Below are 57,043 nucleotides of genomic sequence, written 5' to 3' on the forward strand. Positions count from 1 at the left end.
GATTTTTCTATCGTTTGAGTGTTTTTTATTCTAAACGATGAGTTTTTGCTACTCTTCTCACCCGATATCACCATTCATCAGGCTTTATTAGGAGGAAAAATGAGTTCGATTAGAAGTTATAAAGGCATTCATCCCCAAATAGGCGAACGCGTCTATATCGATTCAACCTCAGTCATTGTCGGTGATATTCGAATAGGTGATGATTCGAGTATTTGGCCATTGGTTGCGGCACGTGGCGATGTTAACCATATCCACATTGGCGCTCGCACTAACATTCAAGATGGCAGCGTGCTGCACGTAACCCATAAAAACGCAGAAAATCCTCATGGCTACCCTTTGCTGATTGGTAATGACGTGACCATTGGCCACAAAGTGATGCTGCACGGCTGCGATATTCACGATCGTGTGTTGGTTGGTATGGGGGCGATTGTTTTAGATGCTGTCGTGGTTGAATCGGACGTGATGATTGGTGCGGGCAGTCTAGTACCGCCAGGGAAAAGATTAGAAAGCGGCTATCTTTATGTTGGTAGCCCAGTAAAACAAGCTCGCCCTCTATCAGAGAAAGAACGAGCTTTTTTACTAAAGTCAGCGGACAACTATGTCCAAAACAAGAATGACTATTTAACTGAAGTAAAAGACCTTCATGAAAGATAAACTAATCGATAATGATATGGCCTTCTTCGTTGAAGGCTTCATCTTCTATTAACTCTTCTGCTATTTCTTCCAGATCAAATCGGTAATCAATAAAAGCAGCGATCACCGCTTGCTCAGTATCGAGCTCTAAGCCCGATAATTTTTCTAGCTTATGTTTCGCCACAAAACACTCTATTAGTGCACCCGATTGTTGCGCGGCGAAGTTCACTGATTGTGACGCTTCATCCCAAGATTGCATGTCTGGAAATAAGATGGCTTGATTCATCGCTTATAGCCCTTCAAGATTTTTTCTTAACTCGCGCAAGATTTGTTTAGACCCGGGACGCAACCCTCTCCATAGCATGAAACTTTCGGCAGCTTGCCCAACCAACATACCCAACCCGTCATAGGCATGAGCAGCGCCGTGTTGCTTAGCCCATTGATTGAAGGTGGTATCGCCCTTGCCATACATCATGTCATAGCTAGTACTGTTGGCGGCAAATATAGATGAAGAGAGGGCAGGTAACTCACCACTCAATGAGGCAGACGTAGAGTTGATAATAACATCGTACTCTTCCGTCACTGTATTCATCTCTTTTGCGATAACAGATCCATAGGCAGCAAACAACACAGCCAGTTCTTCAGCTTTAGAGAAAGTACGATTCGTAATGGTGAGAGAGGTTGGTTTCTGGTCGAGTAGTGGTTTAAGCACGCCACGAGCGGCACCACCAGCGCCTATCACTAGAATACGTGCACCTGCTAACACAACTTGGTGCTGCAACAAGTCTTGCACAAGGCCAGCGCCATCAGTGTTGTCACCAATGATATCGCCATCATCCAGTTTTTTTAGTGTATTCACTGCGCCAGCCAATTGGGCTCGCTCTGTTAAACGACTCGCAAACTGATACGCCTCTTCCTTAAAAGGTAAAGTCACATTGCACCCTTTTCCCCCTTCAGCAAAAAACGCTTTCACTGCCTCAACAAACCCCTCTTTTGGCGCGGTTTCTGCGGTGTAGATTAAAGGCTGGTTGGTTTGGCGAGCAAACAAGGTGTGAATAAATGGCGATTTACTGTGTTCGATAGGGTTACCAAACACGGCATAACGATCGATTTGTTGAGTCATTTCCTTACCTTTGTTGTTCTTACCGAGCTATTTCGCTCTTGTTTAGCTATAGCGAAAACAGGGCCATCTGATTAACGATGACCCTATCACTATCTATCTATATAGAAAAGAGCAATAGAAGAGGAGATTCCTTTCTTACCATTCTTTCGGTTTTAAGTAATGCTGGTAAAGGCTTGCTTCTGGCGAATCAGCCTGCGGTTCATAGCTGTATTCCCAGCGAGCCAGTGGTGGCATCGACATCAAAATCGACTCCGTACGCCCCCCACTTTGTAAGCCAAACAAAGTCCCGCGATCATACACTAGGTTAAACTCAACATAGCGGCCACGGCGATACAACTGGAATTCGCGTTCACGCTCGCCATATTCTGTCACTTTACGACGCTCAACAATGGGTAAGTAAGCATCGCAATACCCTTCACCAACGGCTTTGATGTAGTCAAAGCACTTATCAAACTCCCACTGATTGAGGTCATCAAAAAACAGGCCGCCGATGCCTCGAGTTTCACCGCGGTGAGGCAAATAAAAATAGTCATCACACCAAGCTTTATGCTGCGCATACACATCAGCACCAAAAGGCGCGCACACTTCCTTGGCGGTGTTGTGCCAAAATTGGCAATCCTCTTCAAACGGATAGAAGGGAGTTAAGTCAAACCCACCACCAAACCACCAGATCGGTGCTTCCCCCTCTTTTTCAGCAATGAAGAAACGCACGTTTGCATGCGATGTCGGAACGTAAGGATTGTGAGGATGCATGACGAGCGAAACGCCCATGGCTTCGAATCGGCGCCCAGCCAATTCTGGACGATGCGCCGTTGCAGAAGCTGGCATTGCATTACCCTGCACATGGGAGAAGTTAACCCCCCCTTGCTCAAACACGTTGCCATCACGCATAACGCGCGTCCGGCCACCGCCACCCAATCGATCTCCTGGCTCTCGATGCCAAGCGTCTTCTATAAATGTTGCTTTGCCATCTTCTTGTTCAAGTCGTTGACAAATTTGATCTTGTAACTGCATCAAGTAAAGCTTGACGGCTTCTTTATCTATTGTGGACATCTAAACTACCTTTTGAAGCTGAGCAGGGTTATCCCTGTCTTAATAATTGTTCTGTACGAGCATCGCGGATTTCACTAGGTCGATGGCGCTCACCAATCTCACCAAACAAAATGACAGAGATCTGGCTGCCCAATTGGTCTTGAACCTGCTCAACGGTTTTACACTCCGTTTGGCCCGACAAATTCGCACTGGTAGAGGTTAGCGGCTTTCCATACTCACTGCACAACTTTTGCACCAAAGGATGATCACTCACACGAACCGCAACGGTCTGACGATAGCCCGTGACGAGCGCCGATGCCCGAGCACTTGCAGGCATGACCCATGTATAAGGACCGGGCCAAGTGGCAAAAACTCGCTGAAGTTGCTCCGCTGACAAGCTTGTTAAATCGAGATACGGTTGGAGCTGTTGAAAATCAGCAGCGATCAAAATCAAGCCTTTGTCACTGGGTCGCTGTTTAATCGTCAAAAGACGCTCAATGGCCACCTCATTATCAGGATCGCAACCTAAGCCAAACACTCCCTCTGTCGGGTAAGCCACCACTTGACCTTGCTTTAACGCCTTCACGACTTGTTGTAAATTACTCACCACTTCTTCTCTCTAGACACTCAACCTATTACAAATAAGCCAATAACCAGCCGAATGCCAGCGAAAAACGCGCATGGTGGTTTTCACTCAAACGCAAACGTTTGCTTGAGGTAAAAAACCTCGTATAATGCGCACAAAATTGATCAGCTCACCCAATTATGCAGCTTGAAGGAGTTTGAGATGAAAGTCGGTATCATCATGGGTTCTAAATCAGATTGGCCAACCATGAAACTGGCAGCAGAAATGCTGGACAGATTTGGCGTGGAATACGAAACCAAAGTGGTTTCAGCACATCGAACTCCTCATCTCCTTGCTGAATATGCCTCAACCGCCAAAGAACGTGGGTTGAAAGTGATTATTGCCGGTGCAGGTGGCGCGGCGCATTTGCCGGGCATGGCAGCGGCATTTACCTGCTTGCCCGTTTTGGGCGTACCCGTGCAATCACGTGCTTTATCAGGGCTCGACTCCCTCTACTCTATTGTGCAAATGCCAAAAGGCATCGCAGTAGGTACATTGGCCATTGGTGAAGCCGGTGCCGCAAACGCGGGTCTTCTCGCTGCGCAAATCCTTGGAACTCACGACGAAAATATCATGGCTAAAGTTGAAGCCTTCCGCAGTGAGCAAACTGAAAGCGTCCTCGCTAACCCAAATCCTGCAGAGGACTAAATCATGCACGTATTGGTTCTAGGCGCAGGGCAATTGGCACGCATGATGTCGTTAGCCGGTGCGCCTTTGAATATTCAGATTTCTGCCTACGATGTGACAACGGGTGATGTCGTTCACCCTTTGACATTGCATCTCCTTGGTCACGGCTTGGAGCAAGCGATTGAACACGTTGATGTGATCACAGCAGAGTTTGAACACATTCCTCATGACGTATTGGCGATCTGCCAAGCGAGTGGCAAGTTTCTTCCAAGCAGTGAGGCGATTAAGGCTGGTGGTGATCGTCGTTTGGAAAAAGCCTTGCTTGACCATGCGGGCGTACGCAATGCCAATTACTACGTCATTGAAACGCGTGAAGACTTCAATAAAGCGATTGAACACGTTGGGATACCTATGGTGTTGAAAAGCGCATTAGGTGGCTATGATGGTAAAGGGCAATGGCGCTTAAAAGATGCCGCACAAATTGAAACCCTTTGGCAAGAAATGGCAGCTTGTATCGCTGCTACGCCAACTCAAGCGATTGTCGCTGAAGAATTTGTTCCATTTCAACGTGAAGTTTCATTGATTGGCGCTCGTGGTAAAGAAGGGCAAATCGAAGTCTACCCACTGGCAGAAAACATTCACGTTAATGGCGTGTTAAGCCTTTCAACGGCAATCGACTCACCGGACCTACAAGAGCAAGCCAAACACATGTTTACTGCTGTTGCTGAAACATTGAACTACGTTGGTGTGTTGGCGCTTGAATTTTTCGATGTCGACGGACAATTGCTGGTCAATGAAATTGCACCTCGAGTTCATAACTCCGGCCATTGGACCCAGCAAGGAGCAGAAACTTGCCAGTTTGAAAATCACTTGCGTGCCGTTTGTGGCTTACCACTTGGGAGCACTAAGCTGGTTCGTGAAACCTCAATGATCAACATCCTTGGTGAAGATACTCTGCCCGCTAGCGTGATGGCAATGGATGGTTGCCATATTCATTGGTATGGAAAAGAGAAACGCGCAGGTCGAAAAATGGGCCATATCAACGTGTGTGGTGATTACAGCGGAGAGCTACAGCGCCGCCTTTGTGCTCTCGCCAATGTATTGGATGAGAAAGCCTTTCCAGCGGTACATGAGTTTGCCAAAAAGTGGCAAGCGTAGTCGCCCTTTCGGCTTTTAAACAGATAGCAAAAGGGTCGTCATGTGCGACCCTTTTCAATGTGAGCTCAACGCGATTGAGTATGCTGGCATTTGCGGCTTGCGCATTGTAGCTTCACACCACTGGCGAGTTTCTTCTCGACCAACAAGGGAAAACCGCATGTTTCACAATGCCCTTTGACTGGCGGTAAGTTCACCGCAAACTTACACTTCGGATAGTTATCACAGGCATAGAAGGTTTTACCAAAGCGGGTTTTACGCTCAACTAAGTGTCCTTTGCCACACTCAGGGCAAGCAAACAACGCTTTGGAATTCTGCTCAGGTTCAGGCTGATTGATTGGTTCAATGTGATGACAATGTGGGTAATGACTGCAACCGACAAACATGCCGTAACGTCCCTGACGAAGCACCAACTCGTTCCCGCACTCAGGGCAAGCAACCCCCAATTCTTTGACGATATGGCCATCATTTTGATGAAGGGGCTTGACGTAATCGCACTGTGGGTACTGATTACACCCCAAAAACGCCCCATGCTTACCGTGTTTTAACACCAACTCTCCAGCACATTGCGGACAAGGCGTATGCTCAAGCGCATGCTCGTGAGCGGAAAACAAAGTGCGATCAATTTTACTACTCATAGCTACCGTATTCGCGGAACAGTTTAATGAAGAATGCCTTGCTCTTTGGTGTATAACAGCTCTTCCATTAGCGTGTAGGCGTTCTCGTTGCCGGGAACATTGAATAGCACCATCAAAATAATCCACTTGAGATCTTCAAGTTCAAACTCGTTGGTTTCCAATCCCATCACTCGATCGATAACCATTTCACGAGTCTCAGTGGTTAACACATTGATCTGTTCTAGAAACAACAAAAAGCCGCGACATTCTAGATCCAATCGTTGGATCTCTTTAGGTGTGTACACTCGTGTTGAAGAGATTGCACTGCAACGCGAAATCGCAGAATGATCATCACTTTTTTGTAATGCTGCCAGCTCTTCTAACCAAAGAAGGGCTTTGTAGATATCTTGCTGGTGAAATCCTGCTCGAAGCAATTCGTCTTCAAGCTCATCTTGATCCACTTGTAAATCTGCATCGCTATGGATGTAGGTTTCAAATAGATACATCAGTATATCCATCATCATAGCTAGCCCCTCCCCCTTCGAATATAGCCACCGTTAACTGCAACAACATGCCCTGAAAGCTCAAGCTCCAAGAGCTGCATCATGACTTCTTGCACAGGTATATTGGTCCTGTTTGCTAGAATATCAACTGGTGTAGCCTCATTACCTACGTTAGCTAACAGCTGAGGAAATGGCAATTGTTCTTCCGTATTAGAGGAAGAAAATAAATCCGCTTGTTGGTTTGTCGACCAGTCGAGCAAAGTTTGCACTTCACTCAGCACATCTTCTACCCCAGTGACTAAACACGCTCCGCTTTTTATCAGCAAGTTTCCGCCGCGTGCATTGGTAATATGGAGAGAGTTAGGCAAAGCAAAGACTTCTCGACCTTGCTCAGCGGCATAACGGGCGGTAATCAAAGAACCGCTTTTCTCTGCCGCTTCGACCACCAAAACCCCCAGAGACAAGCCACTAATGATTCGATTTCGACGAGGAAAATGTTCGGCTTTGGCTTTAGTATTGGGACGAAACTCCGAAACCAGCGCACCTTGCTGACCAATTCTCTCGGCAAGGCCTTTGTGGCGAGCGGGATAAATATGTTGAAAGCCCGAACCAAGAACGGCAACGGTTTCGCCTCCCGCCGTCAGCGCACCATCATGGGCATGGCCATCAATCCCAAGCGCTAAACCACTGGTCACCACCAACCCATGCTGTACCAGTTGAGCCGCAAAGTCGCGAGCATGTTGCAACCCTTGCATGGTCGCATGACGACTCCCCACCAGCGCAATTTGTGGCTTAGTTAAACAATGAGGATCACCCTGTACAAACAGTTGGCAGGGTGGTGAAGCCGTTTCCTTAAGCAGCGGCGGATATAGGCCATCATGAAGGGTAAGAATATGATGCTGGGAGGAAAGCTGCTGCCATTGAAGGGCGGCTTCAGCGTCTTGCTGAGCACTACTTCGCAAGGTGATGATTTGCTGGGACGACAGCCCCAGCGACAGTAGCTGCTCTTGGGAATAACGCAGAATATTGATCGGGGAATCAATACTGAGTAACTTGGTTAGCTTCTTAACCCCAATATTGGGCGTAAAACTGAGTGCTAACCAAGCATGCAGTTCATCTTGACTCATCAAGGCGTTTGCGCCGTGACTGATTCGTCAACTTGCACTGGCGCCACGACCAAAATGTCACGGCTGATCGGTTGAGTACTGCGGGTGATCAACGCCAAGCTGAAGTATTCGTAAGGACGAATGATCATCAACTCACCAATGCGACTTTTCGGCAAGGATATCTCATCGGAAGAACCACTTTTCTCGTAGCTGAATTGGCTGTCACTGCTACGATAAACGTTGTTTGAGGCTTTATAGAGTTCGAAAATATGCCCTTGGCGTAAATTGTCCACTTTCCCTTTGTCCAAAATTACCACTTGGCTTGGTGCACTGTAATCGATGCCATCAATACTGCCCAATATCTTGGCATCAACATCTTGAGGGGCAGGCGCCGGATAAAAGGTCGTAGACAGTTCTTCGACGAGGTTTTCAGATTGAGGCAATGCAATGTCGTTGATCAATACTTCTTGTCGCTGACTGGTCACTTCAATACCGGAATAGTCTTGTGCCGATTCTTTAAGCTCACCTTGTGCAACCACACGTAGCGCGATCATGTTGGCATCGGGATCTGCTCGTTCAAACTCTTGCACTTGACGATAAATCGCCCAATGGGTTTCCGTTTGTTGGCCGCTGATGAAAATACGCTCGTCTTTGGCAAGGTATTTTCGTCCATCGCTGGTTCCCATCACGCGCGCGACACTGCTGAGCTTCTCTTTACTCAGCAGTCGGTCAGATTGCAAATAAGGCAGAACCAACCCTTCATCCACTGTTGGTACCGCTTTTTTCTCCGTGATTCGAGCTTTCGGGCTCAATGTCACCACCGGTTTTAAACTCAACATCGGCTGACCGTTTTTCCAAACTAACGACAGCTTATCGCCAGGGTAGATTAAATGAGGGTTATCAATATCAGGGTTGATCTGCCACAAACGCGGCCACAACCAAGGGCTATCCAAATAGAGCGCTGAAATATCCCAAAGGGTATCTCCTTTTACGACGACATAAGTTTGAGGTGCGTCTGGCTTGATGTTTAACGGAGCTGGCGACTCCTGGGCAGCCACACTCACACTAAACAACAAGGGTAACAATGCGCGTGAAGCGGCTTGCAGCACTGAGTTCATGCCTTAACTCCTAGATGGATTAGCGAAGCGACAAATGGGAAATTGCTGCTAGGATGCTGTCATTTAGGCTATAAAATGTCTAGAATTGAGCCAACAAGGTTTGTGCTGTTTCGGCACAGTTCAACATTTCGAGTGCATATGTCTGTATTACAAGTATTAACATTCCCGGATGATCGTCTTCGTACAGTAGCCAAACCGGTTGAAAAGGTGACACCAGAGATCCAAAAAATCGTCGATGACATGATAGAAACCATGTACGACGAAGAAGGCATTGGTCTGGCGGCAACGCAAGTCGACATCCATCAACGTATTGTGGTGATTGATATTTCTGAGAGCCGTAACGAGCCGATGGTGTTAATCAATCCCGAAATTTTAGAAAAGCGTGGCGAAGATGGCATTGAAGAGGGCTGTCTATCGGTCCCAGGTGCCCGCGCACTCGTGCCACGCGCCGCTGAAGTCACGGTTAAAGCGTTAGATCGTGATGGTCATGAATTTACCCTCGAAGCCGATGATTTGCTGGCTATCTGTATTCAACACGAATTGGATCACCTGCAAGGTAAGCTGTTTGTCGACTACCTATCACCGCTAAAGCGCAAGCGTATCCAAGACAAGCTAGCCAAAATCAAACGCTTTAACGAGAAACAGCGCTAAATTGCGCTGATACCATAAGAAGGAAGGTACCTTGAGCAAGCCTTTACGTATTGTATTTGCAGGTACTCCGGACTTCGCCGCCCAACATTTGGCGGCGTTGTTGTCTTCGGAGCATGAAGTCATTGCAGTTTACACCCAACCTGATCGCCCAGCCGGTCGCGGGAAAAAACTCACGGCAAGCCCTGTCAAAACCATTGCTTTGGAACACAACATTCCGGTTTACCAACCAGAAAACTTTAAGTCTGACGAAGCCAAGCAAGCCCTCGCGGATCTCAATGCTGACATCATGGTCGTGGTCGCTTATGGCTTGTTATTACCACAAGCGGTGTTAGATACACCAAAATTGGGTTGTATCAATGTCCACGGCTCGATTCTGCCTCGCTGGCGTGGCGCAGCACCGATTCAGCGCTCTATTTGGGCGGGTGATGCTGAAACGGGCGTGACCATCATGCAAATGGACATCGGCTTAGATACCGGCGACATGCTGAAAATTGCCACGCTGCCGATCGACGCAAGCGATACCAGCGCCACCATGTACGATAAATTGGCCAAACTTGGCCCTGTGGCACTGGTTGAGTGTTTAGCCGATATCGCCTCTGGCACAGCCATCGCAATTAAGCAAAATGACGAGCGAGCAAACTACGCCAAGAAACTCAGCAAGGAAGAAGCACGCATCAATTGGCAAGACGATGCAGAGCACATCGAACGTTGTGTTCGTGCTTTCAATCCATGGCCAATGAGCCATTTCGAAGTAGCAGAAAACAGTATTAAAGTGTGGCAAAGCCGCGTCGAAGCCAGCAGTCATGACGCACCCGCGGGGACCATCCTCAAAGCGGATAAAAGCGGCATTTATGTCGCCACTGGCCATGGCTGCCTAGTATTGGAGCAGATCCAAATTCCAGGCAAAAAAGCGATGCCAGTACAAGATGTTCTCAACGCTCGCGCCGCTTGGTTTGAAGTTGGCAGTGTACTGAGTTAACCTGCCAAGCAATCGGGCATTTTTGCCCAGTTTAAGAACTTTACGAGGGCAGAGACGCCCTCTTTAACTTTAAGGTACTCATCATGAATGTTCGCGCTGCGGCTGCCAACGTCTTGTATCAAGTTGTCGACCGAGGCAACTCTCTATCGACCGCCCTTCCTGAAGCTCAACAATCCATTCGCCCTCGCGACCACGCCTTACTGCAAGAGATCTGCTACGGCGCGTTACGCTACCTGCCTCGTTTAGAGAGCATTGCCGGTAAGTTGATGGATAAACCTCTCAAAGGTAAACAACGTGTTTTTCATCACCTCATTTTGGTTGGCTTATACCAGTTAGGTCACATGCGTATTCCGGCACACGCGGCGGTTGGTGAAACGGTGGAAGGCGCACAAGCGCTGAAAGGTCCTCGCTTACGCGGCTTGATCAATGCGGTTTTGCGCAACTATCAGCGTGAACAACAAGCATTGGATGAGTTTTCTGTCAGCCACAATGCCGGCAAATACGCTCACCCAAGTTGGCTACTGAAAATCCTGCAAGATGCTTACCCTGAGCAATGGCAGACGATTGTTGAAGCCAACAATAACAAAGCGCCGATGTGGCTACGCGTGAATCACGCTCATCATGATCGCGACGAATATCTGCAACTGCTCAAAAATGCAAACATTGATAGCACTCTGCACAGTGAAGCGATGGACGCCATAAAATTGGCCGCCCCTTGTGATGTACACAGCTTGCCAGGGTTTGAGCAAGGTTGGGTTTCTGTGCAAGATGCCGCCGCACAGCTGTCGTTTAACTATCTACAACCTAAAGATGGCGAACTGATCCTCGATTGCTGCGCGGCACCTGGTGGTAAAACCGCGCACATTTTAGAACGAGTCTCTGCTCGTGAAGTCGTGGCACTGGACTGCGATGAACAACGCTTGAAAAGAGTGACGGAAAACCTGAAACGCCTCAATCTTCAAGCAAAAGTGATTTGCGGTGATGCACGCAATCCTGAACAATGGTGGCAAGGCGAGCAATTTGACCGTATTTTGCTCGATGCACCTTGCTCTGCAACCGGGGTGATTCGTCGTCACCCTGACATCAAATGGCTGCGCAGAGCAGAAGACATCACTGCGTTAGCACAGTTACAAAGCGAAATTTTTGATGCCATGTGGGCACAACTCAAGCCAGGTGGCACCTTGGTTTACGCCACTTGCTCAATCACCCCAATGGAAAATGTGGAGCAAGTGAAGGCGTTTCTCGCCAGAACCCCAGCAGCACAACTGGTTGGCTCTGAGCGCGAAAATCCTGGTCGCCAAATTCTTCCCGGAGAGGAAGATATGGATGGCTTCTACTATGCCGTGCTGGTTAAGCAAGCATAAGTAAATGGGCGATTGAAGCCTCTTCAGTCGCCTTTTTCGAATCACGAGAACAGAGTATGAAAATCATTATTCTTGGTGCAGGTCAGGTGGGTGGCACACTGGCAGAAAACCTGGTTGGCGAAAACAACGACATCACCATCGTCGATAAGGATGGCGATCGCCTCAGAGAGCTGCAGGATAAATATGACTTGCGAGTGGTGAATGGCCATGCCAGTCACCCAGACGTATTGCATGAAGCAGGCGCACAAGATGCCGATATGCTGGTGGCCGTGACCAATACCGATGAAACCAACATGGCAGCCTGTCAGGTCGCCTTTACTCTGTTTAACACCCCAAACCGCATTGCTCGCATCCGTTCGCCACAATATTTGGCGCAAAAAGAAGCACTGTTTAAATCCGGCGCGATTCCTGTCGATCATTTAATTGCTCCCGAGGAGCTGGTGACCAGCTACATTGAACGTTTGATTCAATACCCAGGTGCGTTGCAAGTGGTGAGCTTTGCGGAAGAAAAAGTCAGCCTCGTTGCCGTAAAAGCCTATTATGGTGGCCCACTGGTGGGTAACGCGCTTTCTGCCTTGCGTGAACACATGCCTCACATTGATACCCGCGTTGCCGCGATTTTCCGCCAAGGTCGTCCGATTCGTCCTCAAGGCACCACCATCATTGAAGCCGATGATGAAGTCTTTTTCGTTGCCGCCAGTAACCACATTCGCTCTGTGATGAGCGAGTTACAGCGACTGGAAAAACCTTATCGCCGCATCATGATCGTCGGTGGTGGTAACATCGGCGCCAGCTTAGCCAAGCGTTTAGAACAAACCTATAGCGTAAAGCTGATTGAGCGCAACCTACAGCGAGCAGAAAAGCTGTCAGAAGAGTTGGAAAACACCATCGTGTTTTGTGGTGATGCCGCCGATCAAGAGCTACTGACGGAAGAAAACATCGACCAAGTCGACGTCTTTATCGCCCTGACCAACGAGGACGAAACCAACATCATGTCGGCGATGTTGGCCAAACGCATGGGTGCCAAAAAAGTGATGGTGCTGATCCAGCGTGGTGCTTACGTCGACCTAGTGCAAGGCGGCGTGATTGATGTGGCCATTTCACCTCAACAAGCGACCATTTCAGCGCTCTTGACCCACGTTCGTCGTGCCGACATCGTTAACGTCTCCTCTCTACGCCGCGGCGCTGCTGAAGCAATTGAAGCGGTTGCACACGGTGATGAAAGCAACTCGAAAGTGGTGGGCCGTGCCGTTGGCGACATCAAACTGCCACCGGGCACCACCATTGGCGCGATTGTGCGTGGTGAAGAGGTGCTCATTGCCCATGACCGCACCGTGATTGAACAAGATGATCACGTAGTGATGTTCTTGGTCGATAAGAAATACGTACCAGACGTCGAAGCCTTGTTCCAGCCGAGCCCATTCTTCCTCTAGGATTTTCCTATGGTGAACTTTCGTCCCGTACTGTTTGTGATTGGGCTAGTGCTTTCTAAGCTCGCCCTTTTCATGTACGTCCCTACCCTTGTGGCCTTTTTTACCGGTACAGGTGGCTTTCTTGATTTCGGCCAAGCGGTGTTGATCACCCATTTTGCCGCGTTTGTCTGCCTGAGCATCGGCCGCACCGCACACTTTAAACTCAGTGTGCGCGATATGTTCCTCATCACCAGTTTGGTATGGACCATTGCCAGCGCGTTTGCCGCGCTACCGTTTATGTTCATCAACCACATCAGCTTTACTGACGCCTACTTCGAAACCATGTCTGGCATCACCACCACCGGTTCCACCGTGCTGAGCGGTTTGGATAACATGGCTCCGAGTATTTTGCTGTGGCGTTCGATCTTACAATGGCTCGGAGGGATTGGCTTTATTGTGATGGCCGTTGCGGTGTTGCCGATGCTAAACGTCGGTGGGATGAAGCTGTTCCAAACGGAATCTTCTGATTGGTCAGACAAAAGCAGCCCAAGAGCCAAAACCGTGGCGAAAAACATTGTGGTGGTGTACTTGGTACTCACCGGGCTCTGTTTGATTGGTTACCTGCTGACCGGTATGAACTTGTTTGATGCCATCAACCATTCCTTCACCACGCTTTCAACGGGTGGCTACTCCACCTCTGACGGTTCCATGAACCATTTTTCTAACGGCGCACACTGGGTCGCCACCTTATTTATGTTCTTGGGTGGTTTGCCATTTTTGTTGTTTGTTTCTGCGATGCGCAAACGCCGCGTAGATGCTTTGATCAAAGACGCTCAAGTACGCGGTTTTACCTACCTGTTTTTAGGCACCAGCTTGGTCATTTCGGCTTGGTTGGTGATTCGTGACGGTTATACCATTGCCGATGCACTGCGCGTGGCGATGTTTAACATTGTTTCTGTGGTGACGACGACGGGTTTTGGTTTAGAGGATTTCACCGCCTGGGGCGCACTCCCTACGACCTTATTTGCGTTTTTGATGATGGCTGGCGCGTGTTCAGGCTCCACTTCTGGCGGTATTAAGATCTTCCGCTTCCAGATCGCCATGACACTGCTGAATAAACAGATCATGAAACTGATTCACCCATCAGGCATTTTTGTCCAACGCTACAATCAACGACCAGTGAATGATGACATTGTGCGCTCTGTGGTGGCGTTTGGTTTAATGTTCTTCATTACCATCATCGCCATTGCGGGCGGCTTAAGCGCGATGGGGCTTGATCCCGTCACCAGTATTTCTGGCTCAATTACCGCAGTGGCCAACGTCGGCCCAGGCATGGGCAGCATCATTGGGCCAACGGGTAACTTTGCCCCGCTGCCTGATGCCGCTAAGTGGCTACTCAGTTTCGGCATGTTGATGGGACGTTTAGAAATTCTCACCTTATTGGTGCTGTTCTTTCCTGCTTTCTGGCGCCGTTAGGTGTTGTCGAAGCTGCGCTCTCTACAGCCCCAAAACAAAGAACCCGGTTTAAACCGGGTTCACATAAAGATAAATCGCTAGGAAGTGACACACACAACCAGCCAATACAAAACAGTGCCAAATGGCATGATTGTAGGGGATCTTCTTGGCTACATAGAAAATAACCCCAAGCGAATAAATCAATCCACCCGCGGCGAGCAGCGTCAAGCCTCCAATGTCTAATGAGATCGCCAGTTGGTAGATCACAATCAGTGACAACCAACCCATCAACAGATAACTCACCAAAGAGAAGCGCTTAAAGCGATAGACAAACGCCACTTTCATAATGATGCCCAACAAGGCTATCGACCAAATCACAATCATTAAGCCGATCGCCAAAGGCGTGCGCAAACTCACCAACAGGAACGGGGTATAACTTCCCGCAATGAGCAGATAAATCGCACTGTGGTCAAAGGTTTTGAGCCAACGTTTCGCCTTAGGATGAGGAATGGCATGGTAAAGCGTCGAGGCCAAAAACAGCACAATGATGCTCGACCCGTAAATCGCCATGCTAGCAATGGTCAGCCCGTCGGCATGGTGCTCCGTGGCTTTCTCCAACAGCATCACCAAACCAACAATACCAAAAATCATGCCTAACCCGTGTGTGACCGCATTCGCCACTTCTTCACGCACACTATATTGACTGACTGACATAGCAAATACACTGAAACCTCTAATGGAATAGTTGATCTAGTATGTCACACTTAGCTTACACGTGTAAGCTAAAAAGGTTAAATTTTGGTTATTTGATGTCAGCTTAAAATGAGGGCGTATTTTTCGCTTTACCATCATCATGTTAGTGAATGGTAGGTCGTTTCTTCTAAATAACCCAGTACTATCTCTCCCGCCTGTTTTGCCGATAAGTTCAGTGGTAACACCAACTCACGCTGTAGTTTTCCTAACCCTAACAAGCTGGCCAACATGCCTCTTCCCCCTTCACGATGGCGATCAATTTCAAACCACAATTTCAGCTCACTCGGAGAACGATACGCCACCACTTCCAGCTCACGCCAACGACCATGAAATGGCCCTGTGGTTGGGACAAACTCGAACTCTTGCACAAAGGGCAGTTCAAAGCCTTTCACTTCTTCACACTCCACTTGGCGAATACGCAGCCCTTGCTCTTCCAAAGCGGTAAAAATGCCGTCCATCATAGGATCAGGCCTTACGGTGAGAATGTCTTTGTCTGTTGGGTCAATCGCCAAAGCGATATCCAAACCAGTTTCCAACCACACTTTGGCATCACCAATGGTAATCGGGGTGTTGAACGGAATGTCTAACGCGACATCAAACACCCGCTCTTCACTCGGTTTGATGACAAATGCGTATGGCAGACTCCAGCTGGCCAGCACATGACTTTGTGGTACACGACGAGTTTGCTGCCCTTGAGAGCTGCTGCCGCGATCTTCTTTCACTTCCGCAATGTAACGACAACACAGCTTCAAATGAATATTGTCGATCTCTTGCTCGCTCGAACCGCCATAAACATGCACCTTAATATTGGCCGCTTGACCAGGGTAAAGCACTTCTTGCTGTAAGATGGAATCGACTTTCGCGCTTCCAATACCAAAACTGGCGAGGGTTTTCTTCAAAAATGACATACGCACCTCCTGCTGCTGTTCTGATAGTACTGATAATTTCTGATTGGGTACTACTATCTAGCTCACATCTCATCGGATATTTATCAATACTGTAACGTTTTGCAGACATTTTTTTATCGCAGCAACTGCTCAACTATCGATCGATCAGCATAACGGTGCTACTCTATGTTCGATATGCATGCATATCATTATTCCTGCACTTTTATTTGGATTGGCGAAAGCCAGAAAGAGCCAACCTTCACTCAACTGAAGCTCAACTCATAAAAATGTAGGCCATTACATTGGCAATGGATATGCCTGACAGTTAGGTAACTTAATGCGCCCAACAACAGTCAGGTTCTCGCACACCAATCGCAGTGCGATGCGTCGTCGTAGCGGCTTTGCAGCAGCTCCGACAAGCAAAAAAACGGCTTCAGGTATGACCTTGGTCGAGAAAAATGCACTTATGCCGCAGACTCCGGCTAAAGTCGTTCAAGCCGCTTAATTAAAAAGCGCAGCCATCGCTGCGCTTTTTTCTTTCTCTCCACTCGGTTTGTTATTTTGCTTCGCCAAGCAATTTGATACCTTTACACCAAAGACCTATAAAATTTGTGGAGAAAGAAATGAAGTGTCACCGTATTGAAGAGCTGCTCGAGCTGCTTGAGCCTGAATGGCAAAAAGACCAACAGATGAACTTACTGCAGTTTATCGTCAAGCTAGCGGGCGAAGCGGGTTATCACGGCAAGCTAGAAGAGCTGACTGACGATGTGCTGATCTACCACCTAAAAATGCGTAACAGTGCGAAAGATGAAATGATTCCAGGCCTGAAAAAAGACCAAGAAGATGATTTCAAAACAGCGATTCTACGCGCACGCGGTATCATTAAATAAGTTAACAACTCATTCACTAAGCGACCTTCTGGTCGCTTTTTTATTTTCTGCCACTGTTCAGCGAAAAATTGCGTTAATTGTCCTGCTTTTTGTTGTTAAAGGTTGATAGCCTTAAAGAAATACAAATGTTATTGATTGTATAATCGTCGTCCATCAGTTTTTACTAAAATATTAGCAAAGCCTGATTGTGTATAAACACATCGGCATTTGTGAGCAAAGTCAGTGAGCGCAAACCAAGAGAAATTGCGCCATTAAAGCCTAAGAAGGATCAATCCATGAGTCAGGATAAAATCGATATCAAAGATGTGACTCCGAAAACCTTTAACCCCAAGACCCACAAAGGTAAGGGGGATCGGTTTAACCCAAACAACCGCATTTACGTACGTGAGAGTAAAGGCACATTCCAAAAACTACGCCGATATGGTGGCTGGTTTTTGCTGCTGCTATTTACTTTAACTCCGTGGATTTCCTACGGCGATCGCCAAGCGATTCTGTTGGATATCGGTAGCCAACAATTTAACTTTTTCGGCACTACCCTCTACCCACAAGACCTGACCTTGCTGGCCTTGCTGTTTATGATTGCCGCCTTTGGTCTGTTTTTCATCACCACCTTTTTGGGCCGAGTGTGGTGTGGCTACTTATGCCCACAAACCGTTTGGACCTTTATGTACATCTGGTTTGAAGAGAAGCTCGAGGGCAGCGCCAACAAGCGCCGCAAGCAAGATTCCGGCAAACTGACGCCCAATCTCGCCATGCGAAAAAGCGCCAAGCATATCGCGTGGTTTGCCATCGCGCTCGCGACAGGCTTTACCTTCGTGGGTTATTTTGTCCCGGTGCGTGAACTGGTGGTGGATTTCTTTACCTTTAACGCCAGCTTCTGGCCTGTTTTCTGGGTGATGTTCTTTGCCATCTGTACCTACGCCAACGCAGGTTGGATGCGCTCTATCGTTTGTTTGCACATGTGCCCTTACGCGCGCTTCCAATCAGCGATGTTTGATAAAGACACCTTTATCGTCGGCTATGACAGTCAACGCGGCGAACAGCGTGGCCCGCGTTCACGCAAAGCCGATCCGAAGCAGCTCGGGTTAGGTGACTGTATTGACTGCGATCTGTGTGTGCAAGTGTGCCCAACGGGGATTGATATTCGTGATGGCCTGCAATACGAGTGTATTAACTGTGGCGCCTGTATCGATGCCTGTAATACCACCATGGATAAAATGGGCTATGAAAAAGGGCTGATCAACTACACCACCGAGCATCGTCTATCTGGGAAACACACCAAAGTCATGCGACCCAAGTTGATCGGTTATGGCTTGGTATTGCTGGTGATGTTGGGTTTGTTCTTCGCACAAATTGCTGCCGTTGACCCTGCGGGCCTCAGCGTGATTCGCGATCGCAACCAGCTGTTCCGCGTCAACAGTGCCGGTGAAGTGGAAAACACCTACACCCTCAAAATCATCAACAAAACTCAACAAGTGCAAGAATATCACTTGGATGTGAAGGGGCTCAGTGAGGTAACTTGGTATGGTAAGCAAACCATTCAGGTCAACCCAGGCGAAGTTCTCAACTTACCACTCAGTCTTGGCGTGGATCCCGAGAAGCTCTCCTCTCCAATTAGCACGATTCAGTTTATACTGGACGACAAGAGCAACGACTTCACCATTGAAGTAGAAAGCCGTTTCATCAAGAAACTGTAACTTCAACCCAATTCATGGACAAAGGCTCAGCAATGAGCCTTTTTATTTACTATGTCGCTAGGCGCATTCAATTTTGACGCATTAACGCCCGATTTTATGTGGTATGCCCTTGAGAGCATCGGCATTCGCGCTGAATCAGGTTTATTGCCTCTCAACAGCTACGAAAACCGCGTATACCAGTTCACCGATGAAGAGCGTCGCCGTTTTGTGGTGAAGTTTTATCGCCCAGAGCGTTGGACGCCGGCACAAATTATTGAAGAACATCAGTTCACTCAAGAGCTGGTGGAAAATGACATTCCTGTCGCCGCTCCGGTCAACATCAACGGTACCACCCTACATCATTATCAAGACTACCAATTTGCCTTGTTCAACAGCGTCGGTGGCCGTCAATTTGAAGTGGATAATCTCGATCAACTCGAGTGGGTTGGCCGCTTCCTCGGTCGAATTCACCAAGTGGGTGCAAAACAGAGATTCCAGCACCGACCTAGCATAGGGCTAGATGAGTACCTCTATCAGCCACGTGCACTCCTGCAACAATGCAACATGATCCCGATGCATTTAGAGAACAGCTTCTTTCAGGATCTCGACCGACTCATCGCCGCCATCGAAGCGCAGTGGCCAAAAAACACTCAAGCTATCCGCTTGCACGGTGATTGTCATCCCGGCAATATTTTATGGCGTGATGGACCGATGTTTGTTGATTTAGATGACGCACGCAATGGGCCAGCGGTTCAAGATCTCTGGATGTTGCTCAATGGTGATCGCCAAGAAAAGCTCATGCAACTCGACATTTTACTGGAGTCATATGGCGAATTTAGTGATTTTTCGCACCAAGAGTTGAAACTGATCGAGCCTTTGCGTGGTCTACGAATGGTGCATTATATGGCATGGTTAGCAAAACGATGGCAAGACCCTGCGTTCCCACTCGCTTTTCCTTGGTTTAATGAGCCAAAATACTGGGAAGGTCAGGTATTGGCGTTTAAAGAACAAATCGCCGCATTGGAAGAACCCCCTCTTTCATTGATGCCACAATGGTAACTGCCTCAATAACATAACGGAGAAATAAATAGATGAAGAAACTGTTCGCGTTTTTTTCGATGCTGTTACTCAGCCTGACAGCCAACGCAGCAACCCAATTTAAAGAAGGTGAACACTACAAGATGCTGGATACGCAAGTTTCTAAAAAGCCCATGGTAAGTGAGTTTTTCTCTTTCTACTGCCCGCACTGTAATACGTTCGAACCTATCATCCAGCAACTCAAAGCACAGTTGCCGGAAGGGGTAAAACTGCAAAAAAACCACGTTTCCTTTATGGGTGGTGCGATGGGGCCGTCAATGAGCAAAGCGTACGCCACCATGATCGCACTTAAAGTCGAAGACAAAATGGTGCCAGTGATGTTCAACCGCATCCACAACATGCGTAAAGCGCCAAAAGATGACGCGGAACTGCGCCAGATCTTCCTTGATGAAGGCATTGATGCGAATAAATTCGATGCAGCCTTTAACGGTTTCGCGGTGGATTCGATGGTGCGCCGTTTTGACAAGCAGTTTAAAGACAGTGGCCTTTCTGGTGTACCTGCGGTGATTGTAAACAACAAATACCTAGTGCAGGCTCAAGGCATCAAAACCATGGATGAGTATTTCGAACTGGTGAACTTCCTGCTGAAAAAACAGTAAACACCCAACAAAAACTCACCAACAAAACAGGGAGCCGTTGTGCTCCCTGATGTTTATCCTTTGTGGATCTCTTTCAACAACTGATCTTTTTCTTGCCAAACATCTCCTAACCAGAGCTGAAATTGGCGTTTATACGGCTTATCGTTGAAGTAATCCCCTTTCACCTGCTCATCCACCGGCAACAAACGAATCTTTACAACCACTTTGCGCATCCGACCCATTAACATATCTTGGAAAGGTTTATCGGTATTTTGCGGGTAGGCTAACGTCACATCGATAATATGATCAAACTGCTCACCCATCGCCGCGAGTGTATAAGCAATACCACCGGATTTCGGCTGCAGCAAATAATCATACCCCGCATTACTTTTTTTACGCTTTTCAGTCGTAAAGCGAGTGCCTTCCACATAGTTGACTACGGTGGTGGGCGTATGGCGAAACTTCTCACAAGAACGACGTGTCGTTGCCAAATCCTGTCCGCGCTTTTCTGGGTGACGGATCAAGTATTCCCGGGAGTAACGGCGCATAAACGGCATGTCCAATGCCCAACAGGCCATACCAATAAAGGGCACGTACAGCAGTTGTTGCTTGAGAAAGAACTTGGGCATGGGAATGCGATCCTTAAACACGCAACACAACACCACAATATCAGTCCAGCTAAGATGATTACTGATCATCAGATACCATCCCTCTTTTTTCAGCCCTTCGCCGCCTTCGATATCCCATTCTATGCGGTTAAACAGAGCGAGAATCACCGCGTTTATCGTCGCCCACAACCACATCATTTTGTTGGCCGCATCGGTTGCTTTCGCTTTCAGCCCTTGAGTCGGCAAGACCAGTTTGACGATCGCAATCAAGCAGATCGTCATCGAGCACATTGCAGAATTAAGAATGACCAAAAAAACGTTAATAAAAAGTAACAGATATGCCAACATAGTGATGTTCGAAAACTCTTATATTCGATGAAGAAAAAAACAGCGTGTAATTATACTGCTCCCGGCCCAGTTTGGAATCTTTGTCAAAATGGTCAGATTAGTTTGTGACCGAAACTGTGGCAAACCACCCTCGTCAGGATGAATGGCTCAAGGATCTGCAATGAAAAACCGAATCTTAATCACCACCGCACTGATATTCAGTCATATGGCGCAAGCAGGACTGAGTGACACCGCAGGGTTTAGTGGGGAAATCTCACTACTGACTGGCTATGGCGCCTCTCAGTCACACTTTAATACGGAAACGGATGCAACCATCAGCAACTACTCAAGCAGCGCCAGCCACGAAGGTGCCGCTCTGTTTGCACCATTGGGGAACATCGCTTACACCTTTGGTCAACAGCTCGAACAGCAGTTTTACCTCGGTACCGCAAGAGAGGACATCGCTGTTGGTACCCTGGCTTTTGAGTTAGGTTATCAATACCAATTGAGCTCTGGCGTGGTGATTGATTTTTCATTGTTGCCAACCGTGATGTCAGGAGAAACTTGGCAAGATCCTTATCTGCTCAACCAAAAACGCACGGTCACCGATGAAAGTGGTATTGCGTACCGACTGCAGTTTCACAACCTCTGGGGTGGCAATGTTAACCTCGACACCGCATATGGCACCAAAGAACTGGATAAAGACACCATCACCGATCCAAGCCTCAAACGTGATGGAGAGAGTTATTACGCCAAACTGGATTACCGCTACCGACTCAAACCCACCAGCTTTGTTCAGCCAGCTGTGGTTTACTTAAAGCATCAAGCAGATGGCAAAGCGGCCTCTTATGATTCACTCGGGGCTGAAGTGAGTTGGTTTAATCTGTTTGCTAAACACCTCTTAGTGCTGACCGCGGGTTATAAAGTGCAAGATTATCAAGCCGCCAGTCAACTGTTTAGCAAAACGCGTGAAGACCAGCAGCTCAGCCTATTTCTTGCTTATGAGTATGCCCAACTTTTCTCTTCCCCCGATTGGTCTTTCGTTGCTCTGGCTGGGTACAACCAAACCGACTCCAATATCGAGTTTTACGAGCAGAGTGATTACTTACTTTCGGTCGGCGTAAACTACAAGTTTTAACTCATCACCAAGGCGGTTTAATCTAGGGTTTACCACGATTAAACCGCTTGCAGAGTGAGCTGTTTGAGCAAGCGATCCATCGCCCGATAACCGAGTGCTTCGGCTAAATGCGCACGCGTGATCTGAGGTACGCCTTCTAAATCGGTAATGGTTCGCGCCACTTTGATGATGCGGTGATACGCACGAATCGATAACCCCAAACGATGCAACGCTGTTTCAAGAAACTCGGCATCCTGCTTACTTAGTGGACAAAACGCTTCGATTTCTCGGCTGCCTAATAGGGCATTCACCTTACCATTGCGATGCTGCATTCGCTCTCTCGCCTGCGCCACTCGCGCCTTCACCACCACCGTTGGTTCACCTCGGTCCCCCCCTTCCGCCAATGTGCCTTTGGGTAATGCGGGGATCTCGAGTGACATATCAAAACGATCCAAAAGTGGACCCGATAAACGGCCTAAATAACGCAAAATCGCCTGAGGATTGGCGCGAGCTTGGTTCCCTTCGTAATAGCCCGTGGGGCTCGGATTCAGCGCTCCGACCAACTGAAAGCGAGCAGGAAAACGGGTTTTACCCTGCGCTCGTGAAATGATGATTTCCCCTGACTCTAGCGGTTCACGCATTGAGTCGAGCACTTTGCGCTCAAATTCCGGCATCTCGTCCAAAAACAGTAAGCCGTTGTGTGCGAGTGAGATTTCTCCGGGACGCGGAATGGTTCCACCGCCCACCAGCGCCGCCATAGAACTCGAGTGATGCGGCGCGCGAAATGGCCGCTGCTTCCAATTGTGCTCGTTGATATCGCTTTGTGTTAAAGAAGCCACCGCTGCCGTTTCCATCGCCTCTTCCTCACTCATTTCAGGCAACAGATCTCGCAAACGTGACGCCAGCATGGTTTTACCCGTCCCTGGAGGCCCCAAAAACAATAAATTGTGATTGCCCGCAGCGGCAATCTCCAACGCGCGCTTTCCTTGTTGCTGACCAATGATGTCTTGTAAATCTCGACTGTGTGATGAGGGCTGCAATGCTTGCTTGGTTTGATGTAATGACAGGGCTTGCTGGCCACATAAATGGGCACAAACTTCAATCAGCGAGCACGCCGACTTATGCATGTTCTTACCCACCAAGGCGGCTTGATCCCCATTCGCATGAGGTACCACCAAACTGCGGGAGACCCCTTTGGCGGCAAGAGCGGCTGGCAAAACCCCTTTCACTGCTCGTAGCTCACCACTTAAGGCCAACTCACCGACAAATTCATGTTGTTGGAGAAACTGAACGGAGATCTGCTCAGAAGCGGCCAAAATGCCAAGTGCGATCGGCAAGTCAAAACGTCCCCCTTCTTTGGGCAGATCGGCAGGTGCCAAGTTGACGGTGATCCGCTTGGCAGGAAATTGGAAGTTACTGTTGACGATCGCACTGCGTACGCGATCTTTTGACTCCTTCACTGTGGTTTCCGGCAACCCCACTAAGGTAAATCCCGGTAAACCGTTACTGATGTGCACTTCCACGCTCACTGAAGGCGCTTCTACGCCCACACTGGCGCGGCTATGAATAATCGCCAACCCCATCACTGCCTCTTCAATTTTAGTTGTTCTATAAATACAAGTTTTTTTATACAGAACTGTTATATAGCGTGAAGCGATGAGGCTTAAATGTGAAAAAAGAATGACTTTTTGCTTGTCACGAAACAGTTTTGTGTGTTACCACTAGTGACGCAAACAATTTCGTAGAACATTACACAACATTTTAACGACAGACAGATGAACTTTGCCGCTCAAATTAACTCTCTGATTAACCTGATTATCGTGGTCCTCATTAGCACCGCGCGGGGGAGAGTGGGCGCAAAATAACCACTAGATTTACAAACCCCCGCACTGAAAAGTTCGGGGGTTTTTTTTCAGCCATGGGTTGGCGAAGTTCTAAACTGATTGAATCACTTTTAGACAGTTCAGAAATGACGGGAAGTATGGGAGCGCACGCTATGTGCAAGATGTATGGAAACGGCTACAACCAAAAAAGTAGCCAAGGAGGCCAACGATGACAGGAGCAGAGTTAGTCGTTGCCGCATTAAAACAGCAAGGCATCAAAACCGTATTTGGTTACCCTGGTGGTGCCATCATGCCAATCTACGATGCCTTGTATGACGGTGGTGTTGAACACATTTTGTGTCGTCATGAACAAGGGGCTGCGATGGCAGCGATTGGGATGGCGCGAGCCACGCAGGATGTTGCGGTGTGTATGGCCACATCAGGTCCCGGAGCCACCAACCTTGTCACCGGTTTAGCCGATGCCTTTCTTGATTCAGTGCCGTTAGTTGCCATCACCGGTCAGGTTGCCAGTTCTCATATCGGCACCGATGCATTCCAAGAAATGGATGTGATTGGTATGTCGCTATCGTGTACTAAACACAGTTACTTAGTGACCGACATCAACGAGCTGGCCCCAACCTTGGCAGAAGCCTTTGAAGTAGCCAAAACCGGACGACCGGGCCCAGTGATTGTCGATATCGCCAAAGACGTCCAGCTTGCAAAAGCGCCTGTTGAATTGCTTCCTCCTTTTACGCCTCCAGCATTACCTCAAGTCAGTCAAGTTGATGTGGCTCGAGCCCAAGCGCTTCTCGATCAATCCACCCGCCCGGTGTTATACGTCGGTGGTGGTGTGCAACTGGCTAAAGCGACCCACACGGTACGCGAATTTTTACGCCTCAACCCAATGCCAGCCGTCAGCACCTTAAAAGGGTTAGGCACCATCGAACGTCACGACCCTCACTATTTGGGTATGCTCGGCATGCATGGCACCAAAGCGGCCAACCTCGTGGTGCAAGAAGCGGATCTTTTGCTGGTGGTGGGTGCACGTTTTGATGACCGTGTGACGGGCAAATTAGAAACCTTCGCCCCTCACGCCAAAGTGATCCACATTGATATCGACGCGGCAGAAATCAATAAACTGCGTCATGCCAACGCTCCGTTACGCGGCGATATCAATGTCATCCTGCCTCAGTTAGAACTGACTCGTGATATTTCTCCTTGGGTTCATCACTGTGAAAGCTTACGCAGCGGCTTTAAGTGGCGTTACGACCACCCAGGAGAGCTCATCTATGCGCCGGGGCTGCTCAAGCAACTTTCCGATCTGATGCCAGACAACACCATCGTCTCCACCGACGTAGGCCAACACCAGATGTGGGCAGCGCAGCACATTCAGCCACGCGAGCCACAAAATTTCATTACCTCAGCGGGCCTTGGCACCATGGGTTTTGGCTTGCCAGCGGCGATGGGCGCAGCGGTAGCAAGGCCGGACGCACAATCGGTGCTGATCTCTGGTGATGGCTCAATCATGATGAACATCCAAGAATTAGGCACGCTGAAGCGCCGCCAAATCCCAGTCAAAATCGTGTTGTTGAACAACCAACGTCTTGGCATGGTGCGTCAGTGGCAATCACTGTTCTTCGATGGTCGTCACAGTGAAACCATCCTTGATGACAACCCTGATTTCGTCATGCTGGCGAAAGCCTTCGATATTCCGGGCAAAACCATTACCAAGAAAGAAGAAGTGGAACCGGCACTCAAAGAGATGCTCGCAAGCAAAACGTCTTACTTGCTACATGTGTTGATTGATGAAGAAGAAAATGTGTGGCCACTGGTACCGCCAGGTGCGTCAAACAGTGATATGTTGGAAAACACCTAGGAGAGCCACTGATGGAACGTTATTTATTAGACATCAAAGCCGATGACAAACCCGTGCTGTTAGAGCGTGTTCTCCGTGTGATTCGCCACCGCGGCTTTGTCATCAAACAAGTTGCTGCGACGCAAAACCATGAGAGCAAGGTCGCCAGTGTCGAAATCATCGTAGACAGCGATCGCCCTATCTCATTTCTCACCAATCAAATTGAAAAATTATGGGATATTCGTAGTGTTGAGGTGATGAAGATTCGTAACGACGAACTCCCCAACAACAATCTACAACAACACGTAAGTGCATAAGGAAGGCAATAATGGCAACGAAAACAGCAGATTATATCTGGTTTAATGGCAAAATGGTTCCCTGGGCAGAAGCGAATGTACACGTTCTGACTCACGCCATGCACTACGGCACCTCGGTATTTGAAGGGGTTCGCTGTTACAACACGCCAAAAGGGCCGATTGTCTTCCGTCACCAAGAACATGCGCAGCGTCTGAAAGATTCTGCCAAAATTTACCGCTTCCCAATCCCCTATTCAGTGGAAGAGATCATGGAAGCGACTCGCGAAACTCTGCGTCAAAACAAGCTGGATAACGCCTACATTCGCCCACTGGCGTTTGTTGGCAACGTAGGCTTGGGCGTTTGTCCTCCCACAGATACCGAAATGGATCTGATCATTGCCGCCTTCCCTTGGGGCTCTTACTTAGGGGAAGAGGCGTTGGAAAATGGCGTTGATGCCATGGTATCCAGCTGGAACCGCGCTGCGCCAAACACGATTCCAACCGCAGCGAAAGCAGGCGGTAACTACCTCTCTTCTCTACTGGTTGGTGGTGAAGCGCGTCGACATGGCTATGCCGAAGGGATTGCATTAAGTGTTGATGGTTACCTTTCAGAAGGTGCCGGTGAAAACATTTTCGTGATCAAAAATGGCGTCATCACAACCCCACCAGCGACAGCTGCAATTCTCCCTGGCATCACTCGTGACTCAATCATGACGCTGGCGCGAGAGATGGGTTATGAAGTCCGTGAAGCCAACATCGCACGTGAAGCCCTCTACTTGGCAGACGAAGTGTTTATGACGGGTACTGCCGCAGAAGTGGTTCCGGTACGTAGTGTCGATCAAATTCAAGTGGGCGCAGGCAAACGCGGCCCAATCACCAAAGCCGTGCAAGAAGCGTACTTTGGTTTATTCAATGGCACCACCGAAGATAAGTGGGGCTGGTTAGATTACGTGTACCCAGAGAAGAAGTAGGGAGACAACAGAATGCCTAAATACAGATCAGCCACCACCACTCATGGTCGCAATATGGCCGGTGCGCGCGCACTATGGCGTGCTACGGGCGTAAAAGATGAAGACTTCGGCAAACCGATTATTGCCGTGGTCAACTCCTTTACCCAGTTCGTACCGGGCCACGTGCACCTGAAAGACCTTGGTCAATTGGTGGCGAGAGAAATTGAAGCAGCAGGCGGTATTGCCAAAGAATTCAACACCATCGCGGTGGATGATGGTATCGCCATGGGCCACGGAGGCATGCTTTATTCACTGCCTTCTCGTGAATTGATTGCCGACTCGGTGGAGTACATGGTCAACGCGCACTGTGCCGATGCCATGGTGTGTATCTCCAACTGTGACAAAATCACCCCGGGAATGCTGATGGCGTCAATGCGCCTTAATATCCCGGTGATCTTTGTCTCGGGTGGACCAATGGAAGCGGGCAAAACCAAGCTTTCGGATCAGATCATCAAGCTGGATCTGGTCGATGCCATGATCCAAGGTGCGGATCCTAAAGTCTCGGATGAGCAGAGCGAACAGATCGAGCGCAGTGCTTGCCCTACCTGTGGATCCTGCTCAGGCATGTTCACCGCCAACTCGATGAACTGCCTCACCGAAGCGCTTGGCCTTTCTCAGCCAGGTAACGGCTCTCTGCTCGCAACGCATGCCGATCGTAAACAACTGTTTATCAGTGCAGGCCAACGTATCGTCGAACTGACCAAGCGTTACTACGAACAAGATGATGAAAGCGCACTGCCACGCAACATTGCGACCAAAGCCGCGTTTGAAAACGCCATGGCGCTAGACATCGCCATGGGCGGTTCAACCAACACCGTTTTACACCTCTTAGCTGCAGCGCAAGAAGGTGAGGTGGATTTTGACATGACAGACATCGATCGCATGTCACGCATGGTGCCTCACCTATGTAAAGTGGCGCCATCAACCCAGAAATACCACATGGAAGATGTGCACCGCGCGGGTGGTGTAGTCGGTATTTTGGGCGAACTTAACCGAGCTGGCCTACTGCACAATCAATCGAAAACGGTGCTTGGCCTCACTTGGGAAGAACAGCTTGCCCAATACGACATCATGCTGACCGATTCGGAAGAAGTGAAACGCTTCTACCGCGCAGGCCCTGCGGGTATTCGAACCACTCAAGCATTCTCGCAAGATTGCCGCTGGGACACCTTAGACGACGATCGTGCCCAAGGCTGTATTCGCACCAAAGAAAACGCCTTTAGCCAAGATGGTGGCCTCGCTGTCCTCAAAGGCAATATTGCGCTGGATGGCTGTATCGTTAAGACGGCGGGTGTGGATGAAAGCATTCTAAAATTCACGGGCCCTGCAGTGGTTTTTGAAAGCCAAGAAGACGCGGTGGAAGGTATCTTGGGGGGCAAAGTCAAAGCGGGAGATGTGGTGGTAATTCGCTACGAAGGTCCGAAAGGCGGCCCAGGCATGCAAGAGATGCTCTACCCTACCACGTATTTGAAATCGATGGGTCTAGGCAAAGCGTGTGCGCTACTGACTGACGGACGTTTCTCTGGCGGCACGTCTGGCCTTTCTATCGGCCACGCCTCACCAGAAGCGGCAAACGGTGGCGCGATCGGTTTGGTCAAACAGGGCGACTTAATTGCCATCGACATTCCAAACCGCACGATTTCTCTGCAAGTTTCCGAGCAAGAAATGGCAGAGCGCCGAGCAGAACAAGACGCACTTGGCTGGAAACCCGTCTCTCGCCAACGCGAAGTGTCGTTCGCGCTGAAAGCCTACGCCAGCATGGCAACCAGTGCCGACAAAGGCGCGGTACGAGACAAGTCAAAGCTTGAGGGCTAAGCAATGTCATTAACCCAACAAACTGGCGCAGACTATCTGCGCCAGATATTGCGCGCTCCTGTGTATGAAGTGGCGACCGTCACCCCCTTGCAAGAGATGCCGCGTTTATCGGCACGTATTGGCAACAATGTGCAGATCAAACGTGAAGACCGCCAGCCAGTGCATTCGTTTAAATTGCGTGGTGCTTACAATATGGTGGCCAATCTGTCTCAAGCGCAGAAGGACGCGGGGGTGATTGCCGCTTCTGCGGGCAACCATGCGCAAGGTATGGCTCTGTCAGGCACACGCCTTGGCATTGAAACCACCATCGTGATGCCTCGCACGACGCCAGATATCAAAGTCGACGCAGTGCGCGGCTTTGGTGGCAAAGTCGTCTTGCACGGCAGCAACTTCGATGAAGCCAAAGCAGAGGCCGAACGCCTTTCTCAAGAGAAAGGCTACACCTTTGTTCCTCCTTTCGATCATCCTTTAGTGATTGCAGGGCAAGGCACCATCGGCATGGAAATGCTGCAGCAAAACGGCCATCTCGACCACATTTTCGTCCCTGTTGGGGGCGGTGGCTTAGCCGCTGGTGTGGCGGTGTTGGTGAAACAGCTGATGCCAGAGATCAAAGTCATTGCGGTGGAACCTGAAGATTCTGCCTGCCTTAAGGCGGCATTGGATGCTGGTGAGCCTGTGGTGCTGGATCAAGTCAGTATGTTTGCTGATGGTGTGGCGGTAAAACGCATTGGCGATGAAACTTTCCGTCTATGCCAGCACTACATTGACGATCACGTCACCGTCTCCAGTGATGAAATCTGCGCGGCGGTCAAAGATATTTTCGAAGACACCCGTGCGATTGCTGAGCCTTCCGGAGCACTGGCGCTGGCGGGGCTGAAAAAGTATGCCGAGAAACACAAACTCAAAGGACACAACTTGGGTACCGTGCTTTCGGGTGCCAATACCAACTTCCACGGTTTACGTTATGTTTCTGAGCGTTGTGAGCTGGGTGAAAAACGCGAAGGCTTACTTGCGGTGACCATTCCAGAGCGCAAAGGGGCATTTTTTGAGTTCTGCCATTTGATTGGTGGACGTGCGGTAACGGAGTTCAACTACCGTTACAACGACGATTCGCTGGCCAATATTTTTGTCGGCGTTCGCCTGCAAAATGGTCAAGAGGAGTTGGATGGTATCATTCGCGACTTACGCGAAGGTGGCTACCCAGTGGTAGACCTTTCTGAGGATGAAATGGCCAAGCTGCACGTACGCTATATGATTGGCGGTAAACCCTCCAAACCACTCAAAGAGCGCTTATACAGCTTTGAGTTTCCAGAATACCCAGGCGCGCTGCTTAAGTTCCTGAGCACACTGGGCACACACTGGAACATTAGCCTGTTTAACTACCGCAACCATGGGGCCGATTATGGCCGCGTACTGTGTGGTTTTGAGCTTGATGAGAGTGATTTATCCCGCTTTTCGGCGCATTTACGCGAACTTGGCTACCAATGCAAAGATGTCACGGATAACCCATCCTACCGTTTCTTTCTTTCCTAATGCTGTTAAAAACGCCCTGTCAGACAGGGCGTTTTGTTTCGCTCAGCAACCAATCTTGATGCAGTTGATGTGAGTTTCCTAAGTAGTCCACCATCCACTGAATCAACTTGTGGTTGTCATCTTTTCGCCACACCAGACAACATTGACTCAGCGGTTTGTCGTCCGGTAGCACCTTTTCCACCAGCACACCGTCGTTGATCAGTGGCATGGCAATATGACGCGGCATATAACCCACGCCTACGCCATTTTTTAAACACTCGATAGCACTGTACCAATTGGGCAACAACAGACGACGCTGCTGCGGATAATGCCCTGTATGGCGCTTAGGCAACACACTCGAGGTATCATCCAAGCAGATCGCGGGAAACTGACTAACAAACGCTTCTGTCAGCACTTGCTGACGCACGCAAGGATGCGCTGGAGACATAACAAACGCCCAATCCAATCGTCCCATATCGCGCACTTCAAAATCGCCCCCAACAGGAATGGCCGAGGTGGCGCCGATGACGATATCCGCGCGCCCTTGGGCAATCGCCTCCCAAGAACCATTGAACACTTCCATATTGATTTGCAGTTCTGCAAAATCGAATTCGCGATAGAAATCCTCGACCAAAGGCTTGAGTTTGTCGAGCTTGACCACGTTATCCAGCGTCAACTTCAGCGTGGATTGCCAGCCTTGCGCCGCGCGCCGCGTCTGCGATTTTACCTCTTCCATCTGCCTTAGCAGCATTCTCGCTTCGGCGATGAACAGCTCACCAGCTGGGGTCAGTTCTACTTTTCTCGGTAAACGGCGGAACAGCAACACGCCAAGTTCTTGTTCCACCTGACGCACACCATAACTGATGGCCGAGGGCACTTTGTGCAACACCTCAGCGGCGGCACTAAAACTGCCTAAACGAGCGACGGTATCCAACATTTCTAGCGATGGCTTTGAAAACACAGCTTACCTTTCAAAAATTTTGATTGATAACTATGAATTTTAGCGTTTTATTTTCTCAAAAGCGAAAAATAGAATAGCAGGGCATATAAATCAGGGTTGGCGCCAACTGATCACAAAACATTTGTAGTGAAAAAAATTGAATGGAATAACTATGAACATTTCAAAATTACAGCTTGTGTATCTTGCAGCCCTCTCGATGCTCGGCTTTGTCGCAACAGACATGTATCTCCCTGCGTTTAAAGCAATGGAAATCGACTTTATGACCGGACCAGAACAGATCGCGCTCTCTTTAACCGTCTTCTTGGTCGGTATGGCAGTCGGTCAACTGCTTTGGGGTCTTGCCTCTGATAAGTTTGGTCACCGCAATACCTTGGCAGCTGGCCTCGCTCTGTTTACGCTGGCCTCATTGGGTTTGGCGTTCAGTGATCAAGTTTGGCAACTGCTCAGCTTGCGTTTTGTTCAAGCGATCGGGGTGTGCGCGCCAGCCGTGATCTGGCAAGCCATGGTCATCAAACGTTACTCCAGCAGTAGCCAACAAATTTTTGCTACCATTATGCCGCTGGTGGCGCTTTCTCCTGCGCTCGCCCCTCAGTTGGGTGTTGTATTAGCAGATAGCTTTGGTTGGCACAGTATTTTTGTCGCGTTAACGGTACTCGGTTTAGTCTTGGTTGCGGCGACCATGGCACAACCTAGTGTCGCCAATGAGCCAAAGCAAAGCAGTGTAAAATCGGATATCAAACATCTACTCAGCTCAAAAACCTATTTGGGCAACGTGCTGATGTTCGCCACCGCGTCTGCCGCTTTCTTTGCTTACCTGACTGGCATGCCTGAAATCATGGCGCAGCTTGGCTACGATGCCAAAGACATTGGCATGAGCTTTGTGCCGCAAACCATCGCGTTTATGGTCGGCGGATACTTAGGTAAAGTTGGCGTGCGTAAATTTGGTGATGAAAAAGTCCTGCGTCAACTGATTGGTCTGTTTAGCGTCGCCGCGCTGCTGATTTTCATTGCATCACAATGGCAGTTAACGTCTATTTGGCCAATCTTAGCGCCATTCTGTTTGATTGCCGTAGCAAATGGTGCCCTTTACCCTATCGTGGTTAACCGCGCACTTGCCAGTGCTAAGCAAAGCCCAGCCACAGCCGCAGGTTTGCAAAACAGCTTACAAATCACCGTCAGCAGCTTATCTAGCGCGCTGGTCGCCGCTCTTGCTAGCCAAGCGCAAGCGGTTACCGGTATTGCGATTGTTCTCTGTATGGGCGGACTTTGGATCGGCTATATCGTCTCCAACAAAGAGTTGTCACAGCACTTCACGACGCCAGACAATGCACGTGTGGTGAGTGATGAAGAGATCTAATCTCTAGCAACACAATAGCCGCATAATAAGTATGCGGCTTTATGTTTTGAGGCGAAGCTAACAGCCAGTTATAACCCTTTTAGTCCCCATTTTTCTGCGGTCTGTTTAAAGAAACCTTGTGTCTTTTTCAGTTCAACCCAATGGTTAACGTAATTAATCCAAACTTGATCATCCTGTGGCAATAGCATGGCGATCGGTGTCGGCTTGCGCGGCTCTTTGACTGGCACAATCGCCAATTGCTGAAATTTCTCCACCAGCGTCGCCGCTTCCACATTTGAGGTCACAGAGACATCCGCTCGTTTGGCCAACAGTTCTTGGAAATCACGGGCGGGAGCTTCAATCACGATGTGCTGTGCGGAAGGGAAAAACTCCTTAACCATTTTTTCTTGTACGGTACCTAGAGTTGCCGCCACTTTTACATCCGCTTTATCAAAATCGCTCCAATCAGAGTACTTACCGAGATCTTTTTTCTGCACCACGGGCACAAACGCAAGATAAAAGTAAGGCTGACTGTAACCTGCCACTTTCGCGCGAGACATACTCAGTGATGCGCTGCCTGTAATGTCATACTTATCCGCGGTGATACCATTAACTAACGTTTTCCAATCCGTCGCCACGTATTCAACTTTGACGCCGAGGTCTTTCGCCAGCTCAGTCGTGACATCGATATCAAAACCACGATAACTGTTATTGGCCGGATCTTTCATCGTCATAGGGTTCCAATCCCCAGTCGTACCGACTCTTAATACCCCGTTGTCGAGAATCTCATTCAAACGACTTTGTGCATTAGCCAGAGTGGACGCAGCAAGCAAACCAAGCCCCAACGCTAACCAAGTTTTTTTCATTTTATTTTCCTTTAACTTATTGTTCCGTAAATAGTTGAGATTTCGCGTTACATCATTGATAACATAGCAGCAACACAACCATTTTTTTAGTTGATATAAGGTGTAGTGTGACCTATCGATATTTATGTTTAATGATGTTACTGCCACTCACTGGCTGTTCTGACTATCAATGGGGCTGGTATGTGCTTGATCCGACGACCGAGCAAGGCCTAACGAACGTGAAGTTTCTTATCGCTGGCTTTGCCGACACCATCAGCGTATCGCTACTCAGTATGCTGTTTGCCATGACTCTGGGCTTAATGGTTGCCCTACCGGCTCTTTCTCCCCGTAAATCCCTACAACGCTTGAACCGGATTTACGTTGAAGTAATACGTGCCATTCCCGTGTTGGTTCTGCTGTTGTGGGTGTATTACGGCCTACCCACATTACTCGATGTTTCACTAGACCATTATTGGGCGGGAATTATTGCACTGACGATCGCGGAAAGTGCATTTATGGCAGAAGTATTTCGCGGTGGCATTCAATCTATCGGTCGTGGCCAACATGAAGCAGCAAAGTCGCTTGGTCTCAACTATTGGCAAAAAATGCGCTTGGTGATTTTGCCGCAAGCATTTCGTCAGATGCTGCCCGCGCTCGGCAACCAATTTGTTTATATTCTCAAGATGAGCTCATTGGTCAGTGTCATTGGTCTAAGTGATTTGACGAGACGTGCCAATGAGTTGGTGGTGAATGAGTACTTACCTCTAGAGATTTATACTTTCTTAGTGCTGGAATATTTGCTGTTGATCTTGATGGTCTCTCAAGCTGTACGTTGGCTAGAAAAGCGCAGTGCCATTCCCAGCCATTAGTTCATCATCATCATAAAAAACGCCGCTATTGCAGCGGCGTTTTTGTTATCCAGCGATGATTACTTTTTCTTAACTGGGCGTTGCCAGCCTGTAATTTTACGTTCTTTGGCGCGAGTAATCACTAACTCACCTTCTGCAACGTCTTTGGTCAAGGTGGTACCGGCACCAATCGTTGCACCATCAGCAATCGTCACCGGAGCAACCAGTTGGCTATCTGAACCAACAAACACGTCGTTACCGATGATGGTTTTGAATTTGTTTGCACCATCGTAGTTGCAGGTAATGGTACCAGCGCCGATATTGGTACGTTGACCGATTTCAGCATCGCCAAGATAAGTCAGGTGGTTGGCTTTAGAACCCTCACCAATACGTGCATTTTTTACTTCGACAAAGTTGCCCACGTGAGAGTCGTTACGCATCTCAGCACCAGGACGCAGACGAGTAAACGGACCAACGGTACATTGCTCACCCACCGTTGCACCTTCAATAACACTGTATGGACGAACGATGGTGTTATCATCGATTTCACAGTCTTTTAGCACACAGCCAGCACCGATAACCACGTTATCACCAAGGGAGACGTTACCTTCAATGATCACATTCACATCGATCTCAACATCAAGGCCACACTGCAGTTCACCACGTAGATCAAAGCGTGCAGGATCACGCAACATCACGCCTTGCTCAAGCAGCTTTTTCGCTTGGGCTGCTTGGAATGCACGTTCTAGACGAGCCAACTGAGCGCGATCATTCACCCCTTCCACTTCGATTGGGCTAACTGGGTGAACCGCTTCAACCGCATTGCCTTCATCGTGCGCAGCAGCAATGACGTCTGTTAAGTAGTACTCACCTTGAGCGTTGTCATTGTTTAAGCCTGCAAGCCAACGCTTCAGATCACCACCAGTCGCCACCATTACGCCCGTGTTGATCTCTTTAATTAATTTTTGCTCTTCATTCGCGTCTTTTTGCTCAACGATCGCCACCACCGGACCGTTTTTACGCACGATACGACCGTAACCCGTTGGGTTATCCAAGACGACAGTAAGCAGCGCAATGCCGCCTTTAGGCTGGGCGTCAAGCAAGCTTTCAATGGTTTCAGAGGAAATCAGCGGAACATCGCCGTAAAGAACCAAGATTTTTTCATCATCTTCAAACTGAGGAGAGGCTTGATCCACCGCGTGACCAGTACCCAATTGTTCGGCTTGCAGCACCCAATTAACTGGCTCTTCTGCCAAAGCGGCTTGCATTTGGTCGCCACCATGGCCGTACACCAAATGAATGTTCTGTGCTCCAAGACCCGTACAGGTATCAATCACATGTTTCACCATTGGTTTGCCTGCAAGCGTATGCAGCACCTTCGGCATATTGGAGTACATACGGGTTCCTTTCCCCGCCGCGAGAATCACCGCGCTAAATTTCATTATTTATAACCTATTGACGTTGCCAAAAATTCTGTCGGCTATTTTACCCAGCTAATGACGAATAGTTAACTTATGGATAAAAATTTCTAATAAAAATTAAGCAAAAAGGCGGTCAAATTGACCGCCTTTATCACTATTAAAACACCGCTAAAATTAACGACGTTTCTTTGTCAGCTCGATAACACGAAGCTGAGCAATGGCTTTAGCCAGTTCACTGGCCGCTTGTGCGAAGTCCATATCGCCATGCTGGTTGAGAATGTTCTCTTTCGCACGACGTTTTGCTTCTTCTGCCTTCGCTGCGTCTAGTTCTTCACCACGAATCGCAGTATCAGCCAGTACTGTTGCAGTACCAGGCTGAACTTCTACGATACCACCAGAGACATAAATGAACTCTTCTTCGCCGTGAAGTTTAACAATACGCACCATACCAGGCTTGATAGCGGTCAGCAGCGGTGTGTGGCCATGGAAAATACCCAGCTCACCCTCGCTACCGGTCACCTGAAACGTTTCAACGCGACCAGAAAAGATTTTCTTCTCCGCGCTTACCACATCCAGATGAAAGGTTATTGCTGCCATATCGCCTCCTAGTTAGCCTTATAGCTTCTTAGCATTCTCAATAGCTTCGTCGATAGTACCGCAGTACATAAACGCTTGCTCTGGAATGTCATCGTATTCACCAGCTAGTAGACCTTTGAAGCCACGTAGAGTCTCTTTAAGAGGTACGTAAACACCTGGGTCGCCTGTAAATACTTCCGCTACGTGGTAAGGCTGAGTTAGGAAACGCTCAATCTTACGTGCACGCGCAACCACTTGCTTATCTGATTCAGATAGCTCGTCCATACCTAGGATTGCGATGATGTCTTTCAGCTCTTTGTAGCGCTGAAGTGTCTGCTGAACACCACGAGCAGTGTCATAGTGCTCTTGACCTACAACAAGTGGGTCTAGCTGACGAGACGTCGAATCCAGTGGGTCGATCGCTGGGTATAGACCCATCGCTGCGATGTTACGGTTAAGTACAACCGTTGCATCCAAGTGCGCGAACGTTGTTGCTGGAGACGGGTCAGTCAAGTCATCCGCAGGTACGTATACCGCCTGTACAGACGTGATAGAACCTTGCTTCGTTGACGTGATACGCTCCTGAAGTACACCCATCTCTTCTGCAAGAGTTGGCTGGTAACCTACCGCTGAAGGCATACGGCCTAGCAGTGCAGATACCTCTGTACCAGCAAGTGTGTAACGGTAGATGTTATCGACAAACAGTAGAACGTCACGACCTTCGTCACGGAAACGCTCTGCCATTGTCAGGCCAGTCAGTGCAACGCGTAGACGGTTACCTGGAGGCTCGTTCATCTGACCGTAAACCATCGCTACTTTTGATTCTTCAGGCTTCTCGATGTTTACAACACCCGCTTCCTGCATCTCGTGGTAGAAGTCATTACCCTCACGAGTACGCTCACCTACACCTGCGAATACAGATAGACCAGAGTGTTGCAGTGCGATGTTGTTGATAAGTTCCATCATGTTAACGGTCTTACCTACACCTGCACCACCGAATAGACCGATTTTACCACCCTTAGCGAAAGGACAAATCAAGTCGATTACTTTAACGCCTGTTTCTAGAAGTTCAGTCGCATTTGACTGCTCTTCGTAGCTTGGCGCTGGACGGTGAATTGAGTACAGCTCTTCTGCACCGATCTCACCACGCTCGTCAATCGCATCACCAAGCACGTTCATGATACGACCTAGGGTCTTAGTACCTACTGGTACTGAAATTGGAGCGCCTGTATTTACTACTTCAACTCCACGACGTAAACCATCAGAGCTACCCATTACGATACAACGAACTACGCCACCGCCTAGCTGTTGTTGAACTTCAAGAACAAGACGCTCTTTTGAGTCCTTTACGTTTAGAGCGTCGTATACACTTGGTACATCGCTCTGTGGGAACTCTACGTCGACTACCGCACCGATGATCTGTACGATCTTACCTGTAGCCATCGTTAATCCTCTAAACTGTTTCGTTTAACCTAAGCTTAAACCGCTGCTGCACCACCAACGATTTCCGATAGTTCTTGTGTAATCGCAGCCTGACGGGCTTTGTTGTACACAAGTTCTAAGTCGTCAATCAAGTTGGTTGCGTTATCAGTTGCAGCCTTCATCGCAACCATTCGAGCCGCTTGCTCACAAGCAAGGTTCTCAACTACACCTTGATAAACCTGAGATTCTACATAACGCACTAATAGTGCATCGAGTAGAGCCTGAGGTTCTGGCTCATAGATGTAATCCCATGAATGCTCACGCTGCATATCTTTGCTGTCCGATTTAGGCAAAGGTAGCAATTGATCGATCGTTGGTTGTTGAACCATAGTGTTTACGAACTTGTTAAATACAAGGTACAAACGGTCCAATTCACCTTCATCATATTTTTCTAGCATCACGCTAACCGAACCGATCAGGTCCTCCAAACTTGGGCTATCACCCAAACCTGAAACCTGAGCCGCCACTTTCGCGCCGCCATGTTTAAAGAAAGCTGTCGCTTTTGAGCCAATTACCGCTAGCTCAACATCAGCACCTTTCTCTTTCCATGCTTGCATGTCTGTTACAGCTTTCTTGAACACGTTGATATTCAAGCCGCCACACAGACCACGGTCCGTTGAAATAATGATGTAACCAACACGTTTAGCTTCGCGCTCATCTAGATACGGATGACGATACTCTAGACTTGCGTTAGCTACATGACCGATCACTTTACGCATTGTTTCCGCGTATGGACGAGAAGCTTCCATTGCGTCTTGCGAACGACGCATTTTTGAAGCTGCTACCATTTCCATCGCTTTCGTAATCTTCTGAGTGCTTTTAACACTCCCGATTTTACTACGTATCTCTTTTGCGCCGGCCATCGTTACTCTCCATTAGTTGGTGGCAGCCACTGCCACCGACCTATTACCAAGTTTGGGTTGCTTTGAAGTCGTCAGTCAGTTTCTTCAACTGAGCTTCGATTTCATCGTTGTAAGCACCCGTCTTGTCGATCTCAGCTGCTAATTCAGCGTATTGACCGCGAGCGTACGATAGTAGAGCTGCTTCGAAATCAAGAACTTTAGAAAGTTCGATATCGCTTAGGTAGCCACGCTCTGCCGCAAAGATAGTTAGAGCCTGGTCAAACACTGACATCGGAGCGTACTGCTTCTGCTTCATCAGTTCAGTTACTTTTTGACCGTGGTTCAACTGTCTCTTAGTCGCTTCATCAAGATCCGAAGAGAACTGAGCAAACGCTGCAAGTTCACGGTAAGCCGCTAGTGCTGTACGGATACCACCAGACAGCTTCTTGATGATTTTCGTTTGTGCAGAACCACCTACACGAGATACAGAGATACCTGGATCAACCGCTGGACGTACACCCGCGTTGAATAGCTCAGTTTGTAGGAAGATCTGACCATCGGTGATCGAGATTACGTTGGTTGGTACGAATGCAGAAACGTCACCAGCCTGAGTTTCGATGATAGGAAGAGCGGTTAAAGAACCTGTCTTACCTTTCACTTCACCGTTAGTGAAACGCTCTACATACTCTGCGTTTACACGAGCTGCACGCTCTAGTAGACGAGAGTGAAGGTAGAATACGTCACCTGGGAATGCTTCACGGCCTGGTGGGCGTTTTAGCAATAGAGAGATCTGACGGTAAGCGACCGCTTGCTTTGATAGATCATCATAAACAATCAGTGCGTCTTCGCCGCGATCACGGAAGTATTCACCCATTGCACAACCTGCGTATGGCGCTAGGTATTGCAGTGCAGCAGATTCAGATGCTGAAGCCACAACCACAATTGTGTTCTTCAGAGCACCGTGCTCTTCCAGTTTACGCACTACGTTGGCGATAGTAGAAGCTTTCTGACCAATCGCTACGTAGATAGAGAAAATACCAGAGTTTTTCTGGTTGATGATCGCATCGATCACCATCGCTGTTTTACCAGTCTGACGGTCACCGATGATAAGTTCACGCTGACCACGACCGATAGGGATCATTGAGTCAACTGACTTATAACCAGTTTGTACAGGTTGATCAACCGACTGACGGTCGATTACACCTGGTGCAATCACTTCAACAGGTGACGTTAATTTCGCTTCAATTGGACCTTTACCGTCAATTGGCTCACCTAGTGTGTTCACTACACGACCCAATAGCTCAGGACCAACTGGCACTTCAAGAATACGACCAGTACCTGTTACTTTCATGCCTTCCTTAAGGTCAGCATATGGGCCCATTACTACCGCACCAACCGAGTCACGCTCAAGGTTAAGTGCTAGTGCATAACGGCCACCCGGTAATTCAATCATTTCACCTTGCATCACGTCCGCTAGGCCGTGAATGCGAATGATACCGTCGCTTACCGATACGATAGTACCTTCATTGCGAGCTTCACTAACAACGTTGAAAGATTCAATACGCTGTTTAATTAGATCGCTAATTTCCGTGGAATTAAGTTGCATGCTCCAATCCCCATTAAGACTGCAATGCATCGCTCAGGCGATTCAGACGACCGCGAGCTGAGTTATCGATGACTAAGTCTCCGGCTCGAATTATCACCCCACCTAGTAGGGCCTCATCTACACTGCAATTCAGCTTAACTTTGCGCTCTAGACGCTGTTCAAGTTTCTGACTGATGTTTGCACATTGTTCATCAGAAAGTTCGGTTGCAGAAATCACTTCTACATCAATCTCTTTCTCATGCTCTTTCTTCAAAACGAAGAACAGAGTACATACATCAGGAAGGGCCGCAAGACGACCATTCTCCGCCATCACCTTAAGAAGGTTTTGGCCAAATTCATCCACTTGTTCGCCACAAATCGCAATAAACAGTTCAGCCAGTTTGTCGGCTGACATTGAGCCAGATAACAGCTCACTAATTTGTTCGTTTTGGGCTACTTCAGCAGCGAAAGACAACATTTGACCCCATTGGTCTAGTTGGCCTTTCTCTACCGCAAAGTCAAAGGCTGCTTTAGCATAGGGGCGCGCGATTGTTGTAAAATCAGCCATGTTCGCCCCCAAACTTAAAGTTTTGCAGTAATGTTATCGAGAATATCTTTGTGCGCATCTTTATCGATTGAACGCTCAAGGATTTTCTCTGCACCAGCTACAGCCAGAGTTGCAACTTGTTTGCGCAGTTCATCGCGTGCACGATTACGTTCAGCTTCAAGTTGAGCTTCCGCTTGCGCTAGGATTTTTTGACGTTCAGTCTGTGCATCCTCGCGAGCTTCATCCAAGATTTGAGCTTTACGTTTGTTCGCTTGTTCGATGATCTCAGTTGCTGTGCGCTTTGCTTCTTTCAATTGAGAAGAAGCATTAGCTTGTGCTAGATCCAAGTCTTTTGCAGCACGTTCTGCCGCTTGTAGACCGTCAGCAATTTTCTTCTGACGCTCTTCAATCGCTTGCATGATTGGTGGCCATACGTACTTCATACAGAACCACACAAACATAGCAAACGAGATTGCTTGACCTAGCAGAGTTGCGTTCATATTCACAACAGCTACCCCTCTATTCGGAATTAGTGTTCATCAAGGACACGCTGACGCATGCCGCTCAATACCGATGATTAACCAGCTAATTGACCTACGAATGGGTTTGCAAACGTGAATAGAAGTGCGATTACGATACCGATCATTGGAACCGCATCAAGTAGACCAGCGATGATGAACATCTTAACTTGAAGCATAGGAGCCATTTCTGGTTGACGAGCAGCACCTTCTAGGAATTTACCACCTAGAACCGCGAAGCCTACTGCAGTACCTAGAGCACACAGACCAACGATGATTGCTACTGCGATTGCAGAAAAGCTTAGTACAGTTTCCATTACTATCTCCAATTATAGCGATTAACTAAAAGTCTAATAAGAATAAACAAAATTAATGATCACTGTCTTCGTGAGCCATTGACATATATACGATTGTCAACATCATAAACACGAAGGCCTGAATCAGGATTACCAGAATATGGAAGATCGCCCATGGTAGCGAGCCCATCCATTGTAGATACCATGGTAGCATTGCCGCACAAAGAATAAATACAACCTCACCCGCGAACATGTTACCGAATAGACGCATACCAAGAGAAAGAGGTTTCGCCAGTAGCGATACCACTTCGATTAGTAGGTTGAACGGAATCATTGTCCAATGGTTGAATGGGTGTAAAGCCAATTCTCTTGCAAAGCCACCTAGACCTTTCACTTTGATGCTGTAATAGATCATCAGAGCGAATACGCCTAGTGCCATAGCCATGGTGATATTCACATCAGCTGAAGGTACTACTTTCAAGTAAGGAATACCGAGCCAATGCTCTGCCGGGTATGGAAGGAAATCGATTGGAACTAAGTCCATCAAGTTCATCAAAAATACCCAACAAAAGATAGTCAGTGCTAGAGGTGCAATCAGCGGGTTGCGTCCATGGAACGTATCTTTGACGTTTGTCGCGACAAATTCTACGATCATTTCAACAGCACACTGAAGCTTACCTGGTACACCGGCTGTTGTTTTTCGGGCTACAGCGTAAAAAATTCCGAGGAAAATTAACCCTGTAAACCAAGAAAAAAACAGACTATCGATATGTACGTTCCAGAAACTCGACTCTTCCGCCACTAGCCCCAACTTGTAAGTTGAAAGGTTAGTAAGGTGGTGAGTGATGTAACCGGAAGGTGTTAGCGCTTCACCTGGCGCAGCCATAACTCATCCTATTTTTTGTTGTTAATGAATAGCGCTGGCGCAAAGATATTAATACCAAGAACCAGCAAATAGGTTAGTTTCAGGGGAACAAGTTCCACCTGCATATACATGTAGGCGACAGAAAACAGCACTACTGTAATGAGAATTTTCAGCGCTTCACCCGTGTAGAAAGAGATAGCAACGTACTTTGACGCCCTCGCTCCTACAAACAAGAATGCACACACAGAAAATACTGCATTGGCGACAACAAAAATGCCGCCGCCTATCAGCGAGGAAAATCCCCACTCAGCATTCACAGCCAAAGCCACTCCTGCTGCCACAAAAATAACCGCGCCGGACTCGATCATTAACAATTGCTTTGCAAGCTCTCGTCCTGGCCTAGCCAACGCAGCTACCATGTATTCGTACCTCTAGTAAATCCCACGGCTCCTCCGTTTTTGAGGGTCTGGGAAGTTGCGGAAAATTATACGGTGAGTCCAACTGATTGCAATTAAAACGCAGCAAAAACTTACAGTTTTGTTTACAAACCGACAACTTTCGTACAAAAATTGCTTTTTTACATAATTGACCTAAATCAATTATCTCATTTAGCTCTCTAGCTTGGCAATTAGTTGCTCTAATTTGTGAGGCTCATCAATACTTATCGTCAATTTGGCTTTTCCATTGCCATTTCTCACTAAAGAAACCTTTGCTCCCAACGTTTCACTTAGTTTTTGTGATATTTGTTGTGTTTCTTCATCTTTTGGCTGATTTTTTTCTTCAACCTTAGGTGTGAGACATTTTTTTACCAACTGCTCAGTTTGACGAACCGTGAGCGCTTTGCTGGCGACCTGCTGAGCCACTTCCACTTGTTGCTCGCCTTCCAACGCTAACAAGGCGCGAGCATGACCCATATCGAGCAGTTTCTGTGCAACAAACTGTTTCACTTCTAGCTCCAAGCCATTCAGTCGAAGCAGGTTGCTCACCGCAGTACGTGACTTACCAATCACATCCGCCACTTGCTGATGAGTCAGAGAAAACTCGTCTTGCAATCGCTCAAGCGCTTGTGCTTCTTCGATCACATTAAGATCTTCGCGCTGAATATTTTCGATCAACGCCATGGCGATAGCAGCACGATCTTCGACATGCTTGATCAAGCAAGGAACGCGTTTTAACCCTGCTAGCTTGGCGGCTCGCCAACGTCGCTCACCGGCAATGATCTCAAAATGGCCATCTTGCACCGGTCGAACCACGATCGGCTGAATGATGCCTTGCGACTGAATCGAGGCCGTCAATTCTTCCAGCGCCTGTGGTGACATGTCTTTTCGTGGTTGGTATACCCCAGGTTGCAACTGACCTACCGCAATATCGGTCAACTCTCCTTCCGCGGAAAGTGCCTGACTCTGAGTGGCGATATGTTGTTTCTCACGAGCTAATGAACTGGTAGACAACAGTGCATCCAGCCCCTTTCCTAGACCACGCTTAGACATTGGTATGAATTCCTTTGGTGAAGGTTAAACTGGGATTTCTTCTCGACGCAGCATTTCCCCCGCCAGCGCTAAATACGCTTTTGAGCCTGCAGAGTGCTTGTCGTAGTACATTGCCGGTTTCCCATGACTTGGCGCTTCTGCTAAGCGCACGTTTCGTGGGATCACTGTACGGTAGACTTTACTGCCGAAATGCTTTTTGAGTTGATCGGAGACTTCATTAGACAGGCGGTTGCGAGGATCGTACATGGTACGCAACAATCCCTCGATTTTGAGTTTGTCGTTCACCACTGCCGCCAACTTACTAATGGTATCCATAAGAGCCGTTAAACCTTCTAATGCAAAATATTCACATTGCATTGGCACCAGCACGGAATCCGCCGCAGCCATGGCATTGATTGTAAGAAGGTTTAAAGAAGGAGGACAATCAATAAAGATGAAATCATAGTTATCGCGAACTGACGCCAAAGCGTTCTTTAGACGGACTTCTCGCGCGAACACTTCCATCAATTTGATTTCTGCGGCGGTGACGTCGCCATTCGCCGCAATCAGATCATATTTTCCAGTGGTCGTTTTGCACACCACTTGGTCAAATGGGGTTTCTTCAACCAGCAAGTCGTATGCGGTGGCATCCACCATGTATTTGTCCACACCACTCGCCATCGTAGCGTTACCTTGTGGGTCCAAATCTATCACCAATACTTTGCGTTTGGTTGCGGCCATTGACGCTGCTAGATTGACACACGTTGTTGTCTTACCCACACCACCTTTCTGGTTGGCAATTGCTACTATTTTACCCACGATGACCTCGCTAATTATCCTTGCGCGATAAGATTACTAGATGGCGATCCCCTTCCAACTCAGGAACAGTCAAAGATATGATCTCCGTCACACTGCACCACTCAGGAAGCTGATCAATTTCATCTTTAGGGTGCAGTCCCTTTAGAGCAAGGAAGACACCTTGACCCGTTTTCGGTAGATGATGACACCACTCCACCATATCTGTCATTGAAGCAAATGCGCGACTTAGAACACCATCAAATTTTTCTTCTGGCTGGAACTCTTCGACACGACTTTGCACCGTGGTCACATTTTCAATCTTTAATTCATGGAGAACTTGTTTGATAAAGCGAATACGCTTACCCAAACTGTCCAACAAAAAGAACGTTTTCTCTGGATGCATGATCGCCAACGGAATACCAGGCAATCCAGGTCCAGTACCCACATCGATAAAACGCTCACCGTCAAGGTGAGGCGCTACTACGATGCTATCGAGAATATGTTTCACCAGCATGTCTTGCGGATCACGCACAGAGGTCAGGTTATAGGCTTTGTTCCACTTATTGAGCAGTTCCACATAACCTAACAGTTGTTCACGTTGACGTTCATTGACCTGCAAATCGGTTTGCTCGATTAAAGCATCCAGTTTTTGGCGAAGAGCACTCATGCGTTTTCTTCTCCCACTTTCAACATGCCGATTTTCTTTAAGTGAACCAGCAAAATCGAAATGGCCGCTGGCGTAATACCAGAGATGCGTGATGCAATCCCCAATGTCTCGGGTTTGGCGGTGTTGAGTTTAAGTACTACCTCGTTGGATAACCCTTTCACTTCGCTGTAATCAAGATCCACAGGCAATTTGGTGTGTTCATGACGAAGGGATTTTTCAATCTCATCTTGCTGACGCTTGATGTAACCTTCGTATTTCACTTGAATTTCCACTTGTTCTGCGGCTTCAAGATCGTCGAGTGCAGGTGCAAAAGCGGCCAACGAAGTGAGCTGCTCATAAGTCATCTCTGGGCGACGAAGAAGATCTTCACCGCTGGCTTCACGGTTCATTGGTGATTTTAATAATTGGTTAAGCTCTTCAATACCAGTAGAAGCCGGATTCATCCACGTCGATTTCAGACGTTGGCGCTCTTGCTCCATATTGTCGATCTTCTGGTTAAAACGAGCCCAACGAGCATCATCGACCAAGCCAAGTTCACGTGCTTTTTCTGTCAAACGTAGATCCGCGTTGTCTTCACGCAGTAACAAGCGATGTTCTGCACGCGATGTGAACATGCGGTATGGTTCTTTGGTACCCATGGTTGAGAGATCGTCGATCAATACGCCCATGTAGGCTTGATCGCGACGTGGGCTCCAACCTTCTTTCTCTTGGCTGAACAAGCTGGCATTGAGACCTGCCATTAAGCCTTGTGCGGCCGCTTCTTCGTAACCAGTCGTGCCGTTAATTTGGCCAGCAAAGAACAAACCTTGGATAAACTTGGTTTCGTAAGTCTGTTTCAAGTCACGTGGGTCGAAGAAATCGTATTCAATTGCGTAACCAGGGCGAACAATGTGCGCGTTTTCAAAACCTTTCATCGAACGAACAATCTGTACCTGCACATCAAATGGCAAGCTGGTGGAGATGCCGTTTGGATACAATTCGTGAGTCGTTAAACCCTCTGGTTCGATGAAGATTTGGTGGCTGTTCTTATCGGCAAAGCGCATCACTTTGTCTTCGATAGAAGGACAGTAACGAGGGCCAATACCTTCGATGATACCAGCATACATTGGGCTACGATCAAGGTTGTTGCGAATCACCTCATGCGTCTGTTCATTGGTATGGGTAATGAAACAAGGAATTTGACGTGGGTGATGAGTGCGATCGCCCATAAAGGAGAATACAGGCGTTGGATTGTCACCGTGTTGTGCTTCTAACACAGAAAAATCGACACTACGTGCATCGATGCGTGGTGGTGTACCCGTTTTGAGTCGATCGACTCTAAATGGCAGTTCACGCAGACGGTGTGCCAACGCGATCGAAGGAGGATCCCCTGCGCGTCCACCAGAAGAGCTTTGCAAACCGATGTGGATCTTTCCACCAAGGAAAGTTCCTACAGTCAGAACAACCGCTTTAGCATGGAACTTTAATCCCATTTGCGTGATCACACCACGAACTTGATCCTGTTCGACAATTAAGTCATCCACTGCTTGTTGGAAAAGGGTCAGATTCGGCGCATTTTCGAGGAAATCACGCACGTAAGCTTTGTAAAGCGCTCGGTCGGCTTGTGCACGTGTTGCTCTCACTGCTGGCCCTTTCGAGGCGTTTAGTGTTCTAAACTGAATACCCGCGTGATCGATCGCTTGCGCCATCAGACCACCCATCGCATCCACTTCTTTGACCAAATGCCCTTTACCAATACCACCAATGGCTGGGTTACAAGACATTTGGCCCAAGGTATCGATATTGTGCGTGAGTAATAAGGTCTTCTGACCGGTGCGTGCTGATGCGAGTGCGGCTTCCGTTCCTGCGTGTCCGCCACCGACAACAATGACGTCAAATGTTTCGTGATAAAGCATGAACTGACCTCAGGTATTCAAAGGATTCAACAGTGAGAGAAAAAGAGCGATATTCTACCTTCTTTTGTGGATGAGTGAAAATTGTTTTCGTCTCGCGAATCACGAGATCATCCCACTAAATATATATAAAGATCTTTATATATGATCTTTTATTGGATCTATTATTAGGATCGCGGTGATCTGTGGATAAGTTAAAAATGATCAACAAGATCATGGATCTTATTTGGATCATATCGTGTGATCATGATTTGATCTACACAAGGATTACCTGGGATCAAAATGGGTGGTTATGCACAGGGGACGCGAAGTGTAAAAGTTATTATTTGGATAACTATAGGAAAAACACTGGATCTTCTCTATTTTATCCACAGATGGATCGTGTGATTTTTCGTCGAATTGATGATGGGATTTGTAGAAAGGTTATTCACAGAAGGGAAAAGCGAGGGAGTGCTTCCCCCGCAATAGGCATCAAAACTGCTCGATATGCTGTTTTAGCCAAACTTCGGCGGCGTCTTCTGGTACGGTATGGCTGAGCACATCAATGGTCAGGCACTGAGTGATCGCACTGGCGCCAATGTCAGTCAGTAACGCGTGGGCGTGCAGACCCGCGGCACAAAAAGTGTCATAACTGGAGTCTCCAATCGCCACAACAGCATAACGAACATCACTCATTTTCGGTGGGGTCGCTTGCAGAGCGTGGATAAAAGGCTGAATGTTGTCTGGATATTCGCCTGCGCCATGCGTAGAGGTGATGATCAACCAGGTGCCTTGATTAGGGATTTCGTTTAACTGAGGGTGATTGTGAATGGTGGTTTCAAACCCAGCCTCTTGCAGTAGGTCACTCAAGTGATCGCCCACGTATTCTGCGCCACCGAGTGTGCTGCCTGTGATGATGTGAATCATAGTATGTCCTTAAATGAAAAAGCGCAGCCAATGGCCACGCTTTGAAGTTATTTTCCGATACAGAATGAAGAGAAAATACGTCCGAGCAAATCGTCGGAACTAAACTCGCCCGTGATCTCGTTGAGATGCTGCTGAGCGATGCGGAGTTCTTCTGCAAGAATTTCTCCGGCCATATACCCTTCCAATTGTTCTTGGCCAATCAGCAGGTGCTCTGCGGCGCGCTGAAGTGCATCCAGATGTCGGCGTCTTGCCATAAAGCCACCTTCACTGTTGCCAGAAAAGCCCATGCACTCTTTTAGGTGATTACGCAATGCATCAACGCCTTGACCTGTTTTGGCCGACAAACGGATCAACGTCGGTTGACTAACATGGCAGATCCCGAGTGATTCTTGGGTTTGATCCGCTTTGTTGCGGATCACGGTAATGCCGATTTGTTCTGGCAAACGATCAATAAAGTCTGGCCAGATTTCTTTGGGGTCGGTGGCGTCGGTGGTGGTGCCATCGACCATGAAGAGCACGCGATCGGCTTGGCGGATCTCATCCCATGCGCGCTCGATACCGATTTTTTCCACTTCGTCTGAAGCATCACGCAGACCAGCGGTATCGATGATGTGCAGCGGCATACCATCGATATGGATGTGCTCACGGAGGACATCGCGTGTGGTGCCAGCAATGTCGGTGACAATCGCGGAATCCTTACCTGATAGCGCATTCAACAAGCTCGATTTGCCGGCATTTGGTCGTCCCGCAATCACCACTTTCATCCCTTCACGCATAATCGCGCCTTGGTTGGCTTCTTTGCGCACCGCATCTAAGTTGTCGATGATGGCTTGCAGATCGCCCGCCACTTTACCATCGGCTAAGAAGTCGATTTCCTCTTCAGGAAAATCGATGGCCGCTTCAACGTAGATGCGCAGATAGATGAGAGATTCCACCAGCGTATGGATACGCTTAGAAAATTGTCCTTGAAGCGATTGGAGTGCTGATTTGGCCGCTTCTTCGGAGCTGGCATCAATCAGGTCTGCGATCGCCTCAGCTTGCGTGAGGTCCATCTTATCGTTAAGGAAGGCCCGCTCAGAAAACTCCCCAGGTCTTGCGGGGCGAACACCAGAGATGGTCAGGATGCGTTTAATCAGCATGTCCATCACCACAGGGCCGCCGTGGCCTTGCAACTCAAGGACATCTTCGCCAGTAAATGAATGAGGATTTGGGAAGAACAGTGCGATCCCTTGGTCAAGTTCACTGCCATCTTGGGCTTTAAAAGGGAGATATTCAGCGTAGCGCGCTTTTAGCGTCTTACCTGTTACTTCCAAGGCAACTTGAGCGGCTTGCGGGCCAGAAACACGAATAATCCCGACACCACCTCGGCCCGGCGCTGTAGCCTGGGCGACAATCGTATCTGTTGTCATAAATGAGCCTATCGTTTTAACGACCATTTGTCTGGTCAGGGAATCAATTAGCTGAATTGTAATCAGCCGAAAACAAAAAGGCGACCTTTTGGCCGCCTTTCTTTACTCTGTGGTCACTTACTTAGTGTGTAAGCCTTTTTTCTCCAGTGCTTTGTAAATCAAAGACTGCTGGATCAGAGTAACGATGTTCGATACTAGCCAGTATAGAACCAGACCTGATGGGAACCATAGGAAGAAGAAGGTAAACATCACCGGCATAAAGGTCATGATCTTCTGCTGCATAGGATCGGTCACGGTCGTTGGGCTCATCTTCTGAATTAGGAACATTGAACCACCCATCAATAGCGGCAGGATGAAGTATGGGTCCTGTGCTGAAAGGTCGTGAATCCATAGGATGAACGGCGAGTGACGCAGCTCAACCGATTCCATCAATGCCCAGTACAGAGCGATGAAGATAGGCATCTGTAGAATGAGAGGAAGGCAGCCACCAAGTGGGTTTACTTTCTCTTTTTTGTACAGTTCCATCATCTCTTGGCTCATGCGCTGACGGTCATCACCGATGCGCTCACGCATTGCTTGCAGTTTAGGCTGTAGCATGCGCATTTTCGCCATAGAGGTGTATTGCGCTTTCGTCAGTGGGTACATTGCCCCACGCACGATGAAGGTCAGACAGATGATCGCCACACCCCAGTTACCCACAAAGCTTTGGATAACAGACAGTAGCCAATGCAGTGGCTTCGCGATGAACCACAACCAGCCGTAATCGACAACCAAGTCAAGGTTTGGTGCGACTTCCGCCATTTGGTCTTGCAGTTTAGGACCAGCCCAAAGGGTTGCGGTGAAGTGTGCGCTATCGCCATCAGCAACCGTTTTGTTTGGCATACGAACGCCAATGTCACCCATATTGCCAATCACGCGAGTGTACAGGTTTGCACCTGGTTCGTTACGTGGGATCCACGCCGCAGCGAAGTAGTGCTGGATCATTGCTGCCCAACCTTGACCATTGGTCAGAGTAAGAGACAGATTGCGATCTTGCATATCTTCGAAGCTGTATTTTTTATAACGAGTATCTTCGGTTGAGTAAGCACCGCCACGGTAGGTTGGCATGGTGATGCTGCCGCCCGCGTCCATCAGATTTTGACGTAGGTGTGCGTACATGCCTAACGTTGCGTTGTTACCTGATTTGTTGATGACATCGAACTCAACGTCAATCGCGTAGCTACCACGTTTTAGGATAAAGGTTTTAGTGTACTCCAAGCCATTCGCTTGGTAGGTCATTGGAATACGTAATTCGTTTTGATCGTCAGCTAACGTAAAGCTGTCCGCGCTCACTTGGTAGCTTGGACGATTGTTGCTGCTTAGGTCGATGCCTTGTGGGCCAACCAGACCACTTTGTGCGATGAATTGATGACCTTGAGTGTCTCTAAGAAGCTCGAAGGCATTCGCAGAATTGAGTTCTGCAGAATATTGGTTCAAATCCGCAGCCACTACATCACCACCAACAGTGTCGATTGACAGAGTCAACACATCCGTTGTTACCGTGATGAGTTTTGCTGACGCTTGTTGCGCTGGCGCTGGGTCCAGTTCATCAGCAAAAGATGGTGCAGGTAAAGTGCTGCTTGTTTGAGCCTGTTCAACGGCTTGAGGGGCTGGGTTCTTTGCGACTTGCCACTGTTGGAACAGCAAGAAAGAAACCAGCGCCAGAAGCAGGACCAGGAGAGTACGTTGAGAATCCATCGTTATTTATCTCTGTCTTGTTTTTGGACTGGTGGAACGGGGTCAAAGCCCCCTTCATTCAAAGGGTGGCATTTTAATAGACGTTTGCCTGATAACCAACACCCTTTTACAAAACCGTGAGCTTTCAACGCTTCTATGGCATATGTAGAACAGGTTGGAGTAAAACGACAGCGCGGTCCAAGGAGAGGACTGATAAGACCTTGATAAAGACGGACGAGTCCGATTGTTAACCACGCGAGGGGCGAGACAGGCGATGCCATAGCTTATCAAACAACTTAAACAGTTCCTCATTGCTCAAATCTTGCGCGCTTTTCTTGGCGATCACAACAAAATCTTTATTGGGAAGTTGATGTTGTGTGTTACGAAAGCTTTCACGGGCTAGGCGTTTGAATCGGTTGCGACCAACGGCAGTTTTGATTTGCTTCTTGGGTACAGCCAAGCCTAAACGAGGATGAGAAAGGTTATTATTGCGAGCAATGATAGTGAAATGAGGAGAGCCAGCTCGATGAGCTTGCTGAAAGACGTTTTGATAATGCTCGGGAGTTAACAAACGTAACTCCCGATTGAACGCGTACGTATTCAAAATAAGCTAGCGATTATTTTGACAGGCGCGCACGGCCTTTCGCACGACGTGCATTGATTACTTTACGACCGTTCTTAGTCGCCATGCGTGCACGGAAACCGTGAGTACGCTTGCGCTTTAGAACTGAAGGTTGAAAAGTGCGTTTAGTAGCCATTGTTATTACCTTTACTGATCAGTAGTTTTAGGTTCTAAGTTAACCCGGCGTGGGTCTGTTTTCTTCTCTATATAAAGAAGAGTTCACCGACGCCTCTCAACAAAGAGGCGGAATTGTAATCACAGTCACACAAAGTGTCAATCTTTGTGGTGCATCAACAAATCCGCCGGGCGATTATACGGAGTGTGAGTAAAATCTCAAGGATCTCGCGATCTTTGTCGGGATCTTTACTCCATTCCTACTTGGCGCAGGAATTTTTGTAAGCGAGGATCCTGTGGATTTCCAAAGATATCCTGTGGAGATCCCTGCTCAACAATCTTGCCTTCCGCCATGAAGATCACGCGATCCGCCACTTCTCGGGCAAATTGCATCTCATGGGTGACCACCAGCATCGTTTGGTGTTGGTTGGCTAACTTCTTCATTAATGAGAGGACTTCTCCAACCCATTCTGGATCCAATGCCGAGGTTGGCTCATCAAAAAGCAACAGTTCGGGTTGCAGTGCCATAGCGCGGCCAATACCGACACGTTGTTGCTGGCCACCAGAGAGGGCTGCTGGGTAGCTGTCGCCTTTTTCTCCCAGACCAATGTCATCTAAGATTTGCTGCGCGCGTTTCAGAGCGTCTTCTTTTTTCCAGCCGCGAACGGTGATCAAACCCTCGGCAATATTTTGTCGCGTCGTCATGTGGGCAAATAACGCGTAGTTTTGAAACACGAAACCAGTGCGGCGGCGCAGCGCAAGCACTTCGGCTTTGGTGTGTTGTTGGCTATCGACGCTGATGCCATCAATGGTGATTTTGCCTTGGTCCGCTTGCTCTAGAAAGTTAACACAGCGCAGCAAGGTGGACTTGCCAGTCCCACTTGAACCAATAATGACGATGATTTCACCTTGGTTGATGGTTAGATCAATGCCTTTGAGTACTTCTGTATCGCCAAAGCGTTTGTGGATATTGTCTAATTTGATCATCTCGCATACGCCTTATTCAGTTTGTTCTCGGCCCAAATTTGTACTCGGGTTAGCACCAGTACGACACCCCAATAGATGAGTGCGACGGCCAAAAAGGCTTCAAAGAAGCGGAAGCTCGACGAGGCTTCCATTTGCGCCTTAGCCATGATTTCCGCCACGCCGAGCGTAAAAGCTAACGAGGTGGATTTGATCATGTCGATGAAGTAGTTCATTAATGATGGTAAAGCGACGCGAGTGGCTTGTGGCAAAATAATGCGGCGCATTGCTTGAGTTGTGGTCATGCCTACCGACAAGCTGGCTTCCATCTGGCTACGGTCAATGCCAATAATCGCGGCGCGAATGCTTTCTGCCATGTAGGCAGCAAAATGCAATGTTAAACCGATAACAGCGGCACTGAACGCGTCGAGCCCAACCATGATTGGGAAGATCTGAGGTAAGCCATAGTAAAGCAAGAACAGTTGTACCAGCAGCGGTGTGCCACGGAAAAAACTGATGTAGAGTTGGCTGAGTGGATCGAGGATGGGGAGGCGGAACACACGAATATTGGCCAGTATTACCGCCAAGACCAAAGAGAAAACCAGACCCAGAATCGCCATTTCCATGGTGGTGCCGAGGTATTTGAGCAGAATCGGCAGTAGCTCTAGCATGTAGTTAAAATCAAATCCCATACCAGTTACCCTTAAAGAAAACAAAAGGTGGAATCGCAAATTCCACCTTATAAAAGAAAGCTGTGACGAGCGCTATTCGCTTTATTTGGTGATGTCTGCACCAAACCATTTGATTGAGATTTGCTCAACCGTACCGTCTGCGCGCATCTCAGCAAGGGCTTTGTTGACTTCACCTTGCAGCTTCACGCCACGTTCGTTATTCACAAATGGCCATGCGTTAGCGATGGTTTCAAACGGTTCACCTGCCAATTGTAGTGGCAAACCGGTTTTCTTGATCAGTTCTAGTGCTGACAGGCGATCCATCACGAATGCATCGGCACGTCCTAACGCAACATCATGTTCAATACCGGTATCGTAAGTCTTGATATTGATTTTGCCGTCTTTATCGTAATCGCGTAGCAGTTGCTCAAAGTTTGAGCCTAGGTTGACCGCAACGGTTTTACCTGCAAGGTCTGCAACGCCTTTGATGCTGTCATTGCCCTTGCGTACGGTGATCTGAGCGCCGTCTACCACATAAGGGTCAGCAAAAAGGTATTTGGCTTTGCGCGCATCCGTCATGGTGATTTGGTTGGAAATGGTATCGATGCGACCCGTTTCAAGTAAACCGAACAGACCTGAGAAGTTTGCGGTTACGTATTCGACTTTGTAGCCATTACGCTTACCAATCTCATCCCACATATCCACTTCGAAACCTTGCAGTTGGTCTTGCTTTACAAAGGTGAATGGGAAGTAGCGGCCAGACATGCCCACTTTAACCACTTCTTCGGCAACCGCCTGAAAAGTTGCTGCAGAAAGCGCGATGGCAGCAATACTCGCTTTAATCCAGTTATTCATCTTGTGACTCCTTATCTTTATGGGAGGTGATGTTAATGTGATTTATCTCAATAGAATAAATAACTAGTTGTTATTAACCATAACCAGATGAACAGTCTGTTTTGGGGATAAATCGCCAAGATCCGTGGAAAAGTGGATCGTCTTGTGGGTAATCATTGGGCAAGATGTGTTGATCCGCAAAAATCAAGCGAAATTATTGTGAATAACTTGGATCTTATTCACTGGATCGTTGATCAATCGCTGGCGATCTTGGTTATCAACAGGTAAAATTGCCAATCTTTTCAGATTAATTTCGTACTCAGTGGGGGCACCGTGTCATCTTCGCTTTGGTTGCAGTGTATGCAACGGCTTCAAGAAGAGCTACCAGCTACAGAATTCAGTATGTGGGTTCGCCCGTTACAAGCGGAGCTCAATGACAATACGCTCACTCTGTTCGCGCCAAACCGCTTTGTTTTGGATTGGGTGCGAGACAAATACCTCAATAGCATTAATCGTTTATTGCAAGAATATTGCGGTCATGACATTCCTAACTTGCGTTTTGAAGTCGGCAGCCGTCCTGTGGCTGCACCTAAGCCAGCACCAACTCGCACACCAGCGGATGTGGCGGCCGAATCGTCGGCACCCGCACAATTGCAAGCGCGTAAGCCAGTACACAAAACTTGGGATGATGATGCTCAAGCGATCGCTGACATCAATCACCGCTCAAATGTGAACCCTAAGCATAAGTTCAATAACTTTGTCGAAGGTAAGTCGAACCAATTGGGTTTGGCGGCGGCACGTCAGGTGGCGGATAACCCTGGTGGGGCGTACAACCCACTGTTCTTATACGGCGGCACCGGTTTAGGTAAAACCCACTTGTTGCACGCCGTTGGCAACGCCATTGTTGATAACAAGCCCAACGCCAAAGTGGTTTACATGCACTCTGAGCGTTTTGTGCAAGACATGGTTAAAGCCCTGCAAAATAACGCAATTGAAGAGTTCAAACGTTACTATCGCAGTGTTGATGCTTTGCTTATCGATGACATTCAATTCTTTGCCAACAAAGAGCGTTCGCAGGAAGAGTTCTTCCATACCTTTAACGCGCTATTGGAAGGCAACCAACAGATCATTCTGACTTCGGATCGTTATCCAAAAGAGATCAGCGGGGTAGAAGATCGCCTGAAATCACGCTTTGGTTGGGGTTTGACGGTGGCGATTGAGCCACCAGAACTGGAAACCCGCGTAGCGATCTTGATGAAAAAAGCGGAAGATCACCAAATCCATCTTGCCGATGAAGTGGCGTTCTTTATTGCTAAGCGTCTGCGTTCTAATGTTCGTGAGCTAGAAGGGGCATTAAACCGCGTGATCGCCAATGCCAACTTTACTGGCCGCCCAATTACCATTGATTTTGTGCGTGAAGCACTGCGTGACCTATTGGCACTGCAAGAGAAGCTGGTGACCATCGACAACATTCAAAAGACGGTGGCGGAATACTACAAGATTAAAGTGGCCGATCTACTCTCTAAGCGACGTTCTCGCTCGGTTGCGCGTCCTCGCCAATTAGCCATGGCATTGGCCAAAGAGCTTACCAACCACAGCTTGCCGGAAATCGGCGATGCGTTTGGTGGCCGTGACCACACCACAGTGCTGCATGCGTGTCGTAAGATTGAGCAGCTGCGTGAAGAGAGCCACGATATTAAAGAAGATTACTCTAACTTGATTCGCACCCTGTCGTCTTAATCGGTTAGAATGACACAATTCTAAACACTTTATTGAAGCGGACAGCGTAAAGAGCCAAGCATGAAATTTACTATCGCACGTAGTCATTTTATTAAACCCCTTCAACAGGTTTCCGGTGCACTCGGTGGGCGACCAACGCTACCGATCCTCGGTAATTTGCTGATCAACGTTGAAAATGGTCAATTGTCAATGACCGCCACTGACTTAGAAGTGGAGTTGATCAGTAAAGTGACCTTGGAAGGGGAGTTTGAAGCGGGCAGCATTACGGTTCCTTCGCGCAAGTTTCTCGATATTTGCCGTGGATTACCCGACGATGCGGTGATCACGTTTGTATTGGAAGGTGATCGCGTGCAAGTGCGCTCCGGGCGCAGCCGTTTCTCGTTGGCCACTCTGCCGGCCAATGATTTTCCGAATATTGAAGATTGGCAAAGTGAAGTGGAAGTCTCCCTCACTCAGGGCGAATTGCGCGCGCTGA

Annotated in this window: 60 protein-coding genes (1 of these 60 cut by a window edge); 23 read left to right on the forward strand and 37 right to left on the reverse strand. The window is 48.3% G+C overall.

Annotated features, from left to right (window positions below; all coding sequences use genetic code 11):
- Positions 1–99: 99 nt before the first annotated feature.
- The gene (locus tag PQQ36_RS19090) at positions 100–654 is read left to right on the forward strand and encodes a gamma carbonic anhydrase family protein (RefSeq protein WP_039554999.1); all 555 of its coding nucleotides are present in this window, start codon (positions 100–102) and stop codon (positions 652–654) included.
- A gap of 1 nt (position 655) precedes the next feature.
- Here PQQ36_RS19090 and PQQ36_RS19095 read toward each other — a convergent pair whose 3' ends face one another.
- From PQQ36_RS19095 to PQQ36_RS19110, 4 genes are all read right to left on the reverse strand, one after another.
- Complete coding sequence (locus PQQ36_RS19095; protein WP_011079091.1) at positions 656–919, reverse strand: DUF1488 domain-containing protein; 264 nt, start codon at positions 917–919, stop codon at positions 656–658.
- Positions 920–922: 3 nt separating this feature from the next.
- The gene (aroE, locus tag PQQ36_RS19100) at positions 923–1,756 is read right to left on the reverse strand and encodes a shikimate dehydrogenase (RefSeq protein ID WP_039555001.1); all 834 of its coding nucleotides are present in this window, start codon (positions 1,754–1,756) and stop codon (positions 923–925) included.
- Positions 1,757–1,891: 135 nt separating this feature from the next.
- Positions 1,892–2,809 carry an oxygen-dependent coproporphyrinogen oxidase gene (gene hemF / locus PQQ36_RS19105; protein ID WP_273662224.1) on the reverse strand — a complete coding sequence of 306 codons (918 nt, stop codon included), beginning with the start codon at positions 2,807–2,809 and terminating at the stop codon, positions 1,892–1,894.
- Between the two features lie 28 nt (positions 2,810–2,837).
- The gene (locus PQQ36_RS19110; protein ID WP_013570891.1) at positions 2,838–3,395 is read right to left on the reverse strand and encodes an L-threonylcarbamoyladenylate synthase; all 558 of its coding nucleotides are present in this window, start codon (positions 3,393–3,395) and stop codon (positions 2,838–2,840) included.
- A 180-nt stretch (positions 3,396–3,575) separates the two neighbouring features.
- Here PQQ36_RS19110 and purE point away from each other — a divergent pair, with 180 nt between their 5' ends.
- Complete coding sequence (gene purE, locus PQQ36_RS19115) at positions 3,576–4,061, forward strand: 5-(carboxyamino)imidazole ribonucleotide mutase (RefSeq protein WP_157401946.1); 486 nt, start codon at positions 3,576–3,578, stop codon at positions 4,059–4,061.
- Positions 4,062–4,064: 3 nt separating this feature from the next.
- Entirely contained in the window at positions 4,065–5,198 is a 1,134-nt protein-coding gene (locus tag PQQ36_RS19120) for a 5-(carboxyamino)imidazole ribonucleotide synthase (RefSeq protein WP_039555007.1), read from the forward strand.
- A 65-nt stretch (positions 5,199–5,263) separates the two neighbouring features.
- Here the strand turns inward: PQQ36_RS19120 and PQQ36_RS19125 are convergent, their stop codons facing one another.
- Genes PQQ36_RS19125 through PQQ36_RS19140 form a run of 4 tightly spaced genes read right to left on the reverse strand, consistent with a single transcriptional unit; the run spans position 5,264 to position 8,539 of the window.
- Entirely contained in the window at positions 5,264–5,833 is a 570-nt protein-coding gene (locus tag PQQ36_RS19125) for a DNA topoisomerase family protein (RefSeq protein ID WP_039555009.1), read from the reverse strand.
- 23 nt (positions 5,834–5,856) lie between these two features.
- Positions 5,857–6,336, reverse strand: coding sequence for a DUF494 family protein (locus PQQ36_RS19130; protein WP_039555010.1), 480 nt, complete (start codon positions 6,334–6,336; stop codon positions 5,857–5,859).
- A 2-nt stretch (positions 6,337–6,338) separates the two neighbouring features.
- Complete coding sequence (dprA, locus tag PQQ36_RS19135) at positions 6,339–7,442, reverse strand: DNA-processing protein DprA (protein ID WP_225470933.1); 1,104 nt, start codon at positions 7,440–7,442, stop codon at positions 6,339–6,341.
- On the reverse strand, positions 7,442–8,539 hold the full coding sequence (locus PQQ36_RS19140; protein ID WP_011079082.1) for a LysM peptidoglycan-binding domain-containing protein: 1,098 nt from the start codon (positions 8,537–8,539) through the stop codon (positions 7,442–7,444). The genes dprA and PQQ36_RS19140 overlap by 1 nt, the downstream gene beginning before the upstream one ends.
- A gap of 138 nt (positions 8,540–8,677) precedes the next feature.
- Here PQQ36_RS19140 and def point away from each other — a divergent pair, with 138 nt between their 5' ends.
- From def to PQQ36_RS19165, 5 genes are all read left to right on the forward strand, one after another.
- Positions 8,678–9,190: a peptide deformylase gene (gene def, locus PQQ36_RS19145; RefSeq protein ID WP_011079081.1), complete on the forward strand. Its 513-nt coding sequence runs from the start codon at positions 8,678–8,680 to the stop codon at positions 9,188–9,190.
- A 31-nt stretch (positions 9,191–9,221) separates the two neighbouring features.
- Entirely contained in the window at positions 9,222–10,169 is a 948-nt protein-coding gene (gene fmt / locus PQQ36_RS19150) for a methionyl-tRNA formyltransferase (protein WP_072605782.1), read from the forward strand.
- Positions 10,170–10,252: 83 nt separating this feature from the next.
- Positions 10,253–11,533 carry a 16S rRNA (cytosine(967)-C(5))-methyltransferase RsmB gene (gene rsmB / locus PQQ36_RS19155; RefSeq protein WP_045598841.1) on the forward strand — a complete coding sequence of 427 codons (1,281 nt, stop codon included), beginning with the start codon at positions 10,253–10,255 and terminating at the stop codon, positions 11,531–11,533.
- A gap of 56 nt (positions 11,534–11,589) precedes the next feature.
- Positions 11,590–12,966, forward strand: a complete 1,377-nt coding sequence (gene trkA, locus PQQ36_RS19160) for a Trk system potassium transporter TrkA (protein WP_011079078.1) — start codon at positions 11,590–11,592, stop codon at positions 12,964–12,966.
- 9 nt (positions 12,967–12,975) lie between these two features.
- Positions 12,976–14,421, forward strand: a complete 1,446-nt coding sequence (locus PQQ36_RS19165) for a TrkH family potassium uptake protein (protein ID WP_013570886.1) — start codon at positions 12,976–12,978, stop codon at positions 14,419–14,421.
- Positions 14,422–14,469: 48 nt separating this feature from the next.
- Here PQQ36_RS19165 and trhA read toward each other — a convergent pair whose 3' ends face one another.
- Together trhA and PQQ36_RS19175 are read right to left on the reverse strand one after the other, a co-directional pair.
- Positions 14,470–15,114, reverse strand: coding sequence for a PAQR family membrane homeostasis protein TrhA (trhA, locus tag PQQ36_RS19170; protein WP_130268258.1), 645 nt, complete (start codon positions 15,112–15,114; stop codon positions 14,470–14,472).
- A gap of 137 nt (positions 15,115–15,251) precedes the next feature.
- Positions 15,252–16,061 (reverse strand): sporulation protein, encoded by an 810-nt coding sequence (locus tag PQQ36_RS19175; protein ID WP_165387327.1) that lies wholly within the window; start codon positions 16,059–16,061, stop codon positions 15,252–15,254.
- 316 nt (positions 16,062–16,377) lie between these two features.
- Between PQQ36_RS19175 and PQQ36_RS19180 the strand changes: the two genes are divergently transcribed.
- The 5 genes from PQQ36_RS19180 to PQQ36_RS19200 all read left to right on the forward strand — a co-directional run bounded on the left by PQQ36_RS19180 (position 16,378) and on the right by PQQ36_RS19200 (position 20,303).
- Positions 16,378–16,545 carry a hypothetical protein gene (locus PQQ36_RS19180; RefSeq protein WP_011079074.1) on the forward strand — a complete coding sequence of 56 codons (168 nt, stop codon included), beginning with the start codon at positions 16,378–16,380 and terminating at the stop codon, positions 16,543–16,545.
- Between the two features lie 118 nt (positions 16,546–16,663).
- On the forward strand, positions 16,664–16,930 hold the full coding sequence (locus PQQ36_RS19185) for a YihD family protein (protein WP_013570883.1): 267 nt from the start codon (positions 16,664–16,666) through the stop codon (positions 16,928–16,930).
- 275 nt (positions 16,931–17,205) lie between these two features.
- The gene (gene ccoG, locus PQQ36_RS19190; protein ID WP_130268260.1) at positions 17,206–18,627 is read left to right on the forward strand and encodes a cytochrome c oxidase accessory protein CcoG; all 1,422 of its coding nucleotides are present in this window, start codon (positions 17,206–17,208) and stop codon (positions 18,625–18,627) included.
- A 51-nt stretch (positions 18,628–18,678) separates the two neighbouring features.
- On the forward strand, positions 18,679–19,665 hold the full coding sequence (locus PQQ36_RS19195; RefSeq protein WP_085761427.1) for a serine/threonine protein kinase: 987 nt from the start codon (positions 18,679–18,681) through the stop codon (positions 19,663–19,665).
- A 32-nt stretch (positions 19,666–19,697) separates the two neighbouring features.
- Entirely contained in the window at positions 19,698–20,303 is a 606-nt protein-coding gene (locus PQQ36_RS19200; RefSeq protein WP_273662234.1) for a thiol:disulfide interchange protein DsbA/DsbL, read from the forward strand.
- Between the two features lie 53 nt (positions 20,304–20,356).
- Here the strand turns inward: PQQ36_RS19200 and PQQ36_RS19205 are convergent, their stop codons facing one another.
- Positions 20,357–21,238, reverse strand: a complete 882-nt coding sequence (locus PQQ36_RS19205; protein ID WP_060532905.1) for an acyltransferase — start codon at positions 21,236–21,238, stop codon at positions 20,357–20,359.
- Positions 21,239–21,380: 142 nt separating this feature from the next.
- Between PQQ36_RS19205 and PQQ36_RS19210 the strand changes: the two genes are divergently transcribed.
- Positions 21,381–22,355, forward strand: a complete 975-nt coding sequence (locus tag PQQ36_RS19210) for a DUF2860 domain-containing protein (protein ID WP_225470935.1) — start codon at positions 21,381–21,383, stop codon at positions 22,353–22,355.
- A 38-nt stretch (positions 22,356–22,393) separates the two neighbouring features.
- Here the strand turns inward: PQQ36_RS19210 and PQQ36_RS19215 are convergent, their stop codons facing one another.
- Complete coding sequence (locus PQQ36_RS19215; protein WP_273662235.1) at positions 22,394–23,917, reverse strand: YifB family Mg chelatase-like AAA ATPase; 1,524 nt, start codon at positions 23,915–23,917, stop codon at positions 22,394–22,396.
- Between the two features lie 469 nt (positions 23,918–24,386).
- Between PQQ36_RS19215 and ilvG the strand changes: the two genes are divergently transcribed.
- The 5 genes from ilvG to ilvA are packed head-to-tail and all read left to right on the forward strand — an operon-like array spanning position 24,387 to position 30,666.
- Entirely contained in the window at positions 24,387–26,033 is a 1,647-nt protein-coding gene (ilvG, locus tag PQQ36_RS19220; protein ID WP_011151435.1) for an acetolactate synthase 2 catalytic subunit, read from the forward strand.
- A gap of 11 nt (positions 26,034–26,044) precedes the next feature.
- Positions 26,045–26,329 carry an acetolactate synthase 2 small subunit gene (gene ilvM / locus PQQ36_RS19225; RefSeq protein ID WP_011079065.1) on the forward strand — a complete coding sequence of 95 codons (285 nt, stop codon included), beginning with the start codon at positions 26,045–26,047 and terminating at the stop codon, positions 26,327–26,329.
- Between the two features lie 11 nt (positions 26,330–26,340).
- Positions 26,341–27,279, forward strand: coding sequence for a branched-chain-amino-acid transaminase (ilvE, locus tag PQQ36_RS19230; RefSeq protein WP_011151436.1), 939 nt, complete (start codon positions 26,341–26,343; stop codon positions 27,277–27,279).
- A 12-nt stretch (positions 27,280–27,291) separates the two neighbouring features.
- Entirely contained in the window at positions 27,292–29,133 is a 1,842-nt protein-coding gene (ilvD, locus tag PQQ36_RS19235) for a dihydroxy-acid dehydratase (RefSeq protein ID WP_011151437.1), read from the forward strand.
- A gap of 3 nt (positions 29,134–29,136) precedes the next feature.
- Positions 29,137–30,666: a threonine ammonia-lyase, biosynthetic gene (gene ilvA, locus PQQ36_RS19240; RefSeq protein ID WP_011151438.1), complete on the forward strand. Its 1,530-nt coding sequence runs from the start codon at positions 29,137–29,139 to the stop codon at positions 30,664–30,666.
- A 19-nt stretch (positions 30,667–30,685) separates the two neighbouring features.
- Here the strand turns inward: ilvA and punR are convergent, their stop codons facing one another.
- A complete protein-coding gene (gene punR / locus PQQ36_RS19245) occupies positions 30,686–31,606 on the reverse strand; it encodes a DNA-binding transcriptional activator PunR (protein ID WP_130268264.1) in 921 nt (306 codons plus the stop codon).
- Between the two features lie 151 nt (positions 31,607–31,757).
- Between punR and punC the strand changes: the two genes are divergently transcribed.
- Positions 31,758–32,963 (forward strand): purine nucleoside transporter PunC, encoded by a 1,206-nt coding sequence (gene punC, locus PQQ36_RS19250; RefSeq protein ID WP_045598820.1) that lies wholly within the window; start codon positions 31,758–31,760, stop codon positions 32,961–32,963.
- A 68-nt stretch (positions 32,964–33,031) separates the two neighbouring features.
- Here punC and PQQ36_RS19255 read toward each other — a convergent pair whose 3' ends face one another.
- Complete coding sequence (locus PQQ36_RS19255) at positions 33,032–33,808, reverse strand: transporter substrate-binding domain-containing protein (RefSeq protein WP_011079059.1); 777 nt, start codon at positions 33,806–33,808, stop codon at positions 33,032–33,034.
- 107 nt (positions 33,809–33,915) lie between these two features.
- On the opposite strand from PQQ36_RS19255, the gene PQQ36_RS19260 reads away from it, so the two are divergent.
- Positions 33,916–34,656, forward strand: coding sequence for an amino acid ABC transporter permease (locus PQQ36_RS19260; RefSeq protein WP_011151441.1), 741 nt, complete (start codon positions 33,916–33,918; stop codon positions 34,654–34,656).
- A gap of 59 nt (positions 34,657–34,715) precedes the next feature.
- On the opposite strand, the gene glmU is transcribed toward PQQ36_RS19260, so the two are convergent.
- The 23 genes from glmU to PQQ36_RS19375 form a co-directional block, all read right to left on the reverse strand.
- Positions 34,716–36,077, reverse strand: a complete 1,362-nt coding sequence (glmU, locus tag PQQ36_RS19265) for a bifunctional UDP-N-acetylglucosamine diphosphorylase/glucosamine-1-phosphate N-acetyltransferase GlmU (RefSeq protein WP_072609004.1) — start codon at positions 36,075–36,077, stop codon at positions 34,716–34,718.
- A gap of 153 nt (positions 36,078–36,230) precedes the next feature.
- Positions 36,231–36,653, reverse strand: a complete 423-nt coding sequence (locus PQQ36_RS19270) for a F0F1 ATP synthase subunit epsilon (protein WP_011079056.1) — start codon at positions 36,651–36,653, stop codon at positions 36,231–36,233.
- A gap of 18 nt (positions 36,654–36,671) precedes the next feature.
- On the reverse strand, positions 36,672–38,075 hold the full coding sequence (gene atpD / locus PQQ36_RS19275) for a F0F1 ATP synthase subunit beta (protein ID WP_011079055.1): 1,404 nt from the start codon (positions 38,073–38,075) through the stop codon (positions 36,672–36,674).
- 35 nt (positions 38,076–38,110) lie between these two features.
- Positions 38,111–38,977 (reverse strand): F0F1 ATP synthase subunit gamma, encoded by an 867-nt coding sequence (gene atpG, locus PQQ36_RS19280; protein ID WP_013570874.1) that lies wholly within the window; start codon positions 38,975–38,977, stop codon positions 38,111–38,113.
- A 43-nt stretch (positions 38,978–39,020) separates the two neighbouring features.
- Positions 39,021–40,562: a F0F1 ATP synthase subunit alpha gene (gene atpA, locus PQQ36_RS19285; protein ID WP_273662244.1), complete on the reverse strand. Its 1,542-nt coding sequence runs from the start codon at positions 40,560–40,562 to the stop codon at positions 39,021–39,023.
- Positions 40,563–40,575: 13 nt separating this feature from the next.
- Positions 40,576–41,109: a F0F1 ATP synthase subunit delta gene (gene atpH / locus PQQ36_RS19290; protein ID WP_011079052.1), complete on the reverse strand. Its 534-nt coding sequence runs from the start codon at positions 41,107–41,109 to the stop codon at positions 40,576–40,578.
- Positions 41,110–41,123: 14 nt separating this feature from the next.
- Complete coding sequence (atpF, locus tag PQQ36_RS19295) at positions 41,124–41,594, reverse strand: F0F1 ATP synthase subunit B (protein ID WP_011079051.1); 471 nt, start codon at positions 41,592–41,594, stop codon at positions 41,124–41,126.
- A gap of 71 nt (positions 41,595–41,665) precedes the next feature.
- Positions 41,666–41,923: a F0F1 ATP synthase subunit C gene (gene atpE, locus PQQ36_RS19300; protein ID WP_011079050.1), complete on the reverse strand. Its 258-nt coding sequence runs from the start codon at positions 41,921–41,923 to the stop codon at positions 41,666–41,668.
- A gap of 52 nt (positions 41,924–41,975) precedes the next feature.
- A complete protein-coding gene (gene atpB / locus PQQ36_RS19305) occupies positions 41,976–42,788 on the reverse strand; it encodes a F0F1 ATP synthase subunit A (protein ID WP_011079049.1) in 813 nt (270 codons plus the stop codon).
- An 8-nt stretch (positions 42,789–42,796) separates the two neighbouring features.
- A complete protein-coding gene (locus PQQ36_RS19310) occupies positions 42,797–43,186 on the reverse strand; it encodes a F0F1 ATP synthase subunit I (protein ID WP_011151443.1) in 390 nt (129 codons plus the stop codon).
- Positions 43,187–43,375: 189 nt separating this feature from the next.
- Positions 43,376–44,257: a ParB/RepB/Spo0J family partition protein gene (locus tag PQQ36_RS19315; protein WP_011079047.1), complete on the reverse strand. Its 882-nt coding sequence runs from the start codon at positions 44,255–44,257 to the stop codon at positions 43,376–43,378.
- A 24-nt stretch (positions 44,258–44,281) separates the two neighbouring features.
- On the reverse strand, positions 44,282–45,055 hold the full coding sequence (locus tag PQQ36_RS19320; RefSeq protein ID WP_011079046.1) for a ParA family protein: 774 nt from the start codon (positions 45,053–45,055) through the stop codon (positions 44,282–44,284).
- 10 nt (positions 45,056–45,065) lie between these two features.
- Positions 45,066–45,701: a 16S rRNA (guanine(527)-N(7))-methyltransferase RsmG gene (rsmG, locus tag PQQ36_RS19325; protein WP_011079045.1), complete on the reverse strand. Its 636-nt coding sequence runs from the start codon at positions 45,699–45,701 to the stop codon at positions 45,066–45,068.
- Positions 45,698–47,596, reverse strand: coding sequence for a tRNA uridine-5-carboxymethylaminomethyl(34) synthesis enzyme MnmG (gene mnmG / locus PQQ36_RS19330; RefSeq protein WP_130268266.1), 1,899 nt, complete (start codon positions 47,594–47,596; stop codon positions 45,698–45,700). Before mnmG ends, rsmG begins: the two co-directional genes overlap by 4 nt.
- A gap of 468 nt (positions 47,597–48,064) precedes the next feature.
- Positions 48,065–48,499: an FMN-binding protein MioC gene (gene mioC / locus PQQ36_RS19335; protein WP_011149045.1), complete on the reverse strand. Its 435-nt coding sequence runs from the start codon at positions 48,497–48,499 to the stop codon at positions 48,065–48,067.
- Positions 48,500–48,546: 47 nt separating this feature from the next.
- Entirely contained in the window at positions 48,547–49,908 is a 1,362-nt protein-coding gene (gene mnmE / locus PQQ36_RS19340; RefSeq protein WP_101956572.1) for a tRNA uridine-5-carboxymethylaminomethyl(34) synthesis GTPase MnmE, read from the reverse strand.
- Positions 49,909–50,025: 117 nt separating this feature from the next.
- The gene (gene yidC, locus PQQ36_RS19345) at positions 50,026–51,645 is read right to left on the reverse strand and encodes a membrane protein insertase YidC (RefSeq protein WP_011149047.1); all 1,620 of its coding nucleotides are present in this window, start codon (positions 51,643–51,645) and stop codon (positions 50,026–50,028) included.
- 2 nt (positions 51,646–51,647) lie between these two features.
- Positions 51,648–51,905 (reverse strand): membrane protein insertion efficiency factor YidD, encoded by a 258-nt coding sequence (gene yidD, locus PQQ36_RS19350; RefSeq protein ID WP_072599185.1) that lies wholly within the window; start codon positions 51,903–51,905, stop codon positions 51,648–51,650.
- Positions 51,872–52,195, reverse strand: coding sequence for a ribonuclease P protein component (gene rnpA / locus PQQ36_RS19355; RefSeq protein WP_013572637.1), 324 nt, complete (start codon positions 52,193–52,195; stop codon positions 51,872–51,874). The genes yidD and rnpA overlap by 34 nt, the downstream gene beginning before the upstream one ends.
- Before the next feature lie 46 nt (positions 52,196–52,241).
- The gene (gene rpmH, locus PQQ36_RS19360; protein ID WP_011079039.1) at positions 52,242–52,382 is read right to left on the reverse strand and encodes a 50S ribosomal protein L34; all 141 of its coding nucleotides are present in this window, start codon (positions 52,380–52,382) and stop codon (positions 52,242–52,244) included.
- A 227-nt stretch (positions 52,383–52,609) separates the two neighbouring features.
- Complete coding sequence (locus PQQ36_RS19365; RefSeq protein ID WP_273662251.1) at positions 52,610–53,347, reverse strand: amino acid ABC transporter ATP-binding protein; 738 nt, start codon at positions 53,345–53,347, stop codon at positions 52,610–52,612.
- Positions 53,344–54,015: an amino acid ABC transporter permease gene (locus tag PQQ36_RS19370; protein ID WP_013572636.1), complete on the reverse strand. Its 672-nt coding sequence runs from the start codon at positions 54,013–54,015 to the stop codon at positions 53,344–53,346. Before PQQ36_RS19370 ends, PQQ36_RS19365 begins: the two co-directional genes overlap by 4 nt.
- Positions 54,016–54,096: 81 nt before the next feature.
- Entirely contained in the window at positions 54,097–54,849 is a 753-nt protein-coding gene (locus PQQ36_RS19375) for an amino acid ABC transporter substrate-binding protein (protein WP_011149050.1), read from the reverse strand.
- A gap of 312 nt (positions 54,850–55,161) precedes the next feature.
- Here PQQ36_RS19375 and dnaA point away from each other — a divergent pair, with 312 nt between their 5' ends.
- Together dnaA and dnaN are read left to right on the forward strand one after the other, a co-directional pair.
- Positions 55,162–56,568 carry a chromosomal replication initiator protein DnaA gene (gene dnaA, locus PQQ36_RS19380; RefSeq protein WP_011079035.1) on the forward strand — a complete coding sequence of 469 codons (1,407 nt, stop codon included), beginning with the start codon at positions 55,162–55,164 and terminating at the stop codon, positions 56,566–56,568.
- 60 nt (positions 56,569–56,628) lie between these two features.
- Positions 56,629–57,043: the start of a DNA polymerase III subunit beta gene (gene dnaN, locus PQQ36_RS19385; protein WP_225470945.1), read on the forward strand. It continues 686 nt past the right edge of the window; only the first 415 of its 1,101 coding nucleotides appear in the window; the start codon lies at positions 56,629–56,631; the stop codon falls past the right edge of the window.

Source organism: Vibrio sp. CCUG 15886 (assembly GCF_028570825.1).
GTDB classification, from domain to species: domain Bacteria; phylum Pseudomonadota; class Gammaproteobacteria; order Enterobacterales; family Vibrionaceae; genus Vibrio; species Vibrio vulnificus_B.

What these genes read in the sequence shown, in the direction of transcription:
- PQQ36_RS19090 (WP_039554999.1), top strand. Translation starts at nt 100, where the DNA reads ATGAGTTCGATTAGAAGTTATAAAGGCATTCATCCCCAAATAGGCGAA.
- PQQ36_RS19095 (WP_011079091.1), bottom strand. Translation starts at nt 919, where the DNA reads ATGAATCAAGCCATCTTATTTCCAGACATGCAATCTTGGGATGAAGCG.
- aroE (WP_039555001.1), bottom strand. Translation starts at nt 1,756, where the DNA reads ATGACTCAACAAATCGATCGTTATGCCGTGTTTGGTAACCCTATCGAA.
- hemF (WP_273662224.1), bottom strand. Translation starts at nt 2,809, where the DNA reads ATGTCCACAATAGATAAAGAAGCCGTCAAGCTTTACTTGATGCAGTTA.
- purE (WP_157401946.1), top strand. Translation starts at nt 3,576, where the DNA reads ATGAAAGTCGGTATCATCATGGGTTCTAAATCAGATTGGCCAACCATG.
- PQQ36_RS19120 (WP_039555007.1), top strand. Translation starts at nt 4,065, where the DNA reads ATGCACGTATTGGTTCTAGGCGCAGGGCAATTGGCACGCATGATGTCG.
- PQQ36_RS19125 (WP_039555009.1), bottom strand. Translation starts at nt 5,833, where the DNA reads ATGAGTAGTAAAATTGATCGCACTTTGTTTTCCGCTCACGAGCATGCG.
- PQQ36_RS19130 (WP_039555010.1), bottom strand. Translation starts at nt 6,336, where the DNA reads ATGATGATGGATATACTGATGTATCTATTTGAAACCTACATCCATAGC.
- dprA (WP_225470933.1), bottom strand. Translation starts at nt 7,442, where the DNA reads ATGAGTCAAGATGAACTGCATGCTTGGTTAGCACTCAGTTTTACGCCC.
- PQQ36_RS19140 (WP_011079082.1), bottom strand. Translation starts at nt 8,539, where the DNA reads ATGAACTCAGTGCTGCAAGCCGCTTCACGCGCATTGTTACCCTTGTTG.
- def (WP_011079081.1), top strand. Translation starts at nt 8,678, where the DNA reads ATGTCTGTATTACAAGTATTAACATTCCCGGATGATCGTCTTCGTACA.
- rsmB (WP_045598841.1), top strand. Translation starts at nt 10,253, where the DNA reads ATGAATGTTCGCGCTGCGGCTGCCAACGTCTTGTATCAAGTTGTCGAC.
- trkA (WP_011079078.1), top strand. Translation starts at nt 11,590, where the DNA reads ATGAAAATCATTATTCTTGGTGCAGGTCAGGTGGGTGGCACACTGGCA.
- PQQ36_RS19165 (WP_013570886.1), top strand. Translation starts at nt 12,976, where the DNA reads ATGGTGAACTTTCGTCCCGTACTGTTTGTGATTGGGCTAGTGCTTTCT.
- trhA (WP_130268258.1), bottom strand. Translation starts at nt 15,114, where the DNA reads ATGTCAGTCAGTCAATATAGTGTGCGTGAAGAAGTGGCGAATGCGGTC.
- PQQ36_RS19175 (WP_165387327.1), bottom strand. Translation starts at nt 16,061, where the DNA reads ATGTCATTTTTGAAGAAAACCCTCGCCAGTTTTGGTATTGGAAGCGCG.
- PQQ36_RS19180 (WP_011079074.1), top strand. Translation starts at nt 16,378, where the DNA reads ATGCGCCCAACAACAGTCAGGTTCTCGCACACCAATCGCAGTGCGATG.
- PQQ36_RS19185 (WP_013570883.1), top strand. Translation starts at nt 16,664, where the DNA reads ATGAAGTGTCACCGTATTGAAGAGCTGCTCGAGCTGCTTGAGCCTGAA.
- ccoG (WP_130268260.1), top strand. Translation starts at nt 17,206, where the DNA reads ATGAGTCAGGATAAAATCGATATCAAAGATGTGACTCCGAAAACCTTT.
- PQQ36_RS19195 (WP_085761427.1), top strand. Translation starts at nt 18,679, where the DNA reads ATGTCGCTAGGCGCATTCAATTTTGACGCATTAACGCCCGATTTTATG.
- PQQ36_RS19200 (WP_273662234.1), top strand. Translation starts at nt 19,698, where the DNA reads ATGAAGAAACTGTTCGCGTTTTTTTCGATGCTGTTACTCAGCCTGACA.
- PQQ36_RS19205 (WP_060532905.1), bottom strand. Translation starts at nt 21,238, where the DNA reads ATGTTGGCATATCTGTTACTTTTTATTAACGTTTTTTTGGTCATTCTT.
- PQQ36_RS19210 (WP_225470935.1), top strand. Translation starts at nt 21,381, where the DNA reads ATGGCTCAAGGATCTGCAATGAAAAACCGAATCTTAATCACCACCGCA.
- PQQ36_RS19215 (WP_273662235.1), bottom strand. Translation starts at nt 23,917, where the DNA reads ATGGGGTTGGCGATTATTCATAGCCGCGCCAGTGTGGGCGTAGAAGCG.
- ilvG (WP_011151435.1), top strand. Translation starts at nt 24,387, where the DNA reads ATGACAGGAGCAGAGTTAGTCGTTGCCGCATTAAAACAGCAAGGCATC.
- ilvM (WP_011079065.1), top strand. Translation starts at nt 26,045, where the DNA reads ATGGAACGTTATTTATTAGACATCAAAGCCGATGACAAACCCGTGCTG.
- ilvE (WP_011151436.1), top strand. Translation starts at nt 26,341, where the DNA reads ATGGCAACGAAAACAGCAGATTATATCTGGTTTAATGGCAAAATGGTT.
- ilvD (WP_011151437.1), top strand. Translation starts at nt 27,292, where the DNA reads ATGCCTAAATACAGATCAGCCACCACCACTCATGGTCGCAATATGGCC.
- ilvA (WP_011151438.1), top strand. Translation starts at nt 29,137, where the DNA reads ATGTCATTAACCCAACAAACTGGCGCAGACTATCTGCGCCAGATATTG.
- punC (WP_045598820.1), top strand. Translation starts at nt 31,758, where the DNA reads ATGAACATTTCAAAATTACAGCTTGTGTATCTTGCAGCCCTCTCGATG.
- PQQ36_RS19255 (WP_011079059.1), bottom strand. Translation starts at nt 33,808, where the DNA reads ATGAAAAAAACTTGGTTAGCGTTGGGGCTTGGTTTGCTTGCTGCGTCC.
- glmU (WP_072609004.1), bottom strand. Translation starts at nt 36,077, where the DNA reads ATGAAATTTAGCGCGGTGATTCTCGCGGCGGGGAAAGGAACCCGTATG.
- PQQ36_RS19270 (WP_011079056.1), bottom strand. Translation starts at nt 36,653, where the DNA reads ATGGCAGCAATAACCTTTCATCTGGATGTGGTAAGCGCGGAGAAGAAA.
- atpD (WP_011079055.1), bottom strand. Translation starts at nt 38,075, where the DNA reads ATGGCTACAGGTAAGATCGTACAGATCATCGGTGCGGTAGTCGACGTA.
- atpG (WP_013570874.1), bottom strand. Translation starts at nt 38,977, where the DNA reads ATGGCCGGCGCAAAAGAGATACGTAGTAAAATCGGGAGTGTTAAAAGC.
- atpA (WP_273662244.1), bottom strand. Translation starts at nt 40,562, where the DNA reads ATGCAACTTAATTCCACGGAAATTAGCGATCTAATTAAACAGCGTATT.
- atpH (WP_011079052.1), bottom strand. Translation starts at nt 41,109, where the DNA reads ATGGCTGATTTTACAACAATCGCGCGCCCCTATGCTAAAGCAGCCTTT.
- atpE (WP_011079050.1), bottom strand. Translation starts at nt 41,923, where the DNA reads ATGGAAACTGTACTAAGCTTTTCTGCAATCGCAGTAGCAATCATCGTT.
- atpB (WP_011079049.1), bottom strand. Translation starts at nt 42,788, where the DNA reads ATGGCTGCGCCAGGTGAAGCGCTAACACCTTCCGGTTACATCACTCAC.
- PQQ36_RS19310 (WP_011151443.1), bottom strand. Translation starts at nt 43,186, where the DNA reads ATGGTAGCTGCGTTGGCTAGGCCAGGACGAGAGCTTGCAAAGCAATTG.
- PQQ36_RS19315 (WP_011079047.1), bottom strand. Translation starts at nt 44,257, where the DNA reads ATGTCTAAGCGTGGTCTAGGAAAGGGGCTGGATGCACTGTTGTCTACC.
- rsmG (WP_011079045.1), bottom strand. Translation starts at nt 45,701, where the DNA reads ATGAGTGCTCTTCGCCAAAAACTGGATGCTTTAATCGAGCAAACCGAT.
- mnmG (WP_130268266.1), bottom strand. Translation starts at nt 47,596, where the DNA reads ATGCTTTATCACGAAACATTTGACGTCATTGTTGTCGGTGGCGGACAC.
- mioC (WP_011149045.1), bottom strand. Translation starts at nt 48,499, where the DNA reads ATGATTCACATCATCACAGGCAGCACACTCGGTGGCGCAGAATACGTG.
- mnmE (WP_101956572.1), bottom strand. Translation starts at nt 49,908, where the DNA reads ATGACAACAGATACGATTGTCGCCCAGGCTACAGCGCCGGGCCGAGGT.
- yidC (WP_011149047.1), bottom strand. Translation starts at nt 51,645, where the DNA reads ATGGATTCTCAACGTACTCTCCTGGTCCTGCTTCTGGCGCTGGTTTCT.
- yidD (WP_072599185.1), bottom strand. Translation starts at nt 51,905, where the DNA reads ATGGCATCGCCTGTCTCGCCCCTCGCGTGGTTAACAATCGGACTCGTC.
- rpmH (WP_011079039.1), bottom strand. Translation starts at nt 52,382, where the DNA reads ATGGCTACTAAACGCACTTTTCAACCTTCAGTTCTAAAGCGCAAGCGT.
- PQQ36_RS19365 (WP_273662251.1), bottom strand. Translation starts at nt 53,347, where the DNA reads ATGATCAAATTAGACAATATCCACAAACGCTTTGGCGATACAGAAGTA.
- PQQ36_RS19370 (WP_013572636.1), bottom strand. Translation starts at nt 54,015, where the DNA reads ATGGGATTTGATTTTAACTACATGCTAGAGCTACTGCCGATTCTGCTC.
- PQQ36_RS19375 (WP_011149050.1), bottom strand. Translation starts at nt 54,849, where the DNA reads ATGAATAACTGGATTAAAGCGAGTATTGCTGCCATCGCGCTTTCTGCA.